This is a genomic window from Halomonas sp. AOP22-C1-8 (assembly GCF_052378905.1).
Classification (GTDB): Bacteria; Pseudomonadota; Gammaproteobacteria; order Pseudomonadales; family Halomonadaceae; genus Vreelandella; species Vreelandella citrativorans.
In genome coordinates, this window is record NZ_JBQSYD010000018.1 from 1 (window position 1) to 57,671 (window position 57,671).

Genomic DNA, 57,671 nt, shown 5'->3' on the forward strand with positions numbered 1-57,671 from the left:
CTAGATGGCCGGATAAATAAACTAAAGCAGTTAACCCTTCCTGATATTAAGGAACTTAAAGATAGACCTACCCAACCCCCTCTCCCTAAATCACGGCCACCGTTTTATGATTCCTTGAGAATGTTCACATACATTGTTGATCGTGATTTTGATATAGAGCAAAAAAAATGGTTTATTGAGAAACAGTGTATGCGGGGTTTGAAGTACTTTCCCAATATTGATAATCCTAAATCTTTCAATGAGAAGACGCAGTGGTATAAGTTGTATTATCAAGACCCATTAATTACAAAATGTATTGATAAGTACGAATTTAAAGATCATGTGGCAGGCTTGGTTGGAGAACGGTACGTAACACCATTATTAGGAGTGTGGGATAATGCAAGGGAAATAGATTTTGAGAAATTGCCAAACAAGTTTGTGTTGAAATCAAATTGGGGGAGTGGAAGCCGTCATGTTCTTCTTGTAAGGGATAAGAAAAAATTGAATCTTGATGAGGTTAGATTCAAGTTGAATACATGGATACAGCCTTGGGAGAACGTGTATTATCATACATTTGACTGGGGGTATAAAAATATTAAGCCCAAAATTATAGCTGAAGTTTTTATTGAAAATAAGACCCGTGAGTATAAGTTTTTCTGTTTTAATGGTGAGCCAGTATATTTTTATGTTGCGACAGACAGTTCACCTGGTGTCGCAAATTCTCATAATTATTATGATATGGATTGGAATCTACTACCGTTTACTCGGCATGCAAGGAATTCGAAAGACCCGATAGAAAAGCCGAGTAATTTTGACGAAATGGTAGAGCTTTGTAGAACGCTATCTAAGCCTTTTCCCCATGTTAGGGTAGATCTTTGCCAAACGGAAAGTAATTTGCTGATCGAGGAATTAACCTTTTATACAGGTAGCGGTACTGGTAGATTTAATCCTACCGAATGGGATTATAAGTTTGGTGAGGCATTTGTTCTTCCAGAAAAAAGGTTTATTTGATAAATAATGTCGGCAAGAGGTATGTATGATTCTTTTGCTGGCCTTGACTTTTGCGCGGCGAGATTTTGTTAAAATTCGTCGCGTATTTCGAGGCTTTTTATGAATACACATAAAACCATGCTTAAAGGAAAAGACCTTTCTTTGGATGTTTGTGATAAGGGGCATTCTGTATCAATAGTAACCTTTGAACCTAGAAATCAATATTTGACTCTTGGTAAAAAACACTCTTTTAGTCTTGGGTTTGGTAAGGGGCGTTTTTTGCCAAAGGGGCTGATGAGTTTATAGTGCGTCATAATAAAAATCATTGGTGCTAAACTCCAAGGGTGATGGATGCTATAGAGTTAGTCAACAATCAACAGGTTGTAGAGTTGTAACATATAGAGTTAGCATGGGGTATTTGCAGCAATAAATTTTTCTCCAATGTTAAATGCGGACTGTTTTGTTGTAATTTCTCCTCTTTTGATGTGTCACCTAGTAATTCTATAGGAGGGAATCGTTGAAGAGGAGACTTTGATAACGTACAGTTTTTATACAACTTTATCAAAACTGGTGCGTGCCGGTCTCCACGTGGATATGTTTTCTTTTGTAATCCTAGGGATGATGTATCTCATGCGGAGATGATTAAAAAAGAAACAAAAGCCACGTTGATTCCATGTGAGTATGGCGGGCATCCCTGTTCCTTTTTCCTGAATGATACATATAAATTGAAGCGTTTGGTTCGAGAGGTGTTGTTTGGTGAATTCTTTTGTGCAATTTTTATAAGGTTATGGAAGATGAAGTTTTAAATACGCATTATCCATATGAACGAAATGCAGTGTATATGGAAAAGAAAAGAAGGTACAAGGAGGTAGCTTCAGAATTAAAAAATGCAATATCAAAAAGCCTTCTCTAGCAAGGCTCCATGCTAAGCTTGGAGAGAAATTGTAAAAGTTGAGTGATTTTAAGGGTGCTGAAAATGCTTTTGGTGACGCTGTTCAATTTGAGCCAGAAGTTTCTAATTTTTATGTTAGATTGAGTCATGTTTATGCGGCGCATAATGAGTTTTATCGTGCTGTAGATATGATGATAAAGACTATTTCCTTAAAGCCTCTGAGGCCGGAATATCATGTTAGGGTTGGGGGATGGCTATTCGAAAATGGACAACTAAAAGAAGCTGCTGAGGCAATGAGAAAAACTATAGAGATTTCTCCTAATGCTGTTGTCGCTCCAAAGCGCTTAGAGGTTGTTTTAAGCATAGGATAGTATCTTTTTTATGTATCTAGCTGGATTTTGTTCTCGGTGTGAAATGCATTGTGCTAATTTATAGAGATGTGAAATGAATATTCTAATCATTGGTGGAGCAGGCTATATCGGCTCCCATATGCTCAAGCAACTCTCGAAAGCCGGTAATCAGGTGGTAGTTCTTGATAACCTGAGCACGGGTTTTCGTGAACTCGCCTGCTACGGTCAGTTAGTGGTGGGGGATTTGGCAGATACCCCCTTACTTGAACGGCTATTCTGTGAGCACCAATTCGATGCCGTCATGCACTTTGCGGCATGTAGCCTGGTAGGTGAGTCGGTAAATGACCCTGGCAAATATTACCGTAACAATGTTTCCAATACGCTGAACTTGTTGGATGTAATGGTACGCCACCATGTGCGCCATTTCATTTTCTCTTCCACCGCCGCTACCTTTGGCGAGCCGGAATACACGCCGATAGATGAAGCGCATCCGCAAGCGCCCATTAACCCTTACGGTGCCAGCAAGTTAATGGTAGAGCGGGCATTGCAGGATTACGCCACAGCCTATGGGCTTAACTCGGTTTCCCTGCGTTACTTCAATGCCTGCGGTGCGGACCCGGAAGGGGAAATCGGGGAGTGCCACGATCCGGAAACTCACTTAATTCCATTAATCCTACAAGCGGCTTCTGGGCGGCGCGAGAGCATCACGGTTTTTGGGCGAGATTACCCAACCGAAGATGGCACCTGTATTCGTGACTATATCCACATTGAGGACTTATGCTCGGCGCATGCCTTGGCACTGCAAGCCTTGGTAAGCGGAGAGAAATCGGGCGCGTTAGGATTTAACCTGGGCAACGGCCTTGGTTACTCCGTACAAGCAGTGATTGATGCAGTGAAAGAGGTAGTTCTGCAAGATGGTTGCCATCTAATCATTGAAGAAGGACAGCGTCGGGTGGGTGATCCTGCCAAGTTGGTAGCTGATGCTTCTAGAGCAAAACAGGAACTTGGCTGGTTACCTGAATACGCTGACCTTACTACCATTATTCAGCATGCGTGGGCATGGGAAAAGAAACTAGCAAAGATGTAACCTAATGCTCTGTTTTTGCACTTAATATGGTGAAAAATAGTTGGCATTCGCCACTTGTGAGCTGTTTTATGTTGTTTTTTTGTCATTAGCCTTTCTCTATAAGGGCTAATTTTCTATCTTTTGCTTATTACATCGTGTTAAGCCCTTTAGTACGGCCCTGATTTAAGTGTAAGAAGTAGGAGCATCGTGCTCCCTTGGGTTAGCCAGAAGCGGCGCTTAAGCTCAGTTTTAGGAATCGATGATAATGAAAATTGCCGTTGCCGGTACGGGCTATGTGGGGCTTTCCAATGCCATGCTGTTGGCACAGCATCACGACGTGGTTGCGGTAGATATTGTGCCTGAAAAGGTTGAGTTACTGAATAATCGCCACTCTCCGATTGAAGACGCTGAAATAACAGCGTTCTTGCAGCGTGACGATCTGCGTTTTTCAGCCACGCTGGATGCTGAGCAGGCCTATGCGGATGCGCAGTTTGTTATTATCGCTACTCCTACCGATTACGACGCTCAAACCAATTATTTTAATACGCAAAGTGTTGAAGCAGTGATTGAGCAGGTGATGCGTATTAACCCCCAGGCCGTCATGGTGATTAAGTCCACGGTGCCCGTGGGTTACACCAAGGGGGCATCGGCGCGCTTTAATACGCAAAACCTTATTTTTTCGCCGGAGTTTTTGCGTGAAGGCAAAGCGCTTTATGACAACCTATATCCTTCCCGCATTATTGTGGGGGAGTGTTCCGAGCGTGGCGAAACCTTTGCTGCGCTTTTAAAGCAGGGGGCGGCGGCTGAGCATATTGAAGTATTACTGACTAACAGCACGGAAGCCGAGGCGATCAAGTTGTTTGCTAATACCTACCTTGCCATGAGGGTCGCGTACTTTAATGAGCTGGACAGCTATGCAGAATCCCAAGGGCTGGACACCAAGCAGATTATTCAGGGCGTTGGCCTGGACCCGCGTATAGGTAGCCACTACAACAACCCAAGCTTTGGCTATGGCGGTTACTGTCTGCCCAAGGATACTAAGCAACTGCTAGCGAACTACGCCGATGTGCCGAGTAACATGGTTCAGGCGATTGTAGATGCCAACCGTACGCGCAAAGATTTTATTGCGGAGTCGGTACTGCGTCGTAATCCTTCTGTGGTTGGTGTGTATCGCCTGATTATGAAAACAGGGTCGGATAACTTTCGCGCCAGTGCCATGCAGGGCGTGATGAAGCGCATTAAGGCGAAAGGTATAGAAGTGGTCGTTTATGAACCGGTATTACAAGAAGACAGGTTCTTCGGTTCAACCGTTATGCGTGATTTAGCGGCGTTTAAAGAGAAGTGCGATGTTATTTTAGCAAATCGCATGGTGCCAGAGCTTCAGGATGTTGAAGCCAAGGTATATACCCGCGACCTGTTTGGCAGCGATTAAGCGTATATCATGCGGAGTGGTTCAATCGTAGTGCGGTGTAAGCGAAGCGCACCCGCAGCGGCGGCCCGGCGCAAAGCAGCGCACCGCGCTGCCGGGGGTGGGGATGGTTACCAATACCCGGGCGGCTGGCGCCGCCTTTCGCGGGTGCCGCAGGCTCGTTCCTCGCCTTTGTTACCGCGCGCTACGATTTACTATATCGATGCTAAATGGTTCATGTAGTGCGGTGTGTTTGCTGTATCAATGCGGAGTGGTTCATGTAGTGCGGTGTAAGCGGAGCGCACCCGCAAAGCAGCGCATCGCGCTGCCGGGGCTGGTGTTGGTTGCCATGCCTAGGCAGCTGGCGCCGCCTCTCGCGGGTGCCGCAGGCTCGTTCCTCGCCCGCGTTACCGCACGCTACGATTTGCTATATCGGTGCGGAGTGGTTCATGTAGTGCGGTGTAAGCGAAGCGCACCCGCAAAAGCAGCGCACAGCGCTGCCGGAGTTGGGGATGGTTGTCCATGCATGGGCGGCAGTCGCCGCCTCTCGCGGGTGCCGCAGGCTCGTTCCTCGCCTGCGTTACCACGCGCTACGGTTTGCTGTATCGATGCGGAGTGGTTCATGTAGTGCGGTGTAAGCGAAGCGCACCCGCAAAGCAGCGCACCGCGCTGCCAAGGCTGGAGTTGTTTGCCCATGCATGGGCGGCTGACGCCGCCTTTCGCGGGTGCTGCAGGCTCGTTCCTCGCCCGTGTTACCGCGCGCTACGATTTGCTATATCGATGCGGAGTGGTTCATGTAGTGCGGTGTAAGCGAAGCGCACCCGCAGCGGCGGCCCGGCGCAAAGCAGCGCACCGCCGGGGTTGGTGTTGGGTACCATGTCCTGGCGCCTCACAATATATGGGTGACTTGGAACAGACCGTCATGTTTTGGCTGGCTCGGCAGAGCAACGATTAAGCTGATTAGGAAGATGTTTGTATGGAAGCGATCATAAATGCATTTTTTGACGAAATGCCCGATGCTAATGTTGCTAAAGAACGCGTAACCTTTGGTACTTCTGGCCACCGTGGCCGCGCAGGTGAGCGTACCTTTAACGCTGCGCATATTACTGCTATTACTCAAGCCGTGGTGGATTTTCGGCGTGAGGTGGGCTACCAAGGCCCGCTGTTTCTAGGCTTCGATACCCACGCGCTTTCCAGGCCAGCCTGGGAGCGTGCACTGCAGGTATTGGTCGCTAACGACGTACCGGTATTGATTGAAAAAGACCACGGCTATACCGCGACGCCGTTGGTTAGCCACGCCATTTTGCAACACAACACCTCCAACACAGCGTTGGCCGATGGTTTGATTATTACGCCGTCGCATAATCCGCCTGAAGATGGTGGTATTAAGTACAACCCCGCCCACGGTGGTCCGGCGGATACCGACGTGACATCGTGGATTGAGTTACGTGCCAACGCGTACCTGCTGCGCGAACTGGACGATGTGCCGCTTGTTTCTCTAGAAGAAGCACTTGCCCATGTGCAAGAGTACGATTTTACCGCTCATTATGTGGCAGGCCTGAACAGCGTTATCGACATGCAGGCTATTCAGCGGGCAGGCCTGCGCTTGGGGGCCGACCCGATGGGCGGCACTGCGCTGCCCGTATGGCAGGCGGTTGCAAAGCACTATGCGCTGACACTGGAGGTGGTCAATACCCAGGTGGATGCGTCCTTTGCGTTTATGCCGCCCGACCATGACGGTAAAACCCGTATGGATTGCTCAAGCTCGGCGGCAATGGCGAATCTGTTAACGGTGAAAGACCGCTTCGATATCGCCTTTGGCAACGACCCGGATGCCGACCGCCACGGTATTGTGGATGCCAATGGCTTGATGAACCCGAACCACTTTTTAGCGGTGTGTATTGATTACCTGATGACGCATCGGCCTGAGTGGGCGGCGTCGCTAAAAATTGGTAAGACGCTGGTATCATCTTCCATGATCGACCGGGTGGTGGCATCGCATAATCGTGAGCTTTATGAAGTACCGGTTGGATTTAAGTGGTTTGTCGAAGGCCTACATAAAGGGTGGTTGGCTTTTGGTGGCGAAGAAAGTGCTGGCGCCAGCCTGCTAACCCGCGATGGGGCAGCATGGTCAACCGATAAAGACGGTATTGCGCTGTGCTTGTTGGCAGCGGAGATCTTGGCCGTTACCGGAAAGACACCAAGCGTTTACTACCGCGAGTTGACCCAGCGCTTTGGTGAGCCTTGCTATAAACGGGTTGATACCGCTTGCACGCCTGAAGAAAAAGCGGCTTTCAAAAAGCTGAACAGTGACAGCGTGACGGCACAAACACTGGCAGGAGAGGCGATTACCGCTGTGCTGGTGACAGCGCCCGGTAATGGGGCGAGCATTGGGGGTATCAAGGTGGCCACCGAAAACGGCTGGTTCGCTGCACGCCCCAGCGGCACGGAATCGCTCTACAAGGTATATGCTGAAAGCTTCAAAGGCCCTGAGCATGTGGATGAGTTGATTGAAAGCGCTACTACGATGCTATCAAGCATTTTGTAGCGCATAGCGCTATAAGAGCGCCCTTAAGGCGGTTTGCGCCGCCCTTTGGTTAATAACTAAGTAATCGTAATGGACGCTGGCTTGGCAGTGGTTTCAACCCCTCTGTTGAGCTGGGTGGCTTTTATTTTCAAGGAAGAAATAATGGATCTATCTGCGTTATCTCGCACTGCGCACGCCTATACGCCGGTCAATGAACTCTATACCCATGCTGAGCAGTTGCAGGCGCAATCCTTGAGCGATCTTCTGGGCGGTGATTCTTCTTCTGCCCAGCAGCGGGCAAGTGCGTTAGCCTTTACATTTGGTACGCTGCATGTGGATTTCAGTAAACAGCGAATAACGCCACACACTCTTAAGCTGTTGGTGGCTTGGGCGTATAACGCGGGTGTTGAAGCAAAGCGTTCAGCCTTATTTGCAGGTAAAAAGGTGAATATCTCTGAACGTCGTGCAGCGCTGCATATGGCGGCCCGCTGGCCAAGCGCCAAAACGCCACCTGGCGGTATGGAGTCAGCGGTCACTTTCTGCCAGCAGCAGCACGCTCGCTTGGCTGATATGGTGGCATGTGTCCATGAGGGGCGATGGTTTGGCGCAACGGGCCAGACTATTACGGATGTGGTACATATTGGTGTAGGTGGCTCGGATTTAGGCCCAAAATTGATCAGTGAAGCGTTAGCTGACCGACCAAGCCACGAAAAAGTAAGCGTCCACTATGTTTCAACCATGGATGGTACTCAACTGCTACCGCTGATGGAGCGGCTAAATCCTGCAACCACACTGTTGGTGCTTGCCTCGAAGTCATTCACGACGACAGATACCCAGTTCAATGTACGCACAGCGCTTGCCTGGCTCAGCGAAGCATTGGAAATCGATGTAGCCACGATTCGTCGTTATCAGCTAATTGGCGTTTCAGGCAAACCAGAAAAGATGACAGCGTTTGGTATCCCTGAAGCACATCAGCTGGTGCTTAAAGAGTGGATTGGCGGACGTTTTTCACTATGGTCACCCATTGGAGTCAGTCTCGCCCTACAGCTAGGTATGGAGCAGTTTAATACACTCTTGGCGGGTGCCCATGCGATGGATCAGCACTTTCTGGATGCGCCACTTGACGAAAATTTACCTGCTTTGCTTGCGCTAGTGGGTGCTTGGAACTCTCAGTTTCTGAATATACCGACGCATGCGGTGCTGTCTTATGATGGTCGGTTGAAAAGTTTATCCGCTTATTTACAGCAGCTTGAGATGGAGTCTAATGGTAAGAGCGTTGGTTTGGATGGCCGCTCTGTTAACCACGCCACGTGTCCGATCCTTTGGGGTGATGTGGGGCCTAACGCACAGCATGCCTTTTATCAGTTGCTGCACCAGGGCGGACATACGGTGAGTGCTGATTTCGTGGCAGTTACCAAGCGTGATGAAATGGCAACCGGCGAGGTAAGCAGGGCGCTATGTGCACAGGAACAGCTAACGCTTGCAAACTGCTTGGCACAATCGCAGCTTTTCGCATTGGGCGATGATGCTATTCCGCCATCGTTGCGTGGCCACTTGGCACAGGGCTATCGTGGGAACCATCCTAATTCGCTCATACTGATAAAAGAGTTGGATGCATGGAGCTTGGGAGCGTTACTGGCACTTTATGAACACAAGGTGTTTGTACAATCAGTGCTTTGGAACCTGAACCCTTTTGATCAGCCCGGGGTAGAGCTTGGCAAGCAATTGGCGACGAGTCTCTATGAAATGCTTGCAGGTATGTCTCCCGAACATAACAATGTGAAAGACCCCGGTACACAACAGCTGCTGTGTAAGATTAATGAGTGGCGCCAGTAATATTATGAAACAAGGAAATCAGTAATGAGCCAGGTGCGCAAAGCGATTATCCCCGTCGCCGGTTTTGGTACGCGGTTGTTGCCCATAAGTAAGGCAATTCCTAAGGAAATGGTGCCCGTTGTGGATCGCCCCTTAATTCAGCACGTCATAGAGGAAGCATTGGCAGCTGGCATTAATGAAATTATCCTGGTGACACGTTCAGGTAAATCGGCGATTGAAGACCACTTTGATGCCCATGTTGAGCTTGAGGACGCACTGGCCAGTAAGGGGAAAGATGCATTGCTGGCAACGCTTGCAGCCATTGCCCCGCCAGAGCTTAAAATTACCAGCGTGCGCCAGGCAAACGCCAAGGGCTTGGGACATGCGGTTTTTTGTGCCGCGCATTTACTGGGTAAGGATGAGCCGTTTGCGGTTATCCTTCCGGATGTGTTGGTAAAGCCCCAGCCAAGTAGTAATACCTGTGATTTGGGTCGTATGGTGGAGCTTTGGGGTGCCAGCAACGCCGGGCAAATTATGGTGGAAGCCGTGCCCCAGGAAGACGTTGATCGTTATGGTATTGTTGACTGCGATGAGCCCAGTGCCGGTGAAAGCGCGGATATGCGTGGCGTGGTCGAGAAACCCAAGCCCGAAGACGCGCCTTCACGGTTGTCGGTCATTGGCCGGTACATTCTGCCGTATCGGATTATGGAGCTTTTACGCGACCAGCCGCCTGGCGCTGGTAATGAAATTCAGTTGACGGATGCCATTGATCGCTTAATGCAGGAAGGCCAGCAGGTCCAGGCGTTCCGAATGCAAGGGCGCACCTTCGATTGCGGCCATATTGAAGGCTGGCTGCAAGCGAATAACACGCTTGCCCGTGAAGCGGGCTATAGCCTGTAAGTTAGCACGCCTATATGTTTGCATCGTAAGCCGCCATTTTTGGCGGCTTTTATGTTTTAGGGTGCGGGTTAAAACGATGTAGCAGACAAGGGGGCGGTATGAATGAATTGTTAACAGAAGTATGTGCGATTGCTCGTGAGGCGGGCGATGCTATTTTACGTGTTTACGCTCAACCGTTCGATGTAGCGATTAAAGCGGATAACAGCCCCGTCACCGCCGCCGATAACGCGGCAAACCAGATTATTTTAGACAAGCTGAAAGCGCTTCCAGAGCGGATCCCCATTCTTTCAGAAGAAGGGGACGAGGTGTTCACCGGGCCGGATGCCTGCGGGCGCTATTGGCTGGTGGACCCGTTGGATGGCACGAAAGAGTTTGTAAAGCGTAATGATGAGTTCACGGTGAATATCGCCCTCATCGAGAACGGCAAGCCTGTATTGGGCGTTGTGCTGGCACCGGTATTCAACGTGGCGTATATCGCAGCTAACGGTGTAGGGGCGTTTAAGATTGATAAGTACGGGCAGCGAGTCGCTATTCATGTTTCCGGTAGGCCAAAAGAAGGTACCCCGTGGCGCGTAATGGGGAGTCGTTCCCATGCCAGCCCCTATCTGGAAGATTGGTTAAAGCAGCTAGGCCCCCACGAGACAAGGCCCATGGGCAGCTCGTTGAAATTTGGCATCATCGCCGAAGGCAGTGCCGATGTATATCCACGCCTCGGCCCCACCAGCCTATGGGACACCGCCGCCGCTCAAGCGGTCGTCGAACAAGCGGGTGGACGAGTAGTAACCCTGGACGGCACCCCGCTTTGTTATGCCAACCCCAACGAAACCCTCAACCCGGATTTTGTTGTTTGGGGGTATTAGCGAGAAAAACGCCGCCACCACGTAAATGATGCATAGAGGCGTGGTTTAACCATCGGGCGCGGTAATTCATCCTGTCTCGATGTGACGCAACCGTAGTGCGGTGTAAGCGAAGCGCACCCGCAAAGCAGCGCACCGGCGCTGCCGGGGTTGGGTGCGGTTCCAGCTAGGGCAGCACATCCGGGCGGCTGGCGCCGCCTTCCGCGGGTGCCGCCGGCTCGTTCCTCGCCCGCGTTACCGCGCGCTACGATTCAACGCATATCGATGCGGAGTGCTTCAATCGTAGTGCGGTGTAAGCGAAGCGCACCCGCAGCGGCGGCCCGGCGCAAAGCAGCGCACCGCGCTGCCGGGGTTGGGTGCGGTTCCAGGCCTGGGTGGCACATCCGGGCGGCTGGCGCCGCCTTTCGCGGGTGCCGCAGGCTCGTTCCTCGCCTGCGTTACCGCGCGCTACGATTTGCTATATTGGTACGGAGAGGTTCATGTAGTGCGGTGTAAGCGAAGCGCACCCGCAAAAGCAGCGCACCGCGCTGCCGGGGTTGGGTGCGGCAATAGATACTACTCACAGGCTGTTATTCCCAGTCCATTGTGGAAACGTCGGGAGTGCGTTCTGAACCCCAGTCGCTTTCGTACCACCCTTTTTTTACGTATTGATGGAAGCTTGACCACTTCCAATCGCGAGGTGCTTTGCTCCAGCCGTGTTTCACCGGGTTGTAGTGAATGTAATCAATATGCCGCTGCCAGTCGTTTTCGTCCCGAATAACGTGCTCCCAAAAACCTCGTTGCCAAGTGTTTGGGTTGCCGGGGGGAAGGAGGAAATCTTTCGATGCATACTTTTTGATATCTCTCCAACGAGAAGAGTAATCAGAATCATCTTCCGGGAGGGTCCAAAGGCAGTGGAGGTGATCGGGGAGAAGTACAAACGCCTCCATCACGAAAGGTTGCTCCTCGCGCACTCGACGAAAAGCTCTCCCAAGCGCATTAATATTGAGTTGATCGGCGAGCAGCAGCTGGCGTGAATGGGTCACGACCGTAAAGAAATAGCTGCCTCCGGGCACGTAGGCTCGCCGATAGATTGCCATTACTGCCTTCCTTTAAAATATTATAAATATTACGAAGTAAGGTTAATGGCTTATGAGGTGTATGTCATCTTGAGAGCACTTTGCTCGCGGGTGCGCTAACGCTTACGCCACATTACAAGGTTTGAATGTAGTGCGCGGCAGGGCTTTGGGCGCGCCCGCGATGGTGCCAAAAGGCGGTTGGAGCGTTATTAACGATGGTGCTGCTGTTCGCGTTCGGGCTGCCACAAGATGGCGTCGATACGCAGGCGGACTTCGGAGTTATTGGGTAAAGGCCAATCAATAATATCGCCTACTTTAAGGCCGATAAGGCCCGCGCCAATGGGTGCCATTACCGAAATGCCGTCCTCAACCGTGCTGAGTGCATGGGGGTAAACCAGTGTACGCACCATTTGGCGCCCACGGGTTAAGTCAGTGAAGCGGATTTGGCTGTTCATGCTGACCACGTTGTCGGGGATTTCCTGGGGATCAATCACTTCCCCGCGGGATAGCTCTTCCTCAAGCAGTGTGGCCACGGCAAGCTCTTTATCCGTAGCGTTATCAATCAAGCGCTGCAAGCGCTCTGCATCAAGACGGTTAATAGTAATGGGAGGACGTTGTCCCATGGTCACTCTCCTTGGAAAGCATTGAAATCAATCGGATACTTTTATTTAACAGTAAATAAACGATTTTATAGCTGTCAATAAAAACAGTCCTCCCTGAAAAGGGAGGACTGTTTGCCATGACCAGTGTAAGCGATCTAGCAGAGGAAGGCGATTACATTACTCCTTGCTCAATCATGGCATCCGCCACCTTTCTGAACCCGGCAATATTAGCGCCCAGTACCAGGTTGGTGGGGTCGCCAAACTCTTCCGCCGTGGTGGCGCACTGTTGGAAAATATTGGCCATTATCTCTTTGAGTTTTTGGTCAACTTTTTCCAAGGGCCACTGCTCCATGCTGCTGTTCTGCGCCATCTCCAGCTGGCTTGTCGCCACGCCGCCGGCATTAGCGGCTTTACCTGGGCCATAGGCAATTTTAGCGGCCAGGAAGCAGTCAACAGCCTCGGTGGTCGAAGGCATGTTGGCGCCTTCGCTCACACAGGTAACCTGATTGGCGAGAAGCGTTTTGGCATCAAGCTCGGTTAGCTCGTTTTGGGTGGCACAGGGGAAAGCGGCGTCTGCCTGAATGTGCCAAACCGCATGCCCACCTTGCGGATAATCCCGTGCGCTAATGTAGTGCGCGTCAGGGTGCTCGCTTAGGTACTCTTCAAGCGATACCCGTTTAACTTCTTTAAGCTGCTTAAGAAGCCCAAGGTCGATGCCCTTTGGATCGTGGACTGTGCCGCGTGAGTCGCTACAGGTGATGGGGGTGGCGCCCAGCTCATACAGTTTTTCGATGGTGTAAATGGATACGTTCCCCGCGCCAGATACCAGGCAGGTTTTGCCTTCCAGGGTCTCGCCGCGGGCCGCCAGCATGTTTTGCGCGAAATAAACAGCGCCGTATCCAGTGGCTTCCTTACGCCCGAGCGAACCGCCCCAGTTTAGGCCTTTGCCGGTTAATACGCCTTCATAGCGACCTGTCAGGCGTTTGTACTGCCCATACATATAGCCAATTTCACGCGCGCCAACCCCAATGTCGCCAGCTGGCACATCGCGAGTAGGACCGATGTGGCGGTAAAGCTCTGACATGAAGGCTTGGCAAAAGCGCATGATTTCGTTGTCTGACTTGCCTTTGGGATCGAAGTCAGAGCCGCCCTTGCCGCCGCCGATAGGCAGTCCGGTTAAGGCGTTTTTGAAAATTTGCTCAAACCCTAAAAACTTGATGGTGCCTGCCGTAACGCTTGGGTGAAAGCGTAAGCCGCCTTTGTAGGGCCCAAGGGCTGAGTTGAACTGAATACGATAGCCTTTGTTGACCTGTACGCGGCCAGCATCATCTAACCAGCAAACGCGGAACATGATTTGGCGCTCTGGTTCGACCATACGTTCAATAATGCTGTGCTGTAGGTAGTGCGGCTGGCGCTCAAACAGAGGGCGCAAGCACTCTAATACTTCTTCTGCCGCTTGATAAAATTCAACCTGAGCGGGGCTGCTAAGCTTTAAACGGGACAGCGTATCGTGAACGTAGGGCATGAAAAAATACCATGTGTAATTACTAAAGACGTTGTTAGCTGGTCAGCTATTTGAGGGACATTAAACGAGGGATGCGCTTTCTTGCATACCCTATGTCGTTTCGGAATGAGTAAAAAAATAGTGGAATTTAGACCAAAGTCGCAGTGTTTTGCTTAGAAAAGCAGAATGTTAACAAAGTCAGTTAAACGGTATTTAAACGTAATGCGGTGCATATCGCCAGCCATCATCGCCATGTTGGTGAGGCTCAATCGTAGTGCGGTGTAAGCGAAGCGCACCCGCAGCGGCGGCCCGGCGCAAAGCAGCGCTCCGCGCTGCCGGGGTTAGGGTTGGGTGCGGCTCCAGGCCAAGGCGGCGCATCCGGGCGGCTGGCGCCGCCTTTCGCGGGTGCCGCAGGCTCGTTCCTCGCCTGCGTTACCACGCGCTACAATTCTGCGCATATCAATGCGGAGTGCTTCAACCGTAGTGCGCGGTAAGCGAAGCGCACCCGCAGCGGCGGCCCGGCGCAAAAGCAGCGCACCGCGCTGCCGGGGTTGGTGTTGGGTGCGGCTCCGGGCCAAGGCGGCGCATCCGGGCGGCTGGCGCCGCCTTTCGCGGGTGCCGCAGGCTCGTTCCTCGCCTGCGTTACCACGCGCTACAATTCTGCGTATGTCGATGCAGAGTGCTGTAACCGTAGTGTGGTGTAAGCGAAGCGCACCCGCAGCGGCGGCCCGGCGCAAAGCAGCGCCCCGCGCTGCCGGGGTTGGGTACGGTTCCAGGCTTGGGCGGCACACCCGGGCGGCTGGCGCCGCCTTTCGCGGGTGCCGTAGGCTCGTTCCTCGCCTGCGTTACCACGCGCTACAATTCTGCGTATATCAATGCAGAGTGCTGTAACCGTAGTGCGGTGTAAGCGAAGCGCACCCGCAAAGCAGCGCCCCGCGCTGCCGGGGTCGGGGGCGGCTCCAGGCCAAGGCGGCACATCCGGGCGGCTGGCGCCGCCTTTCGCGGGTGCCGCAGGCTCGTTCCTCGCCTGCGTTACCGCGCGCTACAATTGCCATGTTGGTGTGGCGTCGGGCGCGGTAATGGCGTTTACCGGCGCTATACGGGCAGGACGGCGCCGTCTGTGCGGGGTTCGGTGCCGCCCTGGAGTGTGCCGGTGGCGGCATTGCGTAGGATGATTTGCCCGCGGCCAAAGGTCAGCGCATCGTTCGTCCTGACAATGTGATGCCCGCGCCGTTCTAATGCTTGGGCGAGGTAATCGGGGAAGCCGGGTTCTACCTCAAGGGTTTTGCCTGCTACCCATTTCCAGCGCGGTAGGTCCAGTGCCGCCTGTGGGTTGAGCCTGTCTTCCAGCAGGCTGGTAACTACCTGTACATGGCCTTGCGGCTGCATGTAACCGCCCATAACGCCGAAGGGGCCGACCGCTTGATTATCCTTGGTGATAAAGCCGGGGATAATGGTGTGGTAGGTGCGCTTGCCGGGGCGCAATACGTTGGCGTCTTCTTCGTTAAGCGAGAATGACCAGCCCCGGTTTTGCAGGCTGATACCGGTGCCAGGCACGACAATACCTGAACCGAAGCCTTCAAAGTTGCTTTGGATAAACGAGACCATATTGCCTTCGTCATCCGCTGTTGCGAGGTACACCGTGCCGCCCAGAAGTGGATTGCCGTGTACGGGGTCAATGGCTTCGTTTCCGATCAACTTACTGCGCTGTGCCAAGTAGGCCGGTGAGAGCATCTGTTCGACGCTTGGCGCCATATCCTCACGCTCGGTGATATAACGCAGCCCGTCCACATAGCCCAGCTTGGTCGCTTCGATGCGGCGATGCAGCGATTCAACCGCATCGCGTGGCTCATCGCCCAGTGCTTCCAGCATGCCGAGTGCTTGTAGCGCGATTAAACCGCAGCCGTTGGGCGGGATTTCCCAGATATCATGACCGCGATAGCGAGTGCTAATAGGGTCAACCCATTCAGGCGTGAAGGCTGCAAGGTCTTCCTTGCGTAGAAAGCCACCATACTGGCGCGAAAAATCATCCATGGCATCGGCTAGCTCGCCTTCGTAGAACGCATTGGCACCGCTTTCAGCTATCGCGCGTAGCGTGTTGGCCATGTCGGGTGAATGCCAAATGTCGCCCGCTTTTGGGGGCATGGCCGTGTGGTGCAAAGTGTTCAAACCAGGGGGCAAGCTCTGGGCGGTTGTACTGCTTATAACGGGTGAAGGCTTTTTGCCATAGCTGACTCACCACGGGAGAAACCGCAAAGCCCTCTTCGGCCAGGGTGATCGCCGGGGCCAGCAGTGTCGCAAGGGGAAGCGTGCCAAAGCGCTCAGAAAGCGTGGCCCAGGCAGCGGGGGCGCCGGGTACGGTCACTGGGGTTAGTCCGTGGGCGGGCATTGCATCCAGGCCAAGCTCTCGCACGGCATCAATACTAATCCCCATTGGGGCTCTGCCGCTGGCATTCAGGCCGTGTAATGTATCCTTCACCCACACCAGGGCAAATGCATCGCTGCCAATACCGTTGGAGGTGGGTTCAACCACGGTAAGTGCGGCGGCTGTCGCAATAGCCGCGTCAATCGCGTTGCCGCCATTACGCAGAATATCGGCACCCACTTGGGCGGCAAGCGTTTGGGAGGTGGCGACCATGCCGCGCTTACCCAACGTCACCATACGTCGGGAGGCGGCCGGGTAGTGATGAGGATCGAGGTTCATTGGATTATCCTTGTGCGATATGCCAAGCAGGCCACTGTAGGGCTCAACATTAGCAGGATAATCTTATGAACGTCTTCTGACAGCCCTGATTACGCATCAGGCGAAGCGGGTCGCAGCGAACCGTTGGGGGCTCACCTTTCAGGGCTTACGCAACAGTTCAATCGGCACGTTAAGATGTTGCGGGCGCTGGAGTACATTCAGCAACACAATGGCGCGCTCTTCGCCCTTGCAGCGTTCGAATATAGCGTCAAGATCTTTAAAGGGGCCGTCAGTAATGGTGACTTTTTCGCCCGCGCAGAAATAGGTATGGCTCCCTTCTAAGCGGTGAGGTTGGGCGCGAAGCGTCTCCACCAGTGTATTGGGCACGCTAATGGGCGTATTGCCAAACGTAAGCAGGCGTAATACACCACGGGTAGAGCGAATAGGGCGCCAATTGCTGACAATCTGGTCTAAACGAATAAACAGGTAATAGGGAAATAGCGGTTCGCTCACCGTGACAAGCTTGCCTTGGCGCCTGCGCTGTACATTCAGTACCGGATGAAACACCTCATACCCCTGGTTAGTGAGGTGTTCGGCCGCGCGGAATGATTCGCTGCCTTTGCACTGAATAACGTACCAGTTGGGCAGGGCGCGCTCTTCAATGGTGGCCTCGGAAGTGGTTAGCTCTAGGTCAGTGGGTTCCATGCCGTTAGCTCTGTGCCTGGGCGAGCAGTGTAGCGAGCGCTTCCAGGGTTTGGTCGATATGCGCCTGGGTATGATCATAAGCAAGGAAAAAGCGTAGCCGGGCGCTCTTTTCCGGTACGGCTGGGTAAAGGATCGGCTGAACATTGATGTGGTGCTGTTCAAGCAGCGTGTGGGAGAGGTGTGCTGCCAACGGTGAACTGCCCACAATGATGGGAACAACAGCGGCGCCGATGCTGTGCCCGGTATCCATGCCGTGCTTTTTGGCTTGCTGCAGGAAGTAGCGCGAGATCGAGTGGAGTTTTTCCACCCGTTCAGGCTCTTGCTGCATAAGCGCTAGCACTTTGAGAGAGGGGGCGGCGACCTGGGCAGGCATTCCCACGCTGTACAAGAAACCGGGCGCAAAGTAGCGCAGCGTTTCAACCAGCGCTTTAGTGCCCGCAATGTACCCGCCGCAGCCGGAGAGCGTTTTGCTCATCGTGCCCATCCAGATATCCACATCACGTGGGTCGATGGCAAAGTACTCATGAAGCCCTAAGCCGTTATGACCCATAACGCCGAAGGAGTGCGCTTCATCAACCATCAGCCATACCTGGTGCCGCTTTTTGAGCTCGATAAAGCGAGGCAGATCAGGAATGTCGCCATCCATGCTGTAAAGCCCTTCGATGACGACAATCACCCGTTCAAATTGATGCCGATGACGGCTAAGCAAGGTATCGAGGGCATCAGGGTCGTTATGGGAAAACGACATGCGTTTGGCGCCGGAAAGCTGCGCGCCAACCAGTGAGCTGTTGTGAATATACTCGTCATGTAGCACGAGGTCTTTAGGCCCAAGCAGATAGCCAAGCGTTGATACGTTAGTGGCATGCCCGCTCACAAACGCGACCGCATCATCGACCTGGTACGCCTTGGCAATGGCGTGTTCCAGTTCCCGATGAATAGGGCGCTCACCAGAAACGACTCGGCTGGCCGATACGGAACTGCCGTAACGCGTCACTGCCTCGCAAGCGGCTTGGTTAACGCGCGGGTCACCCGAATAGCCAAGGTAGTTGTAGCTGGCGAAGTTGATGCACGGTTGCCCCTGAATAACGCTGGTTGCTCCGGCAATGCCTTCGTGCACCTTAAAGAAGGGGTCTTTTAACCCCAACTGTTCAGCGCCCTGGCGCAGCATGGCAAGCTGCTGGTAGCCTGGGTGGGCATCAAACCGCGTAAAGCGCTCGGGCACCGGGCTGGTTGAGTCGTTGCCCGGTGAGGAGCTGGCAGCGTTGGCCGTTGCGTGTGGCATCGTACGTGGCGTCGTACGTTTACGTGCTTGTTCCAACAGCTGCCGTTTTAAATCAGAGCGCTTGGCGGTCATGGTGTCTCGGTTGTCGATGATGTTGATGCAGGCTCAGTGAAGCCGTCTGCCCCGTGGCGAGCGGCCAGAGAGGCTAACGCATCTTGCGGTGCTTCTTCAACATCGTCGTCATGCTGATGGAGCTTTTGAATCAGCACACCCGCCAGCTTGTTAAGTGTTGAGGCTTCGCTAAGTATCATTACCGGCACCTGAACACCCAAGCGGTTCTCGATTGCTGTCATCAGCTCGACTCCCATCAGCGAGTCAAAACCCATGTCGTAGACCGAGCGGTTAACGTCAATCTTTTCCTCTTCAATTAACAGGATGCTGGCAAGTTCTGCTCGAAGCAGCTCTGTGACCGTACTATGCAACTCTTCTGGGGAAAGGTCGGCAAGCAGAGCGCTGATATCGTCATCGGTATCGTTGCTGCTGTCGTCATCGCTGGCACGGGCAATCTCGTTAAAGCGTGGCGCATTGGCGGTCGGCAAGAAGCGGGCGAGCGCTCCCCATTCAAGTTCCAGCACGCCAAGGCTGGGGCCGGGTGATACCAGCATCTGCTCAAGCACGTTAAGCGCGTCATCTGAACGAAGGGCAGAACCGCCTAAACGCTCTTGCAGTGCGTCACGCGTGCGAGAGTTGCGCGCCAGGAAACCGACATCTTCAATAGCACCCCAGCGTACACATGTGGCGGGAAGACCGGCAGCACGACGATTAGCGGCAAACGCTTCGAGCCAATGGTTGGCAGCCACGTAATTGGCCTGACCTGGGTTGCCAAATAGCGTGGTCGCTGACGAGTAGAGGATAAAGAAGTCCAAGTGCTCATTACGCGTTAGCGCATCCAGGTGGCGAGCACCCTCTATTTTGGGCGCTAGCACCTTTTGAATGCGCTCGGCGTCCAGGTTACGAATCAAGCTGTCATCTATTACCGTGGCGGCATGTACGATACCGCGCAGCGGGCCCAGCTCATCCTTGGCGCGTGCTAACACGCTGGTCAGTGCATCGCGGTTGGTAATGTCGCAGGCTGCGGCCATTACCTTTACGCCTTGAGCATTAAAATCCGCAATAGCAGCTTGTGCTTCCTCGCTGGCCGGGCCGCTGCGGCTAAGCAGAATCAGTTGGCGAGCGCCTTTGCTTACCAGCCATTGGGCGGTTTTAAGGCCGAACCCGCCCAAGCCGCCGGTCACCAGGTAGCTGCCATCGTTTGATAGGCTCAGCGTTTCACGGCCTAGCGCTTCGTTCCTGGGCGGCGCAATAGGCTGCTCATAGGTAACGACGACTTTGCCGATCTGGCGCGCTTGCTGCATATAGCGGAAAGCATCGATGACCTGGCTATGGCTGAACGCGGTAAACGGTAGCGGGCTGAGGGTGCCGTCGTTAAACAGCGCCATCATTTCCCCGAACAACCGCTGGGTCAGCGCAGGCTGTACTTTCATTAGCTGATCAGAGTCGATACCGAAATAGCTTAAGTTATTGCGGAAAGGGCGCAGGCCAATGTGGGTATTCTCGTAGAAATCGCGTTTACCCAGTTCCAGGAATCGACCAAAGGGGCGCAGGGCGCGCAGGTTTTGGTTGATGGCTTCCCCGGCAAGTGAGTTCAGTACGATATCGACACCTTCGCCCTGAGTGTCTTCAAGAATTTCTTCAGCAAAGGTGAGTGAGCGGGAATCATAAAGGTGCTCCACGCCCATTAGTCGTAAAAAGTCGCGCTTCTCTTCCGAGCCCACCGTGGCGTAAATTTCCGCGCCAAGCCATTGGGCAATTTGCAGCGCGGCAATACCGACACCACCGGCTGCGCCATGAATCAAGACCTTTTCACCTGGCTCCAGGCGTGCCAAGTGTTTAAGCGCGTAGTACACGGTAAAAAACGTGGTCGGGATGGTGGCAGCGGCGGCGTAACTCACGCCTTCTGGAAGAGGCGCTATCGCGTGCTGGCTAGCAATCAGCCGGTCACTAAAACTGGCTGGCCCAAAGCCGACGATGGCTTGCCCTGGGGCGACGTGAGTAACGTTGTCGCCCACGGCAATAACTTCACCAGAGAACTCAAGACCCAGTGTGGGCCCCGCAAAGCCGTTCTCGATCGCTTCGTCAGAAAGCAGGCCGAGCGTGTACATCACGTCACGGAAGTTAAGCCCGGTAGCTTTTACCTTGACCTCAACCTCATCGGCCTTAAGCGCAGGTAACGCTCGTGGGCGCCACTGTAACTGGCGCAACTGCCCGGGTAGCGCAAAGCCGAGGGTCATTGCTTGACGGGCAGGCGTGTTAACGGTTTGTTGAGGTGTTGGTGCAGGCAAGGTGCGCAAGCGGGTGGCAAAGCGTTCACCGCCTGCATGGATGACGACTTCGTTTTCGCTGTCCGCGATAGTCAGCGATGCAGCCCATGTACTTAACGCTGCATCACTAACCTCATGGGGGATATCCAGCAGGCTGGCCGTATGCCCCACGGCTTCATTGGCAAGCGAGCGGCCAAAGCCCCAAAGTGCGGCATCATCGGGTACGTTGTCGTGTGTTTGCAGTGTTTGTTGAGTGTGCCAAAGCAGGCTAACACCTTGAGTGGTAAGCCATAGCGTTGCCGAGGTGAGTTTGGCCGCTTCCAGCGCCAGGCTCCACTGCTGGGCACGATAGCAACGCAAGGTTTGCACGCTGGTGTCGCTACCGCCCAGGTCGCGCAGGTCAATCACATTCAACGTTTGAGCAGCATCGCCCCATTCGCCGAGTGCATGTTGCAATAGCGTATCGGGTGCGTCGTCGCTTTGCTCAACCCGTACCTTGGCCTGGTGTGTGGTAAGTGCTTTAGCCAAGCGCGCCGCAAGCGCCTCGTTGGTCGGGTCGGTGATGATTAACTGGCAAGGCGTGTTGGCAAGGCTTTCATCCGCCTGAGAAGTGACGGATGCCAGTGGCAGCTGGGCATGCAGCAGGTAAGCGCCCGCCGAGCTCTCTTCAAGCTCGATAGGGGCTGAAACCATAAAGCCTTGGGCACTTAGCCAATCGCTTAGTGTGCTGTGTTCTAGCGCTGCCTGGTCGATGCCTGGCGTTGCCAGCACGTCGTCTAGCCACTGGCTGGGGGCTATACCCATCACCATAAGGTGGGCGCCAGGAGCCAACTGGGCAGGCAAGGCTTCAATCAGCTGGCGCGTGCGAGCAGGTTGGGTGGCATCGCTGCTGATGAAGGCGAGCTGGGCTTTTTCTGCGTTTGCTAACGTGTGTGGCGCATCATCCAGCGACTGCACATCAATAAGCGGGTAGCGCTCTTGCAGCTGTTCAGCCTGGTGACGTGCGCTGTCATGTGTGGTAATCACTCGGTAATGGTGATTGCCTGCCTGGCCCGCATTGGCTAGCTGTTCCAGCAGTCGCTGGCCCAGCGCAGGCGCGCAGGGGCCCGCTTCAAGCAGTTGCAGGCGCTCGCCTTGGCCCAATAGGGAAAGTGAGGCTTCGATCAGGCTGCCAAGCTCAGTGGCAAGCGCTTGCCAACCGCATTCGCCGATCAGTACACGGTTTAGCCTTGCCATTAGCTCAGTGGTAATGCCCAGTGTCTCAAGCGATGTCGTGCCGTTGAGTAGTGCATCACGGTGCAAGCCCAAGCGGCCCACCAGATGAATCGGTGCAAAATAGTCGGGGTAATCCTGCACCAGCAGTTGCCAGATAGCCTCGGGCGCCAGTGCTTCCTCGTCGCCTTCAATGGCATAGCCATGCTGGGTAAATGCTTCGCTTAGGCTATCGAGTAACGGAGCGACTTCCTGGGCGTAGCGTTGACCGGTATATGACGCGTAGTGGCTGCTTAGTTGTGCCAAACGGTTGAGGGCGTCGGCCGCCAAGGGCAGTGGCTTGGCGTCAAGCGGCGCTGGGGTAAGCTCAACATCCAGATAGCTAAACGATTGATGATGCGCGCGGTTCAAACGAATCGCCTTGAAGCGTGTTTGGCTCAGCACGGCCACGGCGTTTCCACTCGCATCGTACAGTTCAAAATCTGCGGTAAACGAGTGGGGCGCGCGTTTGCCCATCACGGCGCGAGCCAGTACCGGCACACCCGCTTCGAGGTTGACCTGTATACGACCAACCCGAACGGGCACAAACGCAAGCTGTGCGGCAAATTCACTGTGCTGCGCTAGCAAGGGGATAAACATCTGGAAGGCGCTATCCAGAATGCCGGGATGAAGGTGAAGCGTCGCTAGCTGTGCCTGCACGTTACTGGATAAATCGATGGCGCCGATGACGGCGTTATCTTCGATCCATCCGTGGCTAATTGCCTGGAAGGCAGGCCCATAGTGCAGGCCGATGCGCTCGGCCATTTGCAGGTGTTCCGTTAGCGTGTAGTCCGGTGCGCGCGAAGGCAGTTTAGGTGCCCGACGGTTGAGCAGAAAGCCACGGCTTTCGTGCATATTGCGCGCTACCGCGTTTAACTGCCATTCGTGACCATTGGCTGGTTCACGGGAGTGAATGGCGATGCGGCCATCTTCCGAATTGAGCGCTAAGCGCAGAGCACGACCATTAGGCCCATCCAGCAGGAGGGGGGCACGAATTTCCAGCTCTTCGATATCCAAAAGTGGGGTATCTTTTTGCTGTAATGCGGCGGCTAGGGTTAGCTCAACAAACCCGGCACCGGGGAACACCGCGCCTTCACCCACCACGTGATCGGCAAGCCAAGGCTGACGTTTAATGTCCAACTGGCTTTCCCAGGTGTGCTCTTGCTGCGCCAGCGGGTAGCCCAGTAGAGGATGCTGGTAATAGCGTGAAAGTAGTCCTTGGCTGTCTTGTGTGCTGTTGACCCAGTGCCGCGTGCGTTGCCATGGGTAGCGGGGCAGTAAGGTACGTTGGCCTTCCACGGGGAACACATGACGCATATCAAATGAGAGCCCGCTCAACAGTAACTGGCCAACGCTTTGCAGCAGTTGTTCAAGACCAGGCTTGTGCCGCTCAATGGTGCCAATTGCCAGCCCTTTACGCTCTTGCTGGCGTAGTGTTTCATTGAGGTAGCGGCGCAAAATGGGATGCGCGCCAACTTCTACAAATACGTTATAACCCTGTTGTATCAGCGCGGTGGCTGCGTTATCAAACAGGACCGGTTCGCGGATGTTTTTCCACCAATACGTGGCGTCAAGCTCAGTGCCCAGGCTAAGTTCACCGGTAACCGTTGAGTAGTAGGGCAGCTGTGTTTTGCAAGGGGTAATGTCGGCCAGGGCATCAATAACCCCCTGCTGGATGCTATCCATGGCGGGGCTATGGAAGGCGTAGTCCAGCGGTAGGCGCTTAGCGAAAGTGCCTTGTTCACTTAACGCGGCTTCAAGCTCGGCCAGTTGATCGCGGTTACCTGCCAGCGTGATGCCTTTAGGGCTGTTAATACCCGCGAGGCAAACCTGGTCAAATTCTGGCTTGGCAAGCCATGGCGCTATGTCTTCGGCGCTCATGGCGACGGCGCTCATTTCGCCCTTGCCACGGGTTTTGCCTTGATAAAAACTGCGGAAATAAATGACCTTGACGGCGTCTTCAAGACTGAGTGCGCCTGCAGCCCAGGCGGCAGCGACTTCCCCGACACTATGCCCAAACACAGCGGTAGGCATGATGCCCTGCGCTTTTAGCCATTCTGTTAGCGCGACCTGTAGAGCAAACAGGGCTGGCTGAGCGATTTCGGTAAGCTCGAAGCGGTTCTCTCCGTTCTGCCCCTCAAGCTCAGCACGTAGCGAGAAATCGCCGTGCTGCTGAAACAGGCTGTCCACGCGGTCAATAGCGTCGGCAAAAACGGGGGCTGTATTGAGCAGTTCACGGCCCATGGTTTCCCACTGGCAGCCATTGCCGTCATAAACAAATACCGGGCCACGCGCATTGGGCAGTCGTTCCAGCGTGATCACATGCGGGGTGGCTTCGTCCTTGGCAAATTGGCTCAGCGCCGCTGCGGCTTCTTCTGGCGTTTGTGCAAAGCAAAGTGCGCCAAAGGTGTGCTGTTCACGGTGGTTAAACAGTGTATGGGCAACATTGTAGAAGGCGTCACTGCCTTCTATGAGGTGCTCTGCTAATAAGTGAGCGCTATCCGTAAGTGCGTCCTGGCTTTTAGCACTTAGCCGGATGGGCAGTGTATGAGCGGATGTGTGGCCAGCTGCTGCCGGTTTTTCCGGTGCGCTTTCTAAAATAACGTGGGCATTGGCGCCGCCAAAGCCAAACGAGTTAATCCCGATGACCAGGCGCCCCTCTTTTTTAAGAGGCTGCGCTTTGGTAACGACATGCAGGTTCCATTCATCAAATTTGATGCGTGAATTAAGCTTGCGAATGCCGATGGTCGCAGGCACTTCACGGTGTTGCAGGCTATAAAGCGCTTTGGCAATCCCCGCGACCCCTGACGCCGTTTCCAAATGGCCGACGTTACTTTTTATAGAGCCAATCGGCAGGGGGGCCTGGCGATACTTGCCCAGGGCTTCACCAATGGCGCGGGTTTCTATTGGGTCGCCAACGGCGGTGCCCGTGCCATGGGCTTCCAGATAGTCGATCTCGTCGGGGCTGATGCCTGCCTGTTCGTAGGCGCGGCGCATTAGGTCAATCTGTGCGCTGGGGTTGGGTACCGTAATGCCTGATTTATGGCCATCGGTGTTCACCGCCGAGCCAGCGACCACCGCGAGAATATTGTCGCCGTCAGCAATCGCCTGGTCGTAATCCTTGAGCAGGAAAAGCCCCGCGCCTTCAGAGCGCACGTAACCATCGCCTGAGTCATCAAACACCTGGCAGCGGCCCGTTGGCGAGAGCATGCTCGCCTTGGAGAATATAATGAACCCATAAGGGTGCAGATGAAGGCTGATCCCCCCGGCCAGTGCCATACTGGTTTCGCCGCTACGGATCGATTGACAGGCTTGATGAAACGCCACCATGGATGACGAACAGGCGGTATCCAGCGACATGCTTGGGCCATGCAGGTCAAACACGTAAGAGAGACGGTTGGAGGCAATGCTTGACGTGTTGCCTGTCGCGGTTGACGCATCAATGGCCGCCATGTCATCCGCCATGCGATACGAGTAGTCAAGGCTGGCGACCCCCAGAAACACGCCGCACTGGCTGCCGCGTAAGCTGCTGGGGACGATGCCGGCGCTTTCGATAGCTTCCCAGGCGAGCTCAAGCAGCATGCGTTGCTGCGGGTCCATATTGGCCGCTTCGCGGGGCGAGATACCAAAAAACTCGGCATCAAACCCGCTGATGTCGCCAAGGCTACCTGCCGCAAAGGTAACGCTGGTGCCGGGGTGGCGCTTGTCGGGGTGCAAGAAAGCCTCATGGCTCCAGCGGTCAGAGGCCACTTGGGTGACCAGATCTTTTTCGGCTTGCAGGTCCTGCCAGAACGTTTCAGGGGTGGTGCCGGGGAAACGATGGGCGGCGCCGATAATGGCAACGCGTTTAGTCATTCTTGCTCCTGAGGTTCTGGTTCTGCCTTGATCACATCGCTACTTATATCGTGTCCAAACGCTTGTTTAAATAGCTGGACGCCAAGTTCACTGGCGGTTAACGCGCACGTGTCATGCTGTTTGGGCATAAAGTCGTTCGACCACTCTTTAGCCTGCGTCGACCATATCATGTACGGCGTAGTGCCAGCCGGTAACGAGAGGTGCTCATACGCTTCGGGCAATATAGGTACATGATCACCATACCAGCCCAGCAATCCTGGCCGCTTACGTTCATCCAGCGTGCTTTTAACGCTAGCCAACATTTTGTCGGCCTCGCCTAGATGGTGCAAGTACACGGCTAAATCGTGTAAATGTGCAGGTAGTGGCCAAGGCGCTGTGGGCAGTGCAGCCGCGAGGCTTTCCTGGTGAGGTGCTTCCAGGTGCAACGGCCCATGATTCTCCATGGTAATCACAAATATAAAAAGAGGCCCATTATCGCTATCTTCGAGCAGGCGTCCAACCTTTCGTGCAACGGCCAGGTCACCGATGTACTGGCCTTGCTTTTCGCTACTTTCAAAACCAGTGAGATCGATAAACTGGTCGAACCCTAACTGGGGGATCACTTTATGGCGCATATAAAAGCTGGCAGGGTAGGGGTGAACGCATACCGTACGGTACCCCGCTGCCTTAAACGCACTGGCCAGGCTTGGCAGTGGGTGGCGCGACAGCGTGCGATAGGGGTTAAATTGGCGCGGGCCCCATGCGGCCGGTGAAAGTCCGGTGAGCACTGCACATTCGGTACGTACGGTATTAGCACCCCATGCGGGCACATTTAGCTCGCCATGCAGCTGCGCTTGTAAGCGCGTAGCATCAAAATTCTTTAATAAGCTGTCACTAATGTCAGAGTGCCAGGGGCGTGGGTCGAAAAATGATTCGCTTTGCACCAGTACGACATTAGGACGTACGTTAGATGTTGCCGTGAGGCGACTGGCTTCAACCTTTTTGGTTAACAGGTAAAACGGGGATTGTTCTGGCGCGGGAGGAGATGAGCGCATAAGGGCGATGCCATAAGCCCATAGGCTTGCAAATAAGCCCAAACGATTTATGTCATCTACCGGGTTCAATGTGATGGGAGCGAGTGCCCGCCAGCCCAATGCGATAAGCGGGGCACCTATTGCGATGAGTAATCCGCAGAGGGTGATAAAGCGTTGCCCGCCCCACTGAGATACGAGCGAAGGTTCCCAGTACAGAAACGCTCCGATGGCTCCCGCTCCCGCGCCAATGGCGGCTATGGCAAGGCCGGTCCCAAAAAAGGGCACATAAAGGCGGGGGTGGAGGATGGCATCCCAAAAGTACTCAAAATCGTGGCAGATGAACGGCTCACATAGTGTGCGAGATTTTGTATTACTGGATTGAACGAGCACCAGCTGAAGCGCCAGAATAAACACCACCGTAAACCAGGGCCGCTGAAGCACCAGAATAAACGCGCCAAACAGCAATAGCCAGCTGCCTAAATGCACGCTGTTGGCCGCCAGGCCGCGCCGCCAAAGCGGCTTAGGGCGTGGGTTAAGGAGGGCTTCGAAGATGATCGTCCCCATCCCTCCAACCAGCAGTGGCCAAAACAGCGCAAAGGGCAGCGAAGTCGTCATATCAATCGCTCCCCAAATGGTCAGTATGATTAAAGCCCAGGCGTTTGATGAGCCATTGTGAAATAGCGGCCGGAAGTACAGCCAGCCACCAGGTGCCAAAATTGAGTGGGAACGGAAAGCTGATACGAGCCCGGTTTGCATCAATGCCCCGCTTAATCACGTTGGCAGCCCGCTCTGGTGGCCATTCAAAAGGCTTGGGGCCTGGCATGGCATTACACATGGGCGAGGTTACATAGCCCGGCATTACGACCGTTACCCCCACACCATGAGGCGCCAGTAGCCCCCGTAACCCCTCCCCATAAGCCTTAATCCCTGCTTTGCTGGCGCTGTACGTGGGCGTGGTAGGCAGACCGTGCCAAGCGGCGAGCGAGCTAATCAACACTAACTGCCCGCTACCTCGTTTTTGCATGGCGGGTACCAAATGCTGGGCCATGGCGATGGGGGTTTTCAGATTGATATCCAGAAGCGCTTGAACATCATCCCAAGGCTCTAATGCCCCGTTTGTTTGGGGATGGGTGTTCTTGCCAGCGGTGGCGATCACAATATCAGGCAGGTGTTCTTTACGCAGTGTATGAAGCCACTGCTTGAGTGCTTCTTCATCGACCAGGTTAACCGAGCTGGTTGTCACCTGAGCGCCTAGCGCCCGGCAAGTATCCGCCAGGTTGGATAGTACGTCTTGCTGCCTGCCGTGGAGCACCAGGTGAGTGCGTGGAGCGGCATAGGCGCGTGCCAAGGCACCACCTATGGCACCGGTTGCTCCCGTGATCAGCACGCAGCGCTCAGGTGTGGTGAGGTCTGGGGCGGCACTCAAAGTAGTTTCTCCAACGGCGATGGGCAGGCTTCCAGTATGTGCGCTGCATTGTTAACGGCAAGGTCAATGCTTGGCTGGCAGTAAAAACCGCCGTTTACTTGGACGCTATGCATCACCGTATTACGAAAATAGGTGAAAAGCGCTTGGCTTGGTGGAGGCGGCCGATTCCAAAACTCGTCGAGGTTACCTTCATAGGTAAGTCCGGCAAGATTGTAAATGGGGTCGCTTAGCGCAAACGTAGGGCACTGTTTTTCCAAAGAAACAAAGCCGACAGTGCTGTTAACCGTCACGGTGCCCACTGCATGTTTAATTAGCAACTCCAGGTTGCCGGACTCCAAATAGACGATACGACCTGGCAAGCCGTAAAACTGGGCAAGCTGTTCAATAATCCTGGTGTAATTGACCAGCCCCATATCCAGTGGGTGATTCTTGATGCAAAGCAGGGCATCGCTTGGTGCATGTTCGGCAAACGAGCCCATCACATGATCTATCACTTCTTGCATATTGGCATAGGGTGAGTGGTCACGAATTTGGGCATCGGTATTGAGCTGAAGCGGCAGCATAAAGTAGGGCTTGGCGCTTTCAATCAAGGTTTTTATGCGTTGGGCATCCTGCTTTTTCCACTTCCTTAATAGCGCAAAGCGTTTGATATAGCCTGCGTATTCAACCGGCGCAGTAATCGGTGCATGGTTCCGGTAGTGCGGTGCCACCAATGGGTTGGCTAACCCCGCCAAGTGATAACTGACATCGTGCATGGCGCGGATCTTAAATGAAGACCTAAAACGCACCGGTGGGGGTAACTGGGGTAGCGCCTTACCCGTTTCATAAAACCAGCTGGGGTCGCGGGGTAAGAGCGAGTGACCATTTACGCCGTCGCGCTCAAGCGTTACCCAAAATGGGCGAAAGTAGCCCTCTTCAAACACGTGGGTGCGTACCCCTGCCGCAGGGGCGTTCTCTACCGCGGGCCGGTGGATAGGGCGGCGGTCACCGAACATGACCTGGTCGGTAATCGCATGGCGCTGCCAGAGCGATGCTATGTAGTCAGGCAGTTCACTTAATGATTCACGAAACAGGTAGTTTTCACTGTGGGTACGTTGCCAGTAAGCAATATCGCCAGCGTTGAAGTTAACCTTTACGACGCGGTGCCCGTCCTCTGTCAAACGACGTGCTAAACGTTGATAGAAGGGCGAGCAGACCCCTTGTAAGAATAAGAATGCGCGCTTTGACTTCAACTCAGTGTCTTCCAATCAATAAATTACGGTAAAGCCGGTAGAGGCGCTGCTTCCATGTCAGCGTCGGTTGCTGTGTGCGTGCCTGCTCTAAAAGGCTAACGGCGGTTTCCGCATTACAGAGCTGACGGCTCGAGGGAGCGACGTAGCATGGATACAGAATTAGCGTGCCCGCCACCAATGCTTCCAGCGTTAAGGCGCGAGAGCGGCGCGGGCAGTGCATAGCATCCTGTGTTAACCCCCAGCCTGCGTAAAACGGCATACCATACGTATGTACTTTGCGGTGACGTAATAGCGCCTCGAAGCCTGTCAGCGAACTCATGGTATGAACCGCATCGACGCGCTCAAGCAGTGTGGTGATATCCACGTGGCTGGCATCCAGATCATACAGGTGTTTAGTATCGGGTTCGAGTGCTCCGATGCGAGCACCGCTGACCACGTCGGGGTGTGCCTTATAAATAATAAACGCATGGGGGTGAGTACGGCGCACTTCACGTAAAAGCGCGCTGTTGGTACGAATATGCGGCGAGCCGGTGGCAATGGATGCATCACTCTCGACCTGGCCGGGTACGAGTATTATCAGCCGGTTATCGGGCAGCTCGAGAGTGTCGTGTCCGCGCACGTTATATTTGGAGAGCTTTAATGCCACTAAGCGCTCTCGTAGTTGGCCAGCACGCTCTAGTAGATCATCACTAAAATCGGAATATTCAAGCAGCGACTCCAGGTCACTGGGTTGGCTTGGGTCGTAATAAATCCCTTGAGCATCAATGACCAGTGAAAGCGGTTGAGTAAGATCAACCCCCAGGCCTACAGAACGAATAAAGCCATCTTCAATCCGCCACAAATGGGGCATCAGTGCGGCGTGCTGCTGCTCGAAGGTGTGATCAATACGGCTAGACCACACTAAAAGCTTTTGTGAAGGTGGCGCCTCAGGCAGCGCTTTCTGGTACGTAAGCTGTGCGGCACCGCCTAAAAAGTCATGAATAAAGCGTCGCTTCCACGAGGAGAAGCCACAGCCTATCCACTTGCCGCGTAGCCGTTCCTGCTGGCGCTTTTGGTCGGCAATTAGCGCAATGCTCTCCTCTAGCGTGGCAGGTTTTAGCGTATACGGATTGGCATAGCGCGTATAACGCAGATAAGCCGCCGCGAATACTTCATGGAGCGTGCGTTTTGTATGTCGTCGCGAGCAGGCTAGCCGGTCTTCGGTGAGTCCCCAGCCTGCATAAAAGGGCAGGCCAAAGCAGTGAACGCGCTTGCCCGCCAGCAACGCTTCAAAACCGAGCTGGCTGGTCACGACATATACAGTTTCAACCTGATCAAATAATGCCCAAGGGTTAATGTCTTCACTGATCACGCGGCAGCGGGGGTGGTTTTGCGCGCTGAGCAGGTGGCCCTGTTTTTTGCCTGCGATAACATCCGGGTGTATCTTGACCAAAATCTCAGCCGTAGGGTGGTCGGTAAGCGCTGCGGCCAGCATCTGCTCGAAACTATCCGCATTCGCTCCCCCAAACTCAATAGAGGCATCGCCTGCGGTTTGATCAACAACCAGCACTCTCTCTTGGGGCGAATTGCTTGAAGCAGGATCTGGCGCGTGGTTGTACTTGGATAGACGATAGCGCGCAAGCTGCTTAATGCACCGCTCGGCCTGGTTGATTTCGTCGGTAGTAAAAGTGGCGTTGTTAAGCCAGTTTTCTAAATCGGAAGGTTTTGAAGCATCGTAATAAATACCGGTGTGATCAACGACCAGGCTATGCCCTTGATAGCCCGCTACTCCCAGCCCAAGCGAGCGCAAAAAGCCGTCTTCCAAAGCAATATAGGGTAGCTGGCGGCGCTTGGCATACCGCCTTGCCTGAAGGCTTGATGGCTTTAGTCCCCAACCAATCACGACGTCAGGTTTGTTTTGCAGTGGTCGTAAGTAAGAAAAGTGGCTAAATTCAGGCAGCAAGGCAGGCAGTGCGCTAATTTTTCCGATACCTGATGAGGTAAAGCCTGCCGTTTTATTTGCCATAGGTATTGTCATTCGTAACGGAACAAAAAGTTAGGCGAGCGAACATACGTGAAACAGGCCCGCTTATCAATTAGTCACAGTAAGTGCTTACGGGATTACAGAAATTTGTGTTTATAGTCACGAAGCTGAATGATCGTTTAAATTTAATTTAATGCGGCGCGAGAAAATCTGCTGTTTTGATAGGGTGGTGTAATAGAAACAAGGTGTTAGGGCCGTGCAGTATACTCCAGACGTATGCTCAAGTTTGGCTTGCCAATTGGGTAATTGGACGTTATTTACCTTATAGTGGCGTGGGAAGTACGGTGTAGCGACCACGTTGCCCGCCAAGGGGGCGATGAATTTGGCGTGTACACTGGGGCAAGCGCAAACCCATTGCGGAGGCACTGTGCCAGGCAGTCAGTCAGGTGTCGGTTATCCACTCAGGCAAAGGGCGCAACAGCGTGGTGGTTAACGCAGCGACCGACCAGACCCTTCAGGAACTCTTTGATTACGTTATTAGGTCACGACGCTACGCTGTCCGGCGTCTGCCTTTCTTGATATGCATTCGATAAACTACCCGCCACCGCAAACTGAAAGGGCACGCTGAATTGGCTGAGGCAACACTGTGAACCTACTTGAATTGTTTACTCAAACACTTGATATCACTTTACCCGTGTTTGCCATGGTTTTTCTGGGGATTGGCCTAGAGCGCTTGGGGTGGATTGATCGCACCTTTGTCACCACCGCGTCTGCGTTGGTGTTTAAAGCCACGCTGCCCACCTTGATCTTTTTAAGTTTGATTAAAGCCGATATTAGCGTTGCGCTGGATATCTCGTTAATGGTGTTTTTTGCCATCGCCACACTGGGGCAGTTTGTGTTGAGTTGGCTATGGGCACACTTTCGCGTTCCTTATGCCGAGCGCGGGATTTATGTTCAAGGAGCCTTTCGCGGTAATTGCGGTGTCGTTGGGCTGGCGTTGGCAGCGGGCATGTACGGCAACTATGGGCTGTCAACGGGCAGCCTGTTGGTTGGTGTGGTCATTATTATGTACAACGCGCTATCAGTGGTGGTACTGGCTGCTTATCAAGCGGAAAAAGCCGCTAATTGGCGCAGCATTCTCAAGCATATTGCGACGAATCCGCTGATTATTTCAGTGATCGTGGCCTTGCCGTTTACCGCTTTTTCTATTTCGCTCCCCAGTTGGGTGATGACCTCTGGGGATTATTTTGCGTCGCTCACGCTACCGTTGGCATTGATCTGTATTGGCGCAACGCTCTCGATGTCCAGCATTCGGGATAAAAGCGACATTGCGGTGAGCTCCAGCATTATGAAGATGGCCATCTTGCCTGTGCTCTCTACCGTAGCTGCCTGGCTGTTAGGCTTTGAAGGCGAACAGTTGGGTTTGTTGTTCCTCTTTTTTGCCAGCCCCACCGCCGCCGCCAGCTTTGTCATGGTAAAAGCCATGGGCGGCAACGCAGGCCTGGCCGCCAACATCATTGCGATCACCACCTTAATGGCCAGTATTTCGGTAACACTGGGCATTTTTGCGCTGCGTTTGTTGGGATGGGTGTAAGAAGGACAGAGGCGGGTTGGAGTGTTATCTGTAACACGTTATACTGTGCGCCCCTTCTGCAAGCAAAGTCCCTGTAGCTCAGTAGGATAGAGCAGCCGCCTCCTAAGCGGCAGGTCGCAGGTTCGACTCCTGCCAGGGGCGCCAATCAAAAATAACGATTAAAACTACAATCAAATATAATCTCGTATCCTTACCGCTTCTTCTAGCTGGCTAACCTCTTCTGAATATTGTGTGAGGATATGCTCTGCCGTCTTCTTCAGCTCTTTTCACCATGTCATCAGTACAAAACGCTGATGTTAGCGCCTAAGCTTATTGGCTGCCCCAGAACACCACATGCCTGTTCCTCAAGGCGCATTAGTAATCTTCAACTGACGCACAATGCCGTACCTCTCGCTTACCAGCATGAAAAGTAGAAAAGTACCAAAAGCGATAGATTGGTAAAATTCCGTCCGCTCAACGACTATGAAAACAGGCTTACGGCGTTGACGATTAACAGGAGGTTTACCATGAAACGTTATCTACTGAGTGCCATGCTGCTTTTACCCTTGGCAGGCTGTGCCACAGAAGGCAGTTCACGTAATGCAGAAGAAGCACACCGCTATGCCGTTGAATACTGCGAACGTGAGGGTGGGGAAGTGCGCAGTCGTGAATCTGGCGGTACTCAACGTGACTACTGCCATTTAGTTGAAGGCCGTGTCGTTGAAGTGAATATGCTGTACCGGACCGAAGGGTTGAGAAACGACTGATACACAGGGTGGGCGTTCTCTGTGCTGGCCCATTTTGGTATTAGGGTTAATGCGGCTCCCCTGAATAGGTGCACTCAGGTATGCTCGTCACCTACTTATTACCTCGTCGCTTTTTCAAGGACACTGCCCATGTTGTCGCCTAACCGTATCGCCAGTGCATCGTTGGCGGGTTTACTTGCTCTGCTTCCTGCCACGTTATTAGCTCAGGAGGCGCATATTGGTAGCGTGCGCACCGAGTTCAGAATGCTAGGGCCAAACAATACCATTGAAGTCGAGCGGTTCGATGACCCGAAAGTGCAGGGTATCTCCTGTTATATTTCCTACTCCCAAATTGGTGGAATTTCAGGCGCGATTGGGCTTGCTGAAGAAGCCAGCGAAGCAAGCGTGGCCTGTCGGCAAACGGGCGAGATTGTCTTTAACCCCGATGAGATAGCTCCGCAAGAGGTGGTGTTCACCCAGCGCCGCTCGGTGCTCTTTAAGAATATGCGCGTAGTGCGCATGCATGATACTGAAACACAAACCTTTGTGTATCTGACCTATAGCACCAAGTTGGTGGATGGCTCGCCAAAAAATGCGGTTACCGCTGTGCATTACGGCGATCTAACGCCGGGCATACGCTGATAAAAAGTAGCCCTGTTAATAGCCATGAACTAATAGTCATGAAGATCGCACTTTTATAAACCGCTATCCTGTTTGGAACGGGGAAGGCGCTGGGCATTGCCTAATTCTGTGCCCAATATGTGGCGTAAAAGGCTTATGTTAGCCTGGTTACCCTATACCGATATCGACAAACAGACGCTTTACTCTTCCTCATGAGAAGCGATTTATTGACGCAGCTCATGCCATGGCTTGCTGAAACCTGATATTTTAAAGGTGTATTTAAAATGAATCTTTAAGCTATAGGGAAGAGGCCTCCATGCTCACACCGGCACAAGAACAGATCATTGCTGCTACAGCCCCCGTTGTGGCTGAGCATCTCGATACGATTACCCAGCGCTTTTATCCGTTAATGTTTGAGCGCTATCCTGAGGTGAAGTCACTTTTCAACCAAACGCATCAGCAAAATGGCGGGCAGCCACGAGCGCTGGCAGGTTCCATTCTGGCGTATGTGCAGGTTCGCCAAAATCCTGAAACGGCGCGCCACATTATGGAAACTGTGGTTAACAAGCATATCTCGCTGGATATTCAGCCGCATCAGTACCCGATTGTTGGGGAATGCCTGATGGAGGCTATCGGTGAGGTGCTGGGCGATGCGGTGACGCCTGAAGTTGCGGATGCCTGGGGGGCGTTGTACCAGGAGCTTGCCGCTTTGTTGATCGAGCTTGAAGAGCAGCGCTATCAGGAGTTCGAGCAGCGCCTTGGCGGCTGGCGCAGCACGCGGCGCTTTCGTATTGAGAAAATACAGCAGGAGAGTAGCGTTATTCGCTCGTTCATCCTGGTGCCTGAAGATGGCGGCCCGGTCGCAAACTATACGCCCGGCCAGTATATCGGCGTGAAGCTTATGATTGATGGCGAGCCGGTACATCGCCATTACAGCTTGTCAGGTATGCCGGATGGGCGTTCTTACCGCCTGTCTATCAAGCGTGAACCTCATGGGCTTGCCAGCCGCTATTTTCACGACCATCTAAACGTAGGCGATACGATTGAGTTGCTGCCGCCAGCGGGTGAGATGACACTCGTGCCGGGCGATGAGCCCCTGTTGTTGGTGAGTGGCGGCATCGGTCAAACGCCCTTATTGCCGATTGCTCAAGAGGCGCTGCAACAAGGCCGTAAGGTTGCTTATCTGCATGCCGCGATAGACGCTGAGCACCGTGCCTTTGCGACCACGCTACAGGAGTTGGCACACGCGTATCCTGAGCAGTTAAGCGTCGTCACCGTATTTGAGCAGGATGACAGCGGTGACTACCAGGGGCGTATCAGTGATGAGCTTTTGGCGAAACATATCGTGTCCGGCGAGCGCTGTTACTTTGTCGGGCCTCATGGCTTTATGAGTGCGGTGGATGACAGCTTGACTCGCTTGGGCGTGCCCGAGTCACACCGCCACTTCGAGCACTTCGGCCCGGCGAAGGCGTTAGACATCGCTTAGTCGAATAGTATCGAACCGCCTCCTTCGCCGTGGGTGAATGCGAAAGAGGCGGCCTTGGGTTTAGAGCATCGTTAATCCGCTGGGCCAAAGCGGTTCTGGAACAGGGGGTATGAAAAAAGGGTCATGAAAAAGAAGTTATGAAGGAGTGGCATTGGCGGGGGAAGGTATGTGCTCTTCATTGGGCCATGCGGTAACGACAACTTCATAAATGCGCCAGTCGTAATTATTAAGGTGCTGAGAGGCCTCTTTCAGATGCTGCGCCAAATCATCATTACTATGCGGGGTGACAAAGGCCTCGCCGCTGAAGATTGGGCCTTCTTCACGTAAGCGTACCGAGGCGGCGGCTACCCAAGGCATGGCGCAAAGCTCGGCTTCAAGTGCTTCTTCCATGTGCTCCGGCTTTTCGCGAGACGTAAAGTGAGGGCGGCGATCAAGCAGGTCGCCTACGGCCTCCTTTAAATTGGTAATGCCATCCTTGGTAACGTCCAGGGCAATAATGGCCGCAGCAACTGCGTCTGCCCACCAAAAACCGGCCCCTACGCCCAGCACGCCTACTATGGCAGCCATCCCGGTCATCCAGTCAGCTTTGCTCATTTTGCCATCCGCAAAGACGGTTTTCTCATGCACTTTGGCGGCGGCTTTGGTCTGTAATCGCCCGATAATAACCGGCGGAATGACACTGTAGATAAGCACGCCAACCATCACCCAGCCCATCCATACCGTCTCACCAAACAGCGTGATGGCGCCGATACTGGGGTGCTCTTGGTGGGCAAGCTTTAGCAACGAGTCTCCAAGTAAAAACAGGCCCATCGCGCTTAGTGCAGTGGCGGTGCATAAAAAGGCAATGATTGTGGCGCGTTGATACCCATAAGGGTAGGTTTTATTAGGCGGGCGATTGCGCAACCGGACGGCCAGCAAGAAAGCGATAGGCGGAATGAGCGAAAGCATGTCTTCCAGCCATGCGACTTTCATTGCCTGGCTGTTGCCCAGTACCGAACCCAGTACCGCTACAATGGAAAGACGAAACGCTAAATTCCACCATTCAAGGCGGATCAGATAGTCGAGATCCTGCTGTTTCTCTGGAGGCAGGTGATAAAGCTTGCGTATTTTCATTGTTCAGCCTCCAGCTGTTGAAGGCGTTGTTCAATACCGGGGTAGCTATTTAAATGGCGCTGTACGACCAGCATCCAGGCATTTTCTCCTTTGGGTAGCGCCATAACATGCTGGTCGGTGGCGATTTCCCACTCTCCAACCTGATAGTTGTGCGCATGCAGCCACCAGGAGGGGTTGGCAACCGCTTGGTTTAGTGCATCAAGATTGGAAGTGGGGCGGAGAATCGCGCCCTCTTTTTTAAGCGCATGGGCGATATGATTAACGGCAGGAAGGGCGACCTCAACACCTTCAAGATGGCGGGGTAAGGAAGTGCTTCTGGGTACCCCGACTGAATAGTGGCTCTCATAGTAGGCCTTGGTGGGGGTGGCGAGGGCGCTCACATTTGAATCCTGAGTAAGCCCACCGGCCACCAGGTCAAGCTGGTATTGGGAGAGCGCCGCTAACAGATTTCCTTCGCTATCCCAGTGCCAGTTAACGGTGGCATCCATATCTTCTGCAAGCGCACGAATGATGTCGACTTCCAGCCCTGCCGGGCCTTGGTCAGTATGTATGACCCAAGGCGGGTTCTCGGACAGGCCAACGTTCAGCTCCCCGCCCTGCATCTCTGTCATGGGGCGTTCAATATTGACCGGATAACGGCAACCTGCCAAAGCGAAAACTGCAAAAATGAGCAGCATGTGGGTCCGAAAAACACATGATATAAAGCTATCCTTGCTTTGCATCGTATAATCGCTCCCGTTAAGGGGATGTAGATAACCGCTCATTAATAAGGCTTACAAAAAAGTGAGCATAGGGTCGCTCAAGCCTTGCTCACTTTATACATTAGGCGTAATCAGCTATTTTCCAAATGAAGGGCTGGGTTTAGCAGCGTTGCCTTTTTATGCGACCATTGATGCACATAGGCTGGCGCACAGATGACATGCCTGGGCGCACTCTTGACAGTGCTCTGCGTCATGTTGGTCGCACTCATCACCGCACTTTTGACAGATATCCGCACACAGCTGGCAGACATCCTGAGCATATTCGCTATTCTGGGCCATAAAGGAGACGGCCAACCGGCAAATTTGTGCACACTGAATATCTAATCGAATACATTCAGCCATGTGTTCAATGTTGGGTTCTTGAAGGCAGGAGGCCGCGCAGTTATCGCAATAGACCGCACATATATTACAGGCTTCGATGCACTCTTTAAATTTCGGTATGCTCACGTTAGTACCTCCTTTATGAAGATGCGCCTTTACACTCAATTAGTTTGAAGAATAGCCGGAAAAGGCGTTCACGCTTAATAAGTAGTTTATGATGCTAGCCATTGTTTGATAATAGGATCTAAGTGGGTGTTTTGCGTAGGAGAAGAGGATCTTTAATATTTTTTAAACCCTGTGGCACAGGTTGCTCTTTTTCTTTTAATGTTTCTGGCTTGGTTTATGCAGCATGAAAGAAGATAGACAATAGCGTAATAGAGAGGGTTTTTATGTATGGATCGTTAACGTTGTTGTGTCAGTAACCTGGTTTTTTAAACGCAATTGCAAGCGCTGAGCATGCGCAATTGCGTTATAGGTAATCAGAGGTTTCATAAGTAATTCAACGTGGTCGTTTGACCAGGCACGCGGAGGTTAAATCCTCAATATTGGTGTGACCCAATAGGCCTAATGTTCTGTCTACTTCTCCTCTCAGCAGGTTTAAAGCATGCGCTGCACCCGCTTGGCCACCCGCCGCAAGCCCGTAAAGCATCGCTCTTCCAAGCCAAACGGCGTCTGCGCCTAACGCCAGTGCTTTTATAATATCGGTGCCGCGCCGAAACCCGCTATCCACAAACACATGGCAGCGTTCCCCTACGCAGGCTTTTACGTCGGCCAGGGTATCCATGGGCGAGAGCGAGTGATTGAGCTGTCTTCCACCGTGGTTGGAAAGCACGATACCGTCAACGCCAAGTTTTACGGCCTGCTCGGCTTCTTCCGGCGCCAGAATCCCTTTGAGAATTATCTTGCCTGGCCACGTCTCACGTAACCAGGCAATGTCTTCCCAGTTAAGCGACGGGTCCAACTGCGAGCCGATAATTTGCGATGCGCCTTGGGCGCCACGCTTTTCCGGTGGCAGAAGCTCATCCAGGTTTTTAAAGGTGGGTAGGCCGGGCAGCAACACATCCAGCATCCAGCGAGGCTTGGTCATCATGTGTGCCAGGTTGGCGAAGGTGGGTTTCATGGGTCGCCGGAAATTGCGCACGTCCCACTCACGGTTGCCGTAAATGGCGCTATCCGTAGTGATCACAATGGCTTCAAAACGGGCGTCCTGGCAGCGCTTGATAAGCGATTTTACGAAGGCTCGGTCACGATAGAAGTACAGCTGCATCCACGCCGTCAAGCCTTCAATGGCCTGGATATCTTCCATGGCGGTGGTAGAGACATTGCTCAGCACAAACGGGATATTCGCATCGCGGGCGACACAGGCAAGTTTTCGGTCGCCATCACGCGTCAGCATGCCGTTAAATCCTGTTGGACCAATCGCTACTGGCATTTGGTAAGAGCGGTCAAACAGTGTGGTGCTTAAATCCCGCGTACCCACCTTTGTCATTGTTCTGGGTTCAAACAGGTATTGATCAAACACAGTGCGATTATGATGCAGCGTATGTTCGTCATCGCTTCCGCCATACACATATTCAAACACGAAGTTCGGCAGTCTTTTTTTGGCGATGCGTTCAAGGTCGTTGATGTTTATTGATTTCTTATAGTTTGAACCCGTGTAAAGCTGGCGTTTCATGTGCGTTACCTTCAACCAAAGTATAGGGCGTTTAGGCTTTTGTTTATCTCGCCATACTACCATACTAGTTGTATCAGATAAGGGCGTCATGCCCCTTTACCCAGGCGGCGGCAGATGAGTGATACAAACACTACGCTACAAGCGCTATGGCAGGAGACGTCGGAGACCGAGTCGGTGCGTCAGCGTCTTTACCAGGTACTGCGCCAGTCGATTATTCAAATGGTGTTGGAACCTGGCCGAGCGCTGTCTGAAAAAGAAGTGGCGGACGCTTTTTCGGTCAGCCGTCAGCCGGTGCGCGAGGCCTTTATCCGCCTTTCTGAAACAGGGCTCGTCGAAGTCCGGCCACAGCGTGGTACTTATGTGGTCAGAATATCTCAGCGAGCAGTGCTTGAAGCGCGCTTTGTACGTGAGGCGGTTGAGGTAGCGGTAGTGCGTCAGGCAACGGTCAAAGGGCTTCCCGGCGAAGTGCTCGCCGAGTTACACGACTTGCTGGAGCGCCAGCGCCGCTGTATTGAGCCGCACGACACCATTCGTTTCTACCGGCTGGATGAGCGCTTTCACAAGACATTGTCGCTAGCAGTTGGGCAGCAGGCCGCTTGGAAAGTCATTGAAGAGGTAAGAGCTCAGATGGATCGCGTACGCTACTTGAGCGTCCCCGATACCACCCCCATCGCCCGTTTGATTGACCAGCACGCCCATATTGTGGCCGCCATTGAAGACCGCGATATAGCAATGGCCGAGCAATCCATGCGGCGCCATTTGCGTGAAATTTTTGTTTCACTTCCCGATCTAGTACAGCGGTTTCCCGAGATGTTCGATACTCAGGAAACGGTATCCCTCATTGAGGAGGCAACCCCATGAAAATCGAACACGCCTATACCATTGTCACCTCGCCGGGACGCAATTTCGTTACCTTGAAAATCGTTACCGACCAGGGTACCTACGGTATCGGAGATGCCACGTTAAACGGTCGGGAAATGGCCGTGGTCGCCTATTTGGATGAGCATGTAATCCCGGCCTTGATTGGCCGTGATCCTCAGCGCATCGAAGACATTTGGCACTACTTGTATCGTGGCGCTTACTGGCGTCGTGGCCCGGTTACCATGAGCGCGATTGCCGCTGTCGACATGGCCCTTTGGGATATCAAAGCGAAACTCGCGGGTATGCCGCTTTACCAACTGCTGGGCGGCAAGAGCCGCGACCGCGTAATGGTATATGGCCATGCCACAGGGCGCGATATCGATTCGTGCCTTGAAGAGGTCGCCCGCCATGTAGACGAAGGCTATAAAGCCGTGCGCGTGCAGGCCGGTGTGCCGGGTATCGCAAGTATTTATGGCGTTGCCAAGAAAGACGGCGAGCCCTACGAGCCTGCGGATGCCGATTTACCCGCCGAGCACGTATGGAGTACCAGCAAGTACTTGAACCATGTGCCCAAACTGTTTGCTGCCGTACGCGAGCGCTTTGGTGATGATCTGCATATTCTGCACGATGTTCACCACCGCCTAACGCCCATTGAAGCAGCCCGCTTGGGCAAGGAAGTTGAGCCTTATCATCTTTTCTGGCTTGAGGACTGCGTACCGGCTGAAAACCAGGAAGCGTTTGGTCTTATACGTCAGCACACCACCACACCGCTAGCGGTAGGTGAGGTATTCAATAGTATTCATGACGCCAAAGCGCTGATCGAAAACCAGTGGATCGACTATATTCGTGCCACGCTGACTCACGCTGGTGGCATCACTCATGTGCGCCGTATTGCTGATTTAGCGGGTCTTTACCACGTGCGTACCGGTTTCCACGGGCCGACCGATCTTTCTCCGGTGTGCCTGGGGTCAGCTATTCACTTTGATACCTGGGTGCCTAACTTTGGTATTCAGGAGTACATGCCGCATACCAGCGCGACTGATGAAGTGTTTCCTCACGATTACCGTTTTGAGGATGGCCACTTTATCGTGGGCGAAACGCCTGGGCATGGCGTGGATATCGACGAAGAGCTTGCCAAGCAATATCCCTATAAGCGTGCCAGCCTGCCGGTTAACCGGTTGGAAGACGGCACTCTTTGGCATTGGTGACCTAACGAACGGGTAAGGAGTTTTGCATCCATGAAAGCATTTCAGGTCAAGGCGCCCCATGACTACCAGGTCGCCGATGTTGAAGTACCCACCGCCGCCGCAGGCGAAGTACGGGTACGCGTAGCGTTTGCCGGTATCTGCGGTTCGGACATGCATATTATCCACGGCGATAACGCCTTTGTGCGCTTTCCACGTATCACAGGCCACGAATTTGCGGGCGTTATTGACGCGGTTGGCGAGGGCGTAGCGGATGTAGCCGTGGGGGATCGCGTTTGCGTTGACCCGGTTATTAGTTGCGGCACCTGCTACCCCTGCCGAATTGGCCGCCCCAACGTGTGCGGCGCCCTTGAAGTCATTGGTGTACACCGTAACGGCGGTTTTGAAGAGTTCGTGGCGGTGCCCGCAGCGAATGTTCACAAGCTGCCGGATCATATCCGCCTGGACGCCGCTGCCCTGGTAGAGCCCTACACCATTGCCGCCAACGTGCTGGACCGCATGCAGCCGCACCCCGGTGATCGGCTGCTGATTTTGGGCGCAGGCGTGATCGGCATGACGATCCTGCAGATGGCTCGGGCCTTGGGCATTGAAGAGATCATCGTTACCGACGTTATCAATGAGCGCCTGGAGGCCGCTAAAGCGTTGGGCGCCACGCACGTTCTCAACAGCCGTGAGCAGGATGTCGAAAAAAAGGTGCTGGCCCTAACCCAGGGTGAAGGCGTACCGCTGATTGCCGACGCTGCATGTGTGCCGGCGCTGCTTCCCCAGATGCTGCGGCTGGCATCGCCCGCGGGCCGTATTGGTCTGCTCGGGTTCAGCGTTCAGCCAAGCGATTTGGTGCAGCTTGAAGTGATCAAAAAAGAGCTGACGCTGGTCGGCTCACGGCTTAATAATCGTAAGTTTCCGGAGGTGCTAGCGTTAATGGCAAGTGGCAAGCTGGACCCGTTGGCGCTGGTTAGCCATCGGTTACCGCTAAGCGATATGCCGGGTGCTATCGATATGCTTGATCACCGTCCTGAAGAAGCCCGTAAAGTACTGATTCAAGTCAGTGCTTAACGTCCACGCCCACTTACATTAACCACACGCACTAACAACCAACAATGCAAAGTGCAGGAGCGATAAAAATGATCAAGAAGCTATTAACCAGTGCGGTACTTGGAACGGTTCTTCTCAGTGCGCAATCCGCGCTGGCTGCCGACTACACGCTGCGTTTTGGCCATTTGGCTAACGAGCAGAACATCTGGCACCAGGCGGCCGAGAAGTTCAAGGAAGAAGTAGAAGCCAACTCTGACGGCCGTATTGAAGTTCGCCTTTATCCCAGCGAGCAGCTGGGTAATGAAATGGATGTGATCAACAGCATTCAGCTGGGCACAGCGGACATGACGATTACCGGCGAGAGCCTGCAAAACTGGGCGCCCAAGGCGGCCATGATGGCCGTGCCTTATGCCTTCCGCGACTCCGAGCATCTGCACGCAGCCGTTAATGGTGAGATCGGCACCGAGATTGAAGAGCAGATCACCGAGCGTACCAACTTGGTGCCCTTGGCCTGGTTTGAGCGTGGCCCTCGCGAGCTGACGTCCAACCGTCCGATCCGCACGCCCGAAGACTTAAACGACTTACGCCTGCGCGTACCTAACGTGCCGCTTTTCGTGGATACCTGGCAGGCGATGGGCGCACGCCCAACACCCATGGCGTTCAGTGAAGTGTTCACCGCACTTCAACAGAACACGCTGGAAGGTCAGGAAAACCCGCTTAGCCTGATCGAAAGCGCCAGCTTCAACGAGGTGCAGGACTACGTCAACATGACCGGTCATGTGCGCAGTTGGATCTACGTTGTGATTGGCCGTAACCAGTTGGAAAACATGCCTGAAGATCTTCAGCAGGTGGTACGTGATGCTGCAGCGACCATGCAAGCGTATGAGTCAGAGTTGTTTGTCGAAGACCAAACGCGTCTGGAACAGGCACTGCAAGAGCGCGGCATGGAGTTCGTTGAGGTGGATGTTGATGCCTTCGCTGAAGCGGCCCGTCCAGCGGTACTCGAAGCATTGACTCCTGAACAGCGTGAGATTTTCGACGCCATTCAAGGCCTGTAAGTCGGTAAGTAATGAGGATGGGCTGGCCGTGCGCCAGCCCATCGTCTATCTGCAAGAGTGGTTTATCCCATGAGGATACGTTTATGAGCTCGGATCAAAAAGCGCTTGAGCAAGAAGCGTTGGAGAGTTTGGATTCGATGTCGGTAGTACCCAGGCTGCAAGGTCCTATTGGGCGCTTGATTGACTGGGTGGATACCTGTTTTCTAACCCTGGCTGTGCTTGCACTGGTCGCTATTGCGGGCACGGTGTTGTTGCAAGTGAGTTCTCGGCTATTTCTGCCGTTCTCCATTGCCTGGACAGAAGAGCTCTCGCGCTATCTGTTTATCTACATGGTGGCGCTCTCGGTCGGCGTGGTGATGCGCCAGCACCGCAATATCAGTGTCGAGCTGTTCCATCATATGCTTGGCCCACGCGTGAAAGCCGCGTTTCAGGCGCTGATCTGCTTGATGATTGGGGTATTTGCGTTTCTGGTGCTGCCCTATGCTTGGCAGTATGCCCAGAACGGTACCTGGCAGACCTCGCCAACGCTACGTATTCCCATGCTGTATATCTTTTTCTCAACGGTAGTCACCTTTGCGCTACTCCTGGCTTATAGCGTGCTGGGGTGTCTTGAGGGAATTATCGCAATGTGTCGTCCCTCTGCCACCCGTAAACAGGAGTCGTAAGCATGGAAGTTATTATTCTGTTTAGTGTTTTTCTGATACTTCTCGTGGTGGGCATGCCCATCGCGTTTGCGCTTGGTATCGCTTCTGTATCGTATCTATTGCTGGAGGGCATTTCGCTCACCATCGTACCCCAGCGTATGTACGCGGGTATCGACACCTTCGTTCTACTGTGTATTCCAGGCTTTGTGCTGGCCGGTAATCTAATGAATGTGGGCAATATCACCGAACATATCGTGCGCTTCTCCAACGCGCTGCTTGGCCATATTCGCGGCGGGCTAGGCCTTGCCAACGTAGGCGGCTCGATGATTTTTGGTGGTATTTCCGGTACCGCTGTGGCGGACTCGGCGAGTATCGGCTCGGTGATGATTCCGGGCATGGCGCGCTCGGGCTACGACAAGCCCTTTGCCGCCGCGGTGACGGCCGCCTCGTCAACCATCGGGCCGATTATTCCGCCTAGCGTGCCGATGATTATCGCAGGCTCATTAAGCGGTATCTCCGTAGGCCGGATGTTTTTGGCTGGTGCGGTGCCCGGCCTTTTAATGGGTCTGGCCATGATGGTCACGGTGTACATTCTGGCCGTTCGTCGAGGCTACCCCAAAGAGAAGCGCGTGCCGGTCCTGCAGCTTCTGCGCGAAGCGAAAACAGCCTTCTGGGCGCTTTTGATGACCGTGATTATTCTTTACGGCATCATCGGCGGCTTCTTTACGCCCACTGAAGCCTCGATTGTGGCCAGTCTTTACGCCTTGGTGGTAGGCATGTATGTCTACAAGGGGCTTACCTGGCGCAAACTGCCGGGCATTCTGGTCGATACTGTTTTGACCTCGTCAGCGCTTTTGTTGATGGTGGGCCTGGCTAACCTGTTCGGCTGGATTCTGACCAGCGAGCAGATTCCTCAGATGATCGCCACGCTGATTCTTTCCATCAGTGAAAACCCGCTGATCGTGCTGCTGATTCTCAACCTGATCCTGCTGTTTGTCGGCGCCTTCATGGAAACCATCGCCGCGCTGATCATTCTATTCCCGGCCCTCGTAGGCGTGGCCACCGGTGTGGGTGTGGACCCAGTGCACTTTGCCGTCATTGCCGTGCTTAACCTGATGATTGGCCTGACCACGCCGCCGGTCGGGGTGTGTCTGTTTGTCGTCGCTGGCATCGGTAAGCTGCCCATGCTTTCGGTAGCGCGTGCGATTGTACCTTTCCTGCTATGCAACCTGGCAGTACTGATGCTGGTGACCTACGTACCGGCTATTTCACTCTGGCTGCCTAATCTGCTGATGGGGAGTAACTAGGCATGTCCATGAAACGTATTAATGCAGCGCCGCCATCCGGCCATATCAGCATTGTCCATCTTGGCTTGGGCGCGTTTCACCGTGCTCACCAAGCGGTTTATCTTGAGCGCTATCGCCAGCGCACAGGCGATGGCGAGTGGGGCGTATGTAGCGCCAATTTACGCTCGAGTGTTGACCTGGTAGATAGCCTGCGCAAGGCGGGTTACCACTATCAGGTGGCGGAATATGCCGACAGCCAGACGCTGACGCTACGCGAGATCGGCGTGATTGAAGAAACGCTGTTTTCCGGCCGCGATGCGTCGGGCAACTGGGGGCGGGATAGAGACGCGCTGCTTGAGCGGCTGGCGGCGCCAGCGACGCGTATTGTCACGCTGACCGTGACGGAAAAAGGGTATTTCCTGAACCCGACCAGCGGTGAGCTGCGCCTGGATGACCCCATGGTAGCGGGCGATATCGCCTCACCTAGCGAGCCGCGGACCGCTCCTGGCTTACTGGTTGAAGCGCTGGCTCGGCGGCACGCCGCGGGCGTGGCACCGTTTACCGTGCTTTCGTGCGATAACATGCCACACAACGGTCAGCGTACTCGTAAAGCCGTGGTTAAGCTTGCCCAGCAGCGCAGCGCCGAACTTGCCGAGTGGATTGATGCTGAAGTGGCGTTTCCAAGCTCCATGGTCGACCGCATTGTGCCTGCGATGACCGACGCTGACTTTGAGCGCTTGGCTGCCTTGGGTGTTGCTGATCCTAATGCCGTGGTGGGTGAGGCATTCTCGCAGTGGGTGGTAGAGGACAACTTCCCCACCGGGCGGCCAAGCTGGGAGGCCGACGGCGTAGAAATGGTCGCCGATGTTGCCCCGTTTGAAACCATGAAGCTGCGAATGTTGAACGGTAGCCATTCTCTGCTGGCCTATCTGGGTGCTTTGGAAGGTGTTGAAACGGTGTATGACGGCATCAACCAACCGGCACTGCGCGCGCTGCTGCGCCGCTACATGCTGGAAGAAGCCGCACCGACGCTTAATATGCCCGAAGGCACTGACCTTGCGGCGTACGCTGATTCGCTACTTTCACGCTTTACCAATGACAGCTTGCGCCACCGTTTGCAGCAGATCGCCATGGACGGCAGCCAGAAGCTGCCCCAGCGCTGGCTGAGCGGCGCTCTTGAGCGTATTCAAGCGGGTCAGGCATCGCCTTGCACTGCATTAGGAATGGCTGGGTGGATTCGTTATACCGATGGCCAAGAGCTAAACGGCAAGCTTTATACCGTTGATGATCCCATGGCAAAGCAGTTTGCTGAGCTACATCAGACTCACGGTGGCCAGCCGGTCGCGTTGGTAAACGCATTTTTAGCCATGGACGAAGTGGTACCGCCCGCGTTGGCAACACATCAGCCGTTTGTCGACGACGTAGTAGCGGCCTATCGCGCCTTAACGCAAGATGGGTTAAATGCCGCGTTAGCAGCGCTAGGCATCGAAGGATAGGGAGTTATTTATGGAGCATACCTGGCGCTGGTTCGGCCCTAACGATGCGATACGTCTTGAGGAAATTCGCCAAGCCGGTGCGACCGGCATTGTGACGGCACTGCATGAAATACCTAATCACCAAGTGTGGCCGGTCGAGGCTATTCAAGCGCGCAAGAACCTGATTGAGACCGCCGGGCTTCGCTGGTCGGTGGTTGAGAGTGTGCCGGTCCATGAAGCGATAAAGCAGGGCCTGCCCGAGCGCGATGCGTTAATTGAAACGTACTGCCAAACGCTACGTAATTTGGCAGCTTGCGGTATCGACACCGTTTGTTACAACTTTATGCCAGTGCTCGACTGGACGCGAACCGATCTCGTCCATGCACTGCCGGATGGTGCGCTGGCGCTGCGCTTTGATCACACCGCGTTTGCGGCGTTTGATCTCTATATTCTTAAGCGGCCAGGGGCCGAGTCTGAGTATAGCGAAGCGGATAAGCAAATGGCCCAACGCTACCTTGAGACGCTTGATCAGACCGCCCGCGACAAGCTGGTGACGACACTGATTGCCGGGCTGCCTGGGGCTGAAGAACACTATACGTTGGAACAGTTTCGCAATGTGCTGGCGGAGTATGCCGAGATTGATGCTGAAAAGCTGCGCGAAAATCTTGGCTACTTTTTACAAGCGATTATTCCAGTGGCTGAAGAAGTCGGCATCCGTATGGCGATCCACCCCGATGATCCACCCCGGTCGCTTCTCGGTTTGCCACGGGTAGTTTCAACGCATCAGGATGCGCAGTGGGTGGTGGATCATGTGCCCAGCCCGGCCAATGGCCTAACGTTTTGCACCGGCTCATATGGTGTTCGTGAAGACAACGACCTGGTTGCCATGGCTCGTCACTTTGCCCCACATATTCACTTTATCCACCTGCGTGCCACAAAGCGCGAGGCTGACCCACGTTCGTTCCACGAAGCACCGCACCTGGAAGGTAACGTTGATATGGTCGGCGTTATTCAGGCACTGGTCGAAGAGGAGCGTCGCCGTGAAAAAGAGGGCGGGGCGCGTTTGCCATTACGCCCCGACCATGGCCACCATATTCTTGACGATCAGCAGCGTAAAACCGCACCGGGCTACCCGCTTTATGGCCGTATGCGAGGGCTTGCCGAGTTGCGCGGTATTGAGCTTGCGGTACGCCAGTTGATGGATTAAATGGTTATCTGAAGCGTGCTGAAAAGTAGCCCACCCTGAATCGGGACCTCAAAGAACCTCACTGCTTAAGCAACAGTGGGGTTCTTTTTGTCGGTGCACTCGTGTGTCGGTAATTATCTAAGCGACTAAACGGGCAATCACGCCAGGCAATTCATTGGCATGCTGAATGCCAACGGCGCCTTCGGGCGTGCTCTCTTCATCAGGAAAGTGGTTAATATGGATAACGTGCATACCTGCAGCCAACCCGGCTTCTACGCCTACGGCCGCATCGTCGATCACAATGCACTGCTCGGGCGCGTAGCCCATTGCCGCCGCCGCCTTGCGGTAAAGCTCGGGGTCGGGTTTCCAGACATTCAGGGTATAAGCACTGAATAAATTCCCTTTAAAATGGTGGCCTAAACCAGTGCTTTCCATGGCACAGCGGATCTTGCGCTCGGGGCCGTTAGATACCACGGCTTTGGCGTAGCTGCTTAATTGATCAAGCGCATCTGGAATGCCAGCGATGGGTTCAAGCTCTGCCCGCATGCGGGCTTCCATGCGTGTCCGCATACCGGCTTCAAGCGTCGCCGCCTGGTCTTCTGTGAGGGGCTGAAAGCGCGCTTCTAACGTATTGACTATCGTGTGAAAGCGTACTCCATGAAACTCCTCCATATACTGACGCGCAGAGAACGGTAGGCCGAACTCCGGAAGAATGTCGCCCATTACCTCTGCAAGGAGTACTTCGCTGTCTACCAGCGTGCCATCGCTGTCAAACAGTAGGCAGTAATCGGCGGTCGTTGCGCTGGGCGTTGCTCTGGGCATAGCAGGACTCATTGGCGTACGTCCTCGTTAACCAGGTTAATGGGAGGCTTGCCCTGTAGGGCCAAGCGAATATTATCCACGGCGCGCTGAGCCATTGCCTGGCGAGTCTCATGTGTTGCGGAACCAATATGGGGCAGGGCAACGACGTTGGTCATGTTAAGTAAAGGGGAGGTGGCTGGCAGCGGTTCCTGCTCGAAGACATCCAGACCCGCTGCTTTAATGGTGCCTTTCTCAAGTGCGTCAATTAGCGCTGATTCATCGACGACTTTACCGCGAGCAATGTTGATGAAAATACCTGAGGACTTCATGCGTGCAAACTCGTCGGCACCGATTAGGTGCTTGGTCTCTGCGGTTAGCGGGACGGTCACACAGACAAAGTCAGCTTTTTCCAATAGTTCGTTAAGCTCACAGCGCTTGGCTCCTAGCTCTGCTTCGCGTTCAGGTTTGGGAGACGCGTTGGAGTAGAGAATCGACATGCCAAAGCCAAGTGCACCGCGCCGGGCAACCGCTTGGCCGATGCGTCCAAAACCTATCATGCCCAGCGTTTTTCCGTGTACGTCGTTACCAAAGTGATCAGGGCCAAGGCTGGCTTTCCAGTTGCCCGCTTTCACCCATTCGGCAAGTTCAGTTACCCGGCGTGCTGAGGCCATCACCAGTGCAAAACCGGTATCAGCGGTCGTTTCAGTGAGCACATCAGGCGTGTTGCACAGCATAATGCCACGCTTGGTTAACTCATCCACGGGGATGCTGTCGTAACCCACCGAAATTGTCGAAATAACTTCAAGCGCGGGCGCCGCATCCAGTAATTCAGGTGTAATGGGCAGTCCTGAGCCGATAATGCCGTGTGCCTTCGATAGCATGTCGAGCACATCTTGCTGAGTGGGATCAAGTGGCCCTGAGTGCTCAATAAGCTCAAAGTGTTGCGCTAGCGTTTCTTTTAGTGGATCGCCAAGTCGTCCTGTCACAATGATACTTTTTTTCATGCTATCTCCTCGTGTTGTGATTGTTACATGTGACCTTAGTGCTCAAGTTGTTCCAGCTTGTCCCTGGTGGGCAAACCTTCCATATCACCGACGACTTGTACGGCCTGGGCGCCTACCAGATTGCCACGTTTAAGCGCATCACGAGCAGTTAGGCCATCCAGCAGTGCGCTGATCGCACCGACCGCGAAGCCATCGCCAGCCCCTACGGTATCAACAACGTTGGCGACCGGCTGGCCGGGCACGTTGATGCTTTCCAAAGAGCCTCCCAGCGTGCCGCGATAATAGCTGCCCTCTGGCCCCAGCTTGATGATAACGGCCTTGGCACCGCGCTCAAGGTAGAAATCGGCAATCGCTTCGGGCGATTCGCAGCCGGTCAAAAGCCGCCCTTCGGAAAGTCCCGGTAGTACCCAGTCAGCCAGACTTGCCAGCTCATTTAAGGTATCACGCATGACAGCTTCGCTGGGCCAAAGTGACGGGCGTAAATTGGGGTCGAAGGAAATGCTGGCGCCGCTTTGGCGTGCCTGCTGCATCAAGTGGCGGGTTAATTCCAGGGCGCTTTTAGAAAGCGCAGGGGTAATGCCGGTAGCATGCAGATGAGTGAGCGACTGAAAATCGATGGAAGCGGCATCTTCAATGCTTAAGTGGCTGGCGGCACTGCCGCGCCTGAAGTACTCAACCCGTGGGTCGGCACCGTTTTCTGCGCGCTCTTTGAACATCAGCCCGGTGGGGTGGTGTTCATCAAGCTGAATATACCGGTCGTCAACTCCTTCAGCTTTTAAAGACTGCTGAATAAACCTGCCCTGGCTGTCGGTGCCCACTCGGCTCAACCAGCCAACGTGAAAACCCAGGCGCGAAAGGCCAATGGCGACGTTATTGTCGGCGCCTGCTAAACGGCGATGAAAGCTTTCGACTTCTGCTAGATCACCCGGTGTATTCGCCACCAGCATGGCCATGGCTTCGCCAAAAGTCAGTATCCGTGGGGAGGAGAACGTTGTATTTGCCATCAGGATATTCTCTTTTTAAGGGTGTTAAGGATTTGGCTAAAGCGTTGTACTGCCGCGGATCTGTAAACGCGGCGCATGGCGGTAGCGTACGGGCGATGCCTGCGCTGAGCCGTTAAGCTGGTTGAGCAGGCAACTGACGGCAGCATGGCCGATATCATCGGTAGGCTGGGCCAGGGTGGTGATGCCTGGCGTTATCAGCTCACACCAATCCAGTTCGTCAATTCCCATTAAACCGGTAGGGCCCAAAGGGATGCCCAACTGTTGAAAACTGCGTGTCATAGCGAGCGTGACGTTACCGTTAGCGCATAAAACAGCGCCTGGTGATGAGGCAGTGTGCTGGTTAAAGTTGGCTAACGTTTCAATGTGAGGTGCTGCATTGTCCAGTATCAGCGTCTGGCTTTTGATCCCTAAGCTCTCTGCTTGTTGATTAAAGCGCTGTAGCCGTTCCTGGCGGGTACTGGCATGTGCAGGCGACTCACTGACATAGAGAAGGGAGCGATACCCTTGTTGCACGAGATGATTCAGTGCCATATCGATCGCTAGCGCGTTATCAAGCCCGATCACATCAACGTCAAGTTGGTGAACTTCGCGATCAAGTAGCACGAGGGGGACACCGCTATGCATGAGTGCCTGTAACTGCGCTTCAGGCTGCCCGGCAGCATTAATCATCAAGCCCTCTACCTGATACGACGTCAACAGGCGCAGGTGCTGCTGTTCTCGTTCTGGGTCGTTATCGGTATTGCAGACGATTAATGAATAACCGTGAGCCCGAGCTGCTTGCTCTATGCCATGGACAACTGCCACTGAGAACGGATTACGGATATCGGCCACCAGTACGCCCAGTAGGCGCGAGCCGCCTCCCTTGAGACCGCGTGCCATTAAATTAGGCTGGTAGCCCAGCGTCGTGGCGGCGTTGGCAATGCGCGCTTGAAGGCTGGGCGTTAGCCGTTCGCGCTCCGGGCCGAAAAAGCGCGATACGCTGGTTTTAGACGTGCCCGCCAGTTTAGCGACTTCAATAAGTGTGGCGCGCGCAGAGGCAGGGGGCATGTTGGCTATCCATTAAACAGTAAAATGGGAACGTTCCCAATCGGCTCCAACATAGTGAGTTTTGGGTTTAAAGGCAATACGCCTTAAGGCTCAGTAGAAGAGTCGGCGAAAACACATGGTTAAGAAAAATTAAGTGGACGGCCTCTGCTAGGCTGTAGAGACAAGCATAATAGGCGAACGTAATGCAGTCACACGAGTACCAGCAGTATGATGCCACCGGCCTTGCCGAACTGATCCGCCGCCGGGAGGTGAGTCGCGCAGACGTTCTGGAGGCTGCCTTTAAGGCGATTGAAGCGTTAAATCCCGCCCTGAAAGCGGTCGTTAGAACGCGATTTGAGAAAGCCCGGCGTGAGAGCGAGGAGATCGCCGATGACGCGCTCTTTGGTGGAGTGCCCACCTTAAGTAAAGATCTGTTGATGGGGTTGGCCGGTGAACCCTTGGCCTCCGGATGTGCTGCGTTAACTCAGTGGCGCCCTAAAGAGGATTCGCCGATTATCCACCGCTCAAAAGCTGCTGGTTTGGTCGTTATTGGGCAAACAGCCACGCCTGAATTGGGATTGATGGGAATTACCGAGCCTAAAGCCTTTCCGCACCCTGTTAACCCATGGCGGAAGGGGTATTCACCCGGTGGCTCCAGCGGCGGTGCGGCCGTGGCAGTGGCTAGCGGAATTGTGCCGTTGGCGTTGGCCGGGGACGGTGGTGGCTCCATCCGTATTCCTGCCAGCTACTGTGGGCTTTTTGGCTTTAAACCTACGCGTGGGCGGATGCCGCTTGACCCAAACCATGGGGAAGTGTGGCAGGGGGCGGTCATTGAGCATGCGTTGACGCGCAGCGTACGAGATAGTGCGGCGCTGTTGGAGAAGGTGAACGGTATGGCGCCTTCCGGCCCGTACCCAGTGCGCGCTGAAACCGGCTTCGTAACGGCATTAGCGTCCTCGCCTAAGCGATTACGTATTGCTGTATCGCTGGGCGAGCCTTTAAGCCGTGGCTTGGGCACGCAGTTAAGCTCGGAAGTAAAAACAGCGGTTAATAAAGCTGCCGCCGCGCTAACGGAAATGGGCCATGAGGTGGAGTGGTGCGAGCCGGCGGTGGATGGTGAAGCCCTGGCAGATAGCTACCTGACGCTTTACCTTGGCCACTTGGCGGCGGACCTTAGCTGGATTAGCCAACAAACCGGCGTACCCATGCACCGCTTGGCGATTGAACCCTCTACACGTGCTATCGGCCGGTTGGGAAGCAAGCTGTTAGCGCAGGATTACGAGCTGGCGAAACGCCATTGGCACGTGGTCGCTGAACAGATGAGCCGTTTTCATCAACGCTTTGATGCGCTGGTGATGCCGGTCACCGCAGATACCGCGCCTGAAATTGGTAAGCTCTATCCATCCGCGGCACGTGAACGCTTAATGTCTGTGCTGGCCATTCCCGGGGCATCATCGCTGGCGCTAAAGGCTGGCTTATTAAAGAGGCTGGCGGTGGATGCTCTTGGCCGCACGCCGTTCACCCAATTAGCCAATCTGACCGGCCAGCCCGCCATGTCAGTGCCTTTGCATATGGCCGCCAATGGCCTACCGGTAGGCGTGCAAATAGTCGGGCGGTTTGGTGAAGATAAACAGCTCTTACAGCTAGCTGCGGCATTGGAACGGCACGATGCCTGGCAGCATCAATTACCGCTGCAAGCGTTCCGCTCTTAGGCAGGGTAAACTACGCGGCTTTACTATGCCGCTTGGCCTTATGCATGCATCCAACCTATGAATTAAACGACGCTGGAGACCGCTACTTTGACGGTCTGGTCGACAAGTTTTCACGCTCGCTTTACCAGGCGCCTCGCGGCGAGCTGCGCTTGGCGATGCTGGATTACTTGCTGCCGCAAATGCTTGAACTAACTCAGCAGCCCGTACTGGATGTCGGCGGCGGGTTAGGTCAGCAGGCGGCGTGGTTTGCCGAACGCCAGCACCCGGTCACCATGGCCGAGCCCTCGCTGGATATGCTTACGTATGCCAAGCATTGGCACAGTGAAGCTAAACGGCTGCCTAGCGAGGCGATGGCCTACGTGCATGCCCCGCTTCAGGATTTACGCCAGCAAGCGCCGGGCCCTTGGCCATTGATTACCTGCCATGCGGTGCTTGAGTGGTTGGGCGACCCGCGCTCAGCGATGGCTAGCCTGGCAAGCCTGCTCGCGCCCGGCGGGCAGTTGAGCCTGATGGTGTTTAACCGCGATGCGCTGCGCTTTTCCAACGCGGTGAAAGGCAATCTGGAAAAGGCGCTAAGTGATCGTTTGGAAGGCATGGGCAAGCGGCAGCGCTTAACGCCTATTTCGCCGGTCACCCATGCTGAGGTAGTTGAGTGGGGGGCGGAAAACAGTCTTGAAGTGGCAAGCGTTGCGGGTATCCGTGTGTTTCAGGATTACCTACGCCTGCCACCCGCCAGCGACAAAGAGCGTGAAACGCTGCTGGCGCTCGAAAAGACGTACTGCCAACAAGACCCGCACTGGCGGCTGGGTCGTTATTTACTCTACACGTTGATTAAACCGGAGACTTCCCAATGAGTGCCCAATCACCTGCCTGCCAGCTGCTGGAACGTCAACAGGATGACTACACGGCACTTATGGTCGTAGCGCCACCGGTTGATGCCTGGTTAATCGCGCAATCCGCAGGCGTTATCAGTGGGGATCTTGGTGTGCTAAGCGAGTGGCAAGCTGCCGATAAGGGAGCGTTTAGCCCCTTCGCGCTGCCTGAAAATGCCGTTCCCCACGGCGAGATAGTGTTGTTCTGGCCTAAAGCGCATCAGCTAGGCATTTGGTGGCTTGAGTGGCTATGCAGCGTGCTACCCATGGGCACGGCCATTGAGATTGTCGGTGAGCACAGTGGTGGCGTGAAACGTGTGCCTAACGTACTCGCAGAGCGGGGGATGATTTGTGACAAGCGCGATAACGCGCGGCGCTGTTCCCTCTTTGCCACACGCACCATCGCGCTTGAGAATACCCTGGAAGACGCTTGGCAGCGCTTTGATGCTTTGGGCTTAACGCTGGTTAGCCATCCCGGCGTTTTTGGTCATGGCAAGGTAGATGAAGGCACGCTGCTACTATTGGACAGTCTGGAAAAAGAGCTGCCTAAAGCGCCTCAACGTATTCTCGATATGGGCTGTGGCGATGGCATTATTAGCGCCTGGCTTGCCAAGCGGGGTCATGCGGTAACCGCCGTGGATGTCAGCGCTTTTGCTGTAGAGGCAACGCATCGCACGCTAGAGGCTAATCAGGTTAATGGGCACGCTTTGCAAAGCGATGTGTATAGCGCATTGGAAAGCGAAACCTACGATTTTATTATTAGTAACCCGCCGTTTCATCAAGAGCGAGACGTAAGCTACGGGCCCAGCCAACGCTTGATTCGCCAAGCGCCTAAGCATCTTGCTAACCATGGGCGTCTCATCATGGTCGCCAATGTGTTCTTGCCTTATCCGGACCTTCTCACCGAGGCTTTTGGCAGCTTTGAAACGCTTGCTGATAATCGGCGGTTTCGAGTCTACCGTAGCCAGCGTAGCTGACACTATTTCCTCACACTAACCATATTCAACTACCGACGCACTCCCATTTCACGGCTATGATGCTGATAGGCATTGGGCAGTTTAATGAACGTTGTGCGGGGTAGAGACGATGGTTAAAAGCAGTAGAAGCATCGTGATATTGGGTAGTGCGGTTGTGCTAGGTGGGCTGCTGGCGCTGGGGTTGGTCGGAGGTGGTAGCTACATCAAACAGGCGGCCGACGTGTGGCAGCAGTCTTCGCGCAATGTCACCGTGCGTGGTTTGGCCGAGCGTGAGGTGGCGGCCGATTTGGTGCTATGGCCATTTAACTACAGCGTGAGCGCTAATAGCTTAAGCGACCTGGAGCAGCAGCTTTCCAATAATGACCAGGCGGTTCGTCGCTTTTTGGAGTCTCAGGGATTTGAACTCGGGCATATCAGCACAACACCCCCCAGAATTACCGACCAGTTTAGTAATCTCTATGGTGGACAGCGTCCTGATGAGCGTTACCGCGCTGAGGCCACGTTGCTGCTGCGTTCGCCGGATGTTGAGGGCGTGATGCAGGCAATGCCAGGGACCTCGTCGCTGGTACGTCAAGGGGTTTTGCTCTCGCCAAGTTACGAGTACCAAACCGAGTTTCTATTTACCGGCTTGGAGGCGATCAAGCCTGAGATGATTGCCGAGGCGACTGCTGACGCGCGTAATGCCGCCCAGCAGTTTGCAGAAGACTCCGGGAGTCAGGTAGGGCAGATCCGCCAGGCAACCCAAGGCTATTTCTCGATTGATGATTTGGACAGCTACACCCCGCATATCAAGCGTGTCCGAGTGGTGACGACTATCGACTATGCCTTAAAAGATTAGGAAGCCCCATGCACTAAAGCGAGGCATAGCGGATCGCAGTAACGGTGTAGAACACCTTCCCATTCGGAGTAAGCACTTCTACATCGTCATCGACCCCTTTGCCGAGAAGTGCCTTGGCCATGGGCGCATCAATACTGATCCAGCGCTTTTGGGTATCGATTTCGTCGTGTCCTACAATCCGTATGCTAAGCGCTTCGCCATCTTCATCCTCCAGCTCGACAAATGCCCCAAAAAATATCTTGTTGGTGTCTGCGGGTAGTCGATCAACCACCTGCAGCTCATCCAGACGTAGGGTCAAATAGCGAATCCGCGCAATCACACGGTTCAGCTCTTTCTTGTTGTAAGTGTAATCAGCGTTTTCACTACGGTCGCCAAGCGCAGCGGCTTCGCCTACTTTTGTTGAGAGTGCGGGGCGTTTGACTCTGGATAAGTGATCCAAAATTCCGCGTAAACGCGCGGCGCCCTCGGCGGTAATCAAATTGCTTTTGGGCGCCTGGCGCGGATCTTTTGCCGGATCGCGCCAGCGGGTCATGTTACGACCTTTCATTAAGGGACTCTCATCTGGTTAAAGATAGCGCTGGTTAAAGACGACTGTAGGGTAAAGAGAAAGTAAACAAAAGCACAGCGACATCACTCGCGGCTAGCGAATCAATCAAACGTTCGTTACATTGTGAGAATAGGCTGATTAGCGCTTAACAACGCAGCGTCTATA

45 protein-coding genes, 1 tRNA gene and 1 pseudogene are annotated in these 57,671 nt (G+C 54.1%); 26 read left to right on the plus strand and 21 right to left on the minus strand.

Annotated features, from left to right (window positions below; genetic code table 11):
• The 9 genes from ACT3TY_RS10985 to cysQ form a co-directional block, all read left to right on the plus strand.
• The coding region (locus ACT3TY_RS10985) for an ATP-grasp fold amidoligase family protein (protein ID WP_444628199.1) at positions 1 to 990 on the plus strand (990 nt) is incomplete at its 5' end.
• A gap of 99 nt (positions 991 to 1,089) precedes the next feature.
• The gene (locus ACT3TY_RS10990; protein WP_444628200.1) at positions 1,090 to 1,275 is read left to right on the plus strand and encodes a hypothetical protein; all 186 of its coding nucleotides are present in this window, start codon (positions 1,090 to 1,092) and stop codon (positions 1,273 to 1,275) included.
• A 645-nt stretch (positions 1,276 to 1,920) separates the two neighbouring features.
• Positions 1,921 to 2,232 carry a tetratricopeptide repeat protein gene (locus ACT3TY_RS10995; RefSeq protein WP_444628201.1) on the plus strand — a complete coding sequence of 104 codons (312 nt, stop codon included), beginning with the start codon at positions 1,921 to 1,923 and terminating at the stop codon, positions 2,230 to 2,232.
• A gap of 73 nt (positions 2,233 to 2,305) precedes the next feature.
• A complete protein-coding gene (gene galE, locus ACT3TY_RS11000) occupies positions 2,306 to 3,298 on the plus strand; it encodes a UDP-glucose 4-epimerase GalE (RefSeq protein ID WP_444628203.1) in 993 nt (330 codons plus the stop codon).
• A gap of 244 nt (positions 3,299 to 3,542) precedes the next feature.
• A complete protein-coding gene (locus ACT3TY_RS11005; RefSeq protein WP_444628204.1) occupies positions 3,543 to 4,709 on the plus strand; it encodes a nucleotide sugar dehydrogenase in 1,167 nt (388 codons plus the stop codon).
• A gap of 952 nt (positions 4,710 to 5,661) precedes the next feature.
• Positions 5,662 to 7,233: a phosphoglucomutase (alpha-D-glucose-1,6-bisphosphate-dependent) gene (pgm, locus tag ACT3TY_RS11010; RefSeq protein ID WP_444628205.1), complete on the plus strand. Its 1,572-nt coding sequence runs from the start codon at positions 5,662 to 5,664 to the stop codon at positions 7,231 to 7,233.
• A 141-nt stretch (positions 7,234 to 7,374) separates the two neighbouring features.
• The gene (pgi, locus tag ACT3TY_RS11015; RefSeq protein ID WP_444628206.1) at positions 7,375 to 9,048 is read left to right on the plus strand and encodes a glucose-6-phosphate isomerase; all 1,674 of its coding nucleotides are present in this window, start codon (positions 7,375 to 7,377) and stop codon (positions 9,046 to 9,048) included.
• 24 nt (positions 9,049 to 9,072) lie between these two features.
• Positions 9,073 to 9,927: a UTP--glucose-1-phosphate uridylyltransferase gene (locus ACT3TY_RS11020; protein ID WP_444628208.1), complete on the plus strand. Its 855-nt coding sequence runs from the start codon at positions 9,073 to 9,075 to the stop codon at positions 9,925 to 9,927.
• Positions 9,928 to 10,025: 98 nt separating this feature from the next.
• Positions 10,026 to 10,787 carry a 3'(2'),5'-bisphosphate nucleotidase CysQ gene (gene cysQ / locus ACT3TY_RS11025; protein WP_444628210.1) on the plus strand — a complete coding sequence of 254 codons (762 nt, stop codon included), beginning with the start codon at positions 10,026 to 10,028 and terminating at the stop codon, positions 10,785 to 10,787.
• A gap of 566 nt (positions 10,788 to 11,353) precedes the next feature.
• Here cysQ and ACT3TY_RS11030 read toward each other — a convergent pair.
• The 12 genes and pseudogenes from ACT3TY_RS11030 to ACT3TY_RS11085 all read right to left on the minus strand — a co-directional run bounded on the left by ACT3TY_RS11030 (position 11,354) and on the right by ACT3TY_RS11085 (position 31,721).
• Positions 11,354 to 11,863 (minus strand): REP-associated tyrosine transposase, encoded by a 510-nt coding sequence (locus ACT3TY_RS11030; RefSeq protein WP_444628211.1) that lies wholly within the window; start codon positions 11,861 to 11,863, stop codon positions 11,354 to 11,356.
• Between the two features lie 188 nt (positions 11,864 to 12,051).
• Positions 12,052 to 12,465 carry a nucleoside diphosphate kinase regulator gene (gene rnk / locus ACT3TY_RS11035; RefSeq protein ID WP_193053109.1) on the minus strand — a complete coding sequence of 138 codons (414 nt, stop codon included), beginning with the start codon at positions 12,463 to 12,465 and terminating at the stop codon, positions 12,052 to 12,054.
• A 151-nt stretch (positions 12,466 to 12,616) separates the two neighbouring features.
• Positions 12,617 to 13,969, minus strand: coding sequence for an NADP-specific glutamate dehydrogenase (gene gdhA / locus ACT3TY_RS11040; RefSeq protein WP_172116194.1), 1,353 nt, complete (start codon positions 13,967 to 13,969; stop codon positions 12,617 to 12,619).
• Between the two features lie 320 nt (positions 13,970 to 14,289).
• Positions 14,290 to 14,685 carry a hypothetical protein gene (locus ACT3TY_RS11045; protein WP_444628212.1) on the minus strand — a complete coding sequence of 132 codons (396 nt, stop codon included), beginning with the start codon at positions 14,683 to 14,685 and terminating at the stop codon, positions 14,290 to 14,292.
• Between the two features lie 358 nt (positions 14,686 to 15,043).
• Positions 15,044 to 16,652, minus strand: a pseudogene (locus ACT3TY_RS11050) (gamma-glutamyltransferase family protein).
• 138 nt (positions 16,653 to 16,790) lie between these two features.
• Positions 16,791 to 17,336: a transcription/translation regulatory transformer protein RfaH gene (gene rfaH / locus ACT3TY_RS11055; protein ID WP_444628214.1), complete on the minus strand. Its 546-nt coding sequence runs from the start codon at positions 17,334 to 17,336 to the stop codon at positions 16,791 to 16,793.
• 4 nt (positions 17,337 to 17,340) lie between these two features.
• Entirely contained in the window at positions 17,341 to 18,690 is a 1,350-nt protein-coding gene (locus ACT3TY_RS11060) for an aminotransferase class I/II-fold pyridoxal phosphate-dependent enzyme (protein ID WP_444628216.1), read from the minus strand.
• Positions 18,687 to 26,045, minus strand: coding sequence for an SDR family NAD(P)-dependent oxidoreductase (locus ACT3TY_RS11065; protein WP_444628218.1), 7,359 nt, complete (start codon positions 26,043 to 26,045; stop codon positions 18,687 to 18,689). Before ACT3TY_RS11065 ends, ACT3TY_RS11060 begins: the two co-directional genes overlap by 4 nt.
• Positions 26,042 to 27,673: an LTA synthase family protein gene (locus ACT3TY_RS11070; protein ID WP_444628220.1), complete on the minus strand. Its 1,632-nt coding sequence runs from the start codon at positions 27,671 to 27,673 to the stop codon at positions 26,042 to 26,044. The genes ACT3TY_RS11065 and ACT3TY_RS11070 overlap by 4 nt, the downstream gene beginning before the upstream one ends.
• A gap of 1 nt (position 27,674) precedes the next feature.
• Positions 27,675 to 28,484: an SDR family NAD(P)-dependent oxidoreductase gene (locus tag ACT3TY_RS11075; protein ID WP_444628222.1), complete on the minus strand. Its 810-nt coding sequence runs from the start codon at positions 28,482 to 28,484 to the stop codon at positions 27,675 to 27,677.
• Positions 28,481 to 29,716: a capsule biosynthesis protein gene (locus ACT3TY_RS11080; RefSeq protein WP_444628224.1), complete on the minus strand. Its 1,236-nt coding sequence runs from the start codon at positions 29,714 to 29,716 to the stop codon at positions 28,481 to 28,483. The genes ACT3TY_RS11075 and ACT3TY_RS11080 overlap by 4 nt, the downstream gene beginning before the upstream one ends.
• A gap of 1 nt (position 29,717) precedes the next feature.
• Positions 29,718 to 31,721: a capsular polysaccharide biosynthesis protein gene (locus ACT3TY_RS11085; protein ID WP_444628225.1), complete on the minus strand. Its 2,004-nt coding sequence runs from the start codon at positions 31,719 to 31,721 to the stop codon at positions 29,718 to 29,720.
• A 604-nt stretch (positions 31,722 to 32,325) separates the two neighbouring features.
• Between ACT3TY_RS11085 and ACT3TY_RS11090 the strand changes: the two genes are divergently transcribed.
• From ACT3TY_RS11090 to hmpA, 5 genes are all read left to right on the plus strand, one after another.
• Positions 32,326 to 33,273 carry an AEC family transporter gene (locus tag ACT3TY_RS11090; protein WP_444628227.1) on the plus strand — a complete coding sequence of 316 codons (948 nt, stop codon included), beginning with the start codon at positions 32,326 to 32,328 and terminating at the stop codon, positions 33,271 to 33,273.
• Positions 33,274 to 33,340: 67 nt separating this feature from the next.
• Positions 33,341 to 33,417: transfer RNA gene (locus ACT3TY_RS11095), tRNA-Arg, on the plus strand.
• A gap of 362 nt (positions 33,418 to 33,779) precedes the next feature.
• Positions 33,780 to 34,019 carry a DUF333 domain-containing protein gene (locus ACT3TY_RS11100; protein ID WP_444628228.1) on the plus strand — a complete coding sequence of 80 codons (240 nt, stop codon included), beginning with the start codon at positions 33,780 to 33,782 and terminating at the stop codon, positions 34,017 to 34,019.
• Positions 34,020 to 34,148: 129 nt separating this feature from the next.
• Complete coding sequence (locus ACT3TY_RS11105) at positions 34,149 to 34,640, plus strand: CreA family protein (RefSeq protein WP_444628230.1); 492 nt, start codon at positions 34,149 to 34,151, stop codon at positions 34,638 to 34,640.
• 295 nt (positions 34,641 to 34,935) lie between these two features.
• Entirely contained in the window at positions 34,936 to 36,105 is a 1,170-nt protein-coding gene (hmpA, locus tag ACT3TY_RS11110; protein ID WP_193053865.1) for an NO-inducible flavohemoprotein, read from the plus strand.
• Positions 36,106 to 36,240: 135 nt separating this feature from the next.
• Here the strand turns inward: hmpA and ACT3TY_RS11115 are convergent, their stop codons facing one another.
• The 4 genes from ACT3TY_RS11115 to ACT3TY_RS11130 all read right to left on the minus strand — a co-directional run bounded on the left by ACT3TY_RS11115 (position 36,241) and on the right by ACT3TY_RS11130 (position 39,975).
• Positions 36,241 to 37,218, minus strand: coding sequence for a cation diffusion facilitator family transporter (locus ACT3TY_RS11115; RefSeq protein WP_444628231.1), 978 nt, complete (start codon positions 37,216 to 37,218; stop codon positions 36,241 to 36,243).
• Complete coding sequence (locus tag ACT3TY_RS11120) at positions 37,215 to 37,829, minus strand: transporter substrate-binding domain-containing protein (protein ID WP_444628232.1); 615 nt, start codon at positions 37,827 to 37,829, stop codon at positions 37,215 to 37,217. The genes ACT3TY_RS11115 and ACT3TY_RS11120 overlap by 4 nt, the downstream gene beginning before the upstream one ends.
• 267 nt (positions 37,830 to 38,096) lie before the next feature.
• Positions 38,097 to 38,426 carry a four-helix bundle copper-binding protein gene (locus tag ACT3TY_RS11125; protein WP_192528543.1) on the minus strand — a complete coding sequence of 110 codons (330 nt, stop codon included), beginning with the start codon at positions 38,424 to 38,426 and terminating at the stop codon, positions 38,097 to 38,099.
• Between the two features lie 373 nt (positions 38,427 to 38,799).
• A complete protein-coding gene (locus tag ACT3TY_RS11130) occupies positions 38,800 to 39,975 on the minus strand; it encodes an alpha-hydroxy acid oxidase (protein ID WP_444628234.1) in 1,176 nt (391 codons plus the stop codon).
• A gap of 114 nt (positions 39,976 to 40,089) precedes the next feature.
• Here ACT3TY_RS11130 and ACT3TY_RS11135 point away from each other — a divergent pair, with 114 nt between their 5' ends.
• From ACT3TY_RS11135 to uxuA, 8 genes are all read left to right on the plus strand, one after another.
• Positions 40,090 to 40,836 (plus strand): GntR family transcriptional regulator, encoded by a 747-nt coding sequence (locus tag ACT3TY_RS11135; RefSeq protein WP_444628235.1) that lies wholly within the window; start codon positions 40,090 to 40,092, stop codon positions 40,834 to 40,836.
• Entirely contained in the window at positions 40,833 to 42,044 is a 1,212-nt protein-coding gene (gene manD / locus ACT3TY_RS11140; protein ID WP_192526269.1) for a D-mannonate dehydratase ManD, read from the plus strand. The genes ACT3TY_RS11135 and manD overlap by 4 nt, the downstream gene beginning before the upstream one ends.
• A 30-nt stretch (positions 42,045 to 42,074) precedes the next feature.
• Positions 42,075 to 43,097: a Zn-dependent oxidoreductase gene (locus tag ACT3TY_RS11145; protein ID WP_444628237.1), complete on the plus strand. Its 1,023-nt coding sequence runs from the start codon at positions 42,075 to 42,077 to the stop codon at positions 43,095 to 43,097.
• Positions 43,098 to 43,165: 68 nt separating this feature from the next.
• Positions 43,166 to 44,134, plus strand: a complete 969-nt coding sequence (locus ACT3TY_RS11150) for a TRAP transporter substrate-binding protein (RefSeq protein ID WP_193053859.1) — start codon at positions 43,166 to 43,168, stop codon at positions 44,132 to 44,134.
• 83 nt (positions 44,135 to 44,217) lie between these two features.
• The gene (locus tag ACT3TY_RS11155) at positions 44,218 to 44,799 is read left to right on the plus strand and encodes a TRAP transporter small permease (protein ID WP_193053858.1); all 582 of its coding nucleotides are present in this window, start codon (positions 44,218 to 44,220) and stop codon (positions 44,797 to 44,799) included.
• Positions 44,800 to 44,801: 2 nt separating this feature from the next.
• Complete coding sequence (locus ACT3TY_RS11160; protein WP_192526273.1) at positions 44,802 to 46,085, plus strand: TRAP transporter large permease; 1,284 nt, start codon at positions 44,802 to 44,804, stop codon at positions 46,083 to 46,085.
• A 2-nt stretch (positions 46,086 to 46,087) separates the two neighbouring features.
• On the plus strand, positions 46,088 to 47,560 hold the full coding sequence (locus ACT3TY_RS11165) for a mannitol dehydrogenase family protein (protein ID WP_444628239.1): 1,473 nt from the start codon (positions 46,088 to 46,090) through the stop codon (positions 47,558 to 47,560).
• A 10-nt stretch (positions 47,561 to 47,570) separates the two neighbouring features.
• On the plus strand, positions 47,571 to 48,746 hold the full coding sequence (gene uxuA, locus ACT3TY_RS11170) for a mannonate dehydratase (RefSeq protein WP_172116238.1): 1,176 nt from the start codon (positions 47,571 to 47,573) through the stop codon (positions 48,744 to 48,746).
• Between the two features lie 117 nt (positions 48,747 to 48,863).
• Here uxuA and ACT3TY_RS11175 read toward each other — a convergent pair whose 3' ends face one another.
• The 4 genes from ACT3TY_RS11175 to ACT3TY_RS11190 are packed head-to-tail and all read right to left on the minus strand — an operon-like array spanning position 48,864 to position 52,581.
• Entirely contained in the window at positions 48,864 to 49,547 is a 684-nt protein-coding gene (locus ACT3TY_RS11175) for an HAD family hydrolase (protein ID WP_444628241.1), read from the minus strand.
• Between the two features lie 8 nt (positions 49,548 to 49,555).
• Positions 49,556 to 50,530, minus strand: coding sequence for a 2-hydroxyacid dehydrogenase (locus ACT3TY_RS11180; protein WP_193053855.1), 975 nt, complete (start codon positions 50,528 to 50,530; stop codon positions 49,556 to 49,558).
• A 35-nt stretch (positions 50,531 to 50,565) separates the two neighbouring features.
• Entirely contained in the window at positions 50,566 to 51,534 is a 969-nt protein-coding gene (locus tag ACT3TY_RS11185; protein WP_444628243.1) for a sugar kinase, read from the minus strand.
• 36 nt (positions 51,535 to 51,570) lie between these two features.
• A complete protein-coding gene (locus ACT3TY_RS11190; RefSeq protein WP_444628244.1) occupies positions 51,571 to 52,581 on the minus strand; it encodes a LacI family DNA-binding transcriptional regulator in 1,011 nt (336 codons plus the stop codon).
• A gap of 182 nt (positions 52,582 to 52,763) precedes the next feature.
• On the opposite strand from ACT3TY_RS11190, the gene ACT3TY_RS11195 reads away from it, so the two are divergent.
• From ACT3TY_RS11195 to ACT3TY_RS11210, 4 genes are all read left to right on the plus strand, one after another.
• A complete protein-coding gene (locus ACT3TY_RS11195; protein ID WP_444628245.1) occupies positions 52,764 to 54,272 on the plus strand; it encodes an amidase in 1,509 nt (502 codons plus the stop codon).
• A 44-nt stretch (positions 54,273 to 54,316) separates the two neighbouring features.
• Positions 54,317 to 55,126: a methyltransferase domain-containing protein gene (locus ACT3TY_RS11200; protein WP_444628247.1), complete on the plus strand. Its 810-nt coding sequence runs from the start codon at positions 54,317 to 54,319 to the stop codon at positions 55,124 to 55,126.
• Positions 55,123 to 56,121 (plus strand): methyltransferase, encoded by a 999-nt coding sequence (locus ACT3TY_RS11205; RefSeq protein WP_444628248.1) that lies wholly within the window; start codon positions 55,123 to 55,125, stop codon positions 56,119 to 56,121. Before ACT3TY_RS11200 ends, ACT3TY_RS11205 begins: the two co-directional genes overlap by 4 nt.
• Positions 56,122 to 56,230: 109 nt before the next feature.
• On the plus strand, positions 56,231 to 56,959 hold the full coding sequence (locus tag ACT3TY_RS11210; protein ID WP_172116246.1) for an SIMPL domain-containing protein: 729 nt from the start codon (positions 56,231 to 56,233) through the stop codon (positions 56,957 to 56,959).
• 13 nt (positions 56,960 to 56,972) lie between these two features.
• On the opposite strand, the gene greB is transcribed toward ACT3TY_RS11210, so the two are convergent.
• Complete coding sequence (gene greB / locus ACT3TY_RS11215; protein WP_172116247.1) at positions 56,973 to 57,506, minus strand: transcription elongation factor GreB; 534 nt, start codon at positions 57,504 to 57,506, stop codon at positions 56,973 to 56,975.
• Positions 57,507 to 57,671 lie beyond the last annotated feature (165 nt).

Bases quoted from the DNA above. Each gene is read 5' to 3' on its own strand.
- ACT3TY_RS11180 (WP_193053855.1), bottom strand. From the start codon at position 50,530: ATGAAAAAAAGTATCATTGTGACAGGACGACTTGGCGATCCACTAAAA.
- pgi (WP_444628206.1), top strand. From the start codon at position 7,375: ATGGATCTATCTGCGTTATCTCGCACTGCGCACGCCTATACGCCGGTC.
- ACT3TY_RS11165 (WP_444628239.1), top strand. From the start codon at position 46,088: ATGTCCATGAAACGTATTAATGCAGCGCCGCCATCCGGCCATATCAGC.
- ACT3TY_RS11085 (WP_444628225.1), bottom strand. From the start codon at position 31,721: ATGGCAAATAAAACGGCAGGCTTTACCTCATCAGGTATCGGAAAAATT.
- rnk (WP_193053109.1), bottom strand. From the start codon at position 12,465: ATGGGACAACGTCCTCCCATTACTATTAACCGTCTTGATGCAGAGCGC.
- ACT3TY_RS11195 (WP_444628245.1), top strand. From the start codon at position 52,764: ATGCAGTCACACGAGTACCAGCAGTATGATGCCACCGGCCTTGCCGAA.
- ACT3TY_RS11030 (WP_444628211.1), bottom strand. From the start codon at position 11,863: ATGGCAATCTATCGGCGAGCCTACGTGCCCGGAGGCAGCTATTTCTTT.
- galE (WP_444628203.1), top strand. From the start codon at position 2,306: ATGAATATTCTAATCATTGGTGGAGCAGGCTATATCGGCTCCCATATG.
- ACT3TY_RS11185 (WP_444628243.1), bottom strand. From the start codon at position 51,534: ATGGCAAATACAACGTTCTCCTCCCCACGGATACTGACTTTTGGCGAA.
- gdhA (WP_172116194.1), bottom strand. From the start codon at position 13,969: ATGCCCTACGTTCACGATACGCTGTCCCGTTTAAAGCTTAGCAGCCCC.
- ACT3TY_RS11120 (WP_444628232.1), bottom strand. From the start codon at position 37,829: ATGACAGAGATGCAGGGCGGGGAGCTGAACGTTGGCCTGTCCGAGAAC.
- ACT3TY_RS11145 (WP_444628237.1), top strand. From the start codon at position 42,075: ATGAAAGCATTTCAGGTCAAGGCGCCCCATGACTACCAGGTCGCCGAT.
- pgm (WP_444628205.1), top strand. From the start codon at position 5,662: ATGGAAGCGATCATAAATGCATTTTTTGACGAAATGCCCGATGCTAAT.
- ACT3TY_RS11105 (WP_444628230.1), top strand. From the start codon at position 34,149: ATGTTGTCGCCTAACCGTATCGCCAGTGCATCGTTGGCGGGTTTACTT.
- ACT3TY_RS11200 (WP_444628247.1), top strand. From the start codon at position 54,317: ATGCATCCAACCTATGAATTAAACGACGCTGGAGACCGCTACTTTGAC.
- ACT3TY_RS11100 (WP_444628228.1), top strand. From the start codon at position 33,780: ATGAAACGTTATCTACTGAGTGCCATGCTGCTTTTACCCTTGGCAGGC.
- ACT3TY_RS11020 (WP_444628208.1), top strand. From the start codon at position 9,073: ATGAGCCAGGTGCGCAAAGCGATTATCCCCGTCGCCGGTTTTGGTACG.
- ACT3TY_RS11175 (WP_444628241.1), bottom strand. From the start codon at position 49,547: ATGCCCAGAGCAACGCCCAGCGCAACGACCGCCGATTACTGCCTACTG.
- uxuA (WP_172116238.1), top strand. From the start codon at position 47,571: ATGGAGCATACCTGGCGCTGGTTCGGCCCTAACGATGCGATACGTCTT.
- ACT3TY_RS11160 (WP_192526273.1), top strand. From the start codon at position 44,802: ATGGAAGTTATTATTCTGTTTAGTGTTTTTCTGATACTTCTCGTGGTG.
- ACT3TY_RS11205 (WP_444628248.1), top strand. From the start codon at position 55,123: ATGAGTGCCCAATCACCTGCCTGCCAGCTGCTGGAACGTCAACAGGAT.
- hmpA (WP_193053865.1), top strand. From the start codon at position 34,936: ATGCTCACACCGGCACAAGAACAGATCATTGCTGCTACAGCCCCCGTT.
- ACT3TY_RS11135 (WP_444628235.1), top strand. From the start codon at position 40,090: ATGAGTGATACAAACACTACGCTACAAGCGCTATGGCAGGAGACGTCG.
- ACT3TY_RS10990 (WP_444628200.1), top strand. From the start codon at position 1,090: ATGAATACACATAAAACCATGCTTAAAGGAAAAGACCTTTCTTTGGAT.
- ACT3TY_RS11150 (WP_193053859.1), top strand. From the start codon at position 43,166: ATGATCAAGAAGCTATTAACCAGTGCGGTACTTGGAACGGTTCTTCTC.
- ACT3TY_RS11155 (WP_193053858.1), top strand. From the start codon at position 44,218: ATGAGCTCGGATCAAAAAGCGCTTGAGCAAGAAGCGTTGGAGAGTTTG.
- ACT3TY_RS11115 (WP_444628231.1), bottom strand. From the start codon at position 37,218: ATGAAAATACGCAAGCTTTATCACCTGCCTCCAGAGAAACAGCAGGAT.
- ACT3TY_RS11070 (WP_444628220.1), bottom strand. From the start codon at position 27,673: ATGACGACTTCGCTGCCCTTTGCGCTGTTTTGGCCACTGCTGGTTGGA.
- manD (WP_192526269.1), top strand. From the start codon at position 40,833: ATGAAAATCGAACACGCCTATACCATTGTCACCTCGCCGGGACGCAAT.
- ACT3TY_RS11130 (WP_444628234.1), bottom strand. From the start codon at position 39,975: ATGAAACGCCAGCTTTACACGGGTTCAAACTATAAGAAATCAATAAAC.
- greB (WP_172116247.1), bottom strand. From the start codon at position 57,506: ATGAAAGGTCGTAACATGACCCGCTGGCGCGATCCGGCAAAAGATCCG.
- ACT3TY_RS11210 (WP_172116246.1), top strand. From the start codon at position 56,231: ATGGTTAAAAGCAGTAGAAGCATCGTGATATTGGGTAGTGCGGTTGTG.
- ACT3TY_RS11190 (WP_444628244.1), bottom strand. From the start codon at position 52,581: ATGCCCCCTGCCTCTGCGCGCGCCACACTTATTGAAGTCGCTAAACTG.
- ACT3TY_RS11005 (WP_444628204.1), top strand. From the start codon at position 3,543: ATGAAAATTGCCGTTGCCGGTACGGGCTATGTGGGGCTTTCCAATGCC.
- ACT3TY_RS11060 (WP_444628216.1), bottom strand. From the start codon at position 18,690: ATGACCGCCAAGCGCTCTGATTTAAAACGGCAGCTGTTGGAACAAGCA.
- ACT3TY_RS11065 (WP_444628218.1), bottom strand. From the start codon at position 26,045: ATGACTAAACGCGTTGCCATTATCGGCGCCGCCCATCGTTTCCCCGGC.
- cysQ (WP_444628210.1), top strand. From the start codon at position 10,026: ATGAATGAATTGTTAACAGAAGTATGTGCGATTGCTCGTGAGGCGGGC.
- rfaH (WP_444628214.1), bottom strand. From the start codon at position 17,336: ATGGAACCCACTGACCTAGAGCTAACCACTTCCGAGGCCACCATTGAA.